This window comes from Flavobacterium sp. ENC (assembly GCF_020991415.1).
GTDB lineage: Bacteria > Bacteroidota > Bacteroidia > Flavobacteriales > Flavobacteriaceae > Flavobacterium.
Genome location: NZ_JAJMOY010000003.1, coordinates 519,043 through 576,713, shown reverse-complemented (window position 1 = coordinate 576,713; position 57,671 = coordinate 519,043). Strand labels below are relative to the sequence as shown.

Sequence of the window (57,671 nt, the reverse complement as noted above, 5' to 3'; positions counted from 1 at the left end):
AATCTCCCAAAACTTTAAAAAAAGTTCTCCCGGTCAACAACCTGTGGAAATTACCCTCCAATTTTTCAAATCATAAGGAAGAAAAGCAGTATATAATAGCAACTGACAGTATCAAGGCATTACTTACTGATCTGCAATCCATCAACATTTCTGATATCAAAATATTGGATAGCCAGCTGGTAATGATAAAAAGTGATTCCAAAAAAATTATCGACGCCATTATAGTTTTGAACAGCGTAGCTTCGATTTCGCAGGAATCCTTGCAGCCACAAGCGGAATCTAAAATAACAGATCAAAATTTTACGGTTAATTCTATAAATAAAGTCCATATTAATTTTCCTCTTTTAACAGGCGAAAATCAAACTGTCGCGATCAAAGATGATCTTTTCGATGTAAATGATATTGATCTTTTAAACAAGCTTATTCCTTCCACAATACAATCCGATGTGGTATCGACACATGCAACGGCTATGGCGACTATAGTTTCCGGACTGGGAAATAGCTCTGCATTAGGAAAAGGTGTCGCTCAAAAGGCTAAGATACAATCGTCGGACTTTTTGAAAATCTATCCCGATGAAATGTCAACTTTACAGGATGCTGTCACTCAAAATCATTCCTACGGCACCGTGATTGAGAATTTCTACGGTTCGCTTGCTAATGCTTATGACGCACAATTATTCTCAAATGCTGCTTTGACACATTGTTTTTCATCGGGCAATAGCGGACTTCAGGGTTATAAATCGATCACGGGCAATTTCAAGCAAACCAAAAATAGTATCGTGCTGGGTTGCATTGACCAAAATGAAGTAATTATGCCTTTTTCATCCAAAGGTCCGGCCTATGACGGCCGTATAAAACCCGAGTTAGTAGCCTTTAGCACACAGGGAACTTCAAATTCTACCGCAGTAGCTACAGGGATTATTACACTGATGAAACAACATTATAAAACTATAAACAATAACGCCCTGACGAATGCGATGACCAAAGCTATTTTAATCAATAGTGCCAAGGATTTAGGAAACACAGGCCCGGATTTTACCTATGGTTATGGCAATATAAATGCTGATAAAAGCTTAAAAACAATCAGCGAAAATAGAATTATATCCGGCAATGTGACATCCGGCCAGACAAATTCACATATCATTGTCATTCCCGCAAAGGCAAAAAACTTAAAAATTACAGTAGTCTGGAACGATTTGCCTGCTGAAATCAACAGTAATATCAGTTTGGTAAATGATTTAGACCTGGAAGTTATTTCGGCGGACAATACCACTTTTTTGCCGTGGATCCTTAATCCTGAGATGCCCGACCAACCGGCTGTAAGAGGAAAAGATAAAATTAATACGATCGAGCAGGTGACTGTTGAAACCCCCTCAGCCGGATCTTACGGCATCAATGTCAGTGGTTTCTACGTGTCAAATACGGCGCAGGAGTACAGTATTGCCTACGAATACGAATTAGAAAATCAATTTGAATGGAATTATCCGGTTGCCAATGATAATTTTCCCTACGATGGCAAGACTGTTTCCCCTTTCAAATGGAATTCTTCGTTTTCCGGCAGCAATGGACAATTGTCTATTAGTTACAATGATGGACAGACCTGGGAAATCATAGCAACTGGTATAAATCCCGGTCTTGAACAATTTAGCTATACCCCGCCGGAACAAAAATTTTCAAAAGCAAAATTAAAAATGACCATTGGCAATACCGATTATATCTCTGACAGCTTTACGATATCTTATGATTTAAATATTACCACGAGCTTAGTTTGTGATGGTACCACTGAAATTAACTGGGACAAACCTGCCGCTGTTGACGCATTTAATATTTATCAGCTACAAGGAGATCATTTAGCATTTAAGGAACAAACAACAAACACAAATTATACGTACACTGATGGAAAAACTTACACCGTTACTCCAGTATTTGAAAATAGCGAAGGAATAAAAAGTGAGTCCACATTACAGTATGCCCAAAACTCAAATTGTTATTTCGAACTGGCTCTGGCAGAACTTTATGAGGAAAATAAAATAAAGATTAGTGCCGGCCTTTTCAGTTTGTACAATATCAAAAGAATTGAGCTGGTCAAAATAATTAATAATATTGAAACTGTTGTCGGCACAATAGATGACATCAATTCTAAAACACTCTCTTTTATAGATACTGCGCCCCTAAAAGGCAGTAATAAATATAAAATAAATATAATTTTAGACAACAATAATGTGATCAGTTCCCTACTTCTTGATACGAATTATTTGGACAATGATTTGTTTTTTGTCCACCCTACACTATTGCGCAAAAATGAAGAATTAAATATTGAAGCCAAAAAAGAGGGAAGTGCTACTTTCTATCTGTACTCGGTTAGCGGACAAAATACGATTACTTCCCCGCTACTTTCCAAAACGAGCAACATCAGTCTGAAAAATACGGCCTCCGGAATTTATATCTATAAAATAATTACATCCTCAGGCGAAGTGCAAACAGGAAAAATTGCTGTTTTTTAAGCTACTTGTTTGATGTTTTTTTTAACCGCGAAGTACGCAAGGTAAAAGCGCAAAGTTCGCAAAAGTTTTATTAACAAAGCTGTGCGAACTTTTCGGTTAACCGTCAAAGTAATTCAAAAGTTAAAACGCCACGATTTAAATTTAGAATAGGTAATTGGAATTTGGAATTTTAAGCCTGGAATTTTGAGCTTAGAATTTGGAATTTATAAAATTGAAAAATCTGAAGAATACTGCGACTTATCTATGCTATTATTTTGAGATATTTTTTGAATCTCTGCCACAATATCAATATCATTTTTGAAGATACTATTCAAGACTTCAATAATTTCCTCTGAAGTAACATCATTAGAATATCCTGTGAACTGAATGCGCTTATCTTTTTCCTGATGCATTTTAAAACCTGCCAAAGACAATTTCGACAACCGGTTCGAAATATCAATAGTATTGATTTTCACCTCTGATTTTGTAAAAAACACAACCGGATTCCGGGCTTCTAAATCAACCAGATACGGAACGCCATTTTCAATTTTCAGACTGCAGAAATCACCTGTTCTGTAGCGTATTAGGGGCAGAAAGGGATTGATGCCTCCGGTAACCACCAATTCTCCCCGTTCACCATACGGAAGCTGCACATCCTCATGTTCATCAAAAATTTCCAGATACAAATCCGGGCGAATAACTTTATGTCCGTATTCGGAAGCATACCCTATATTTCTGCATTCCGTTAGCGAATACAGATCTATAACGGGGCATTTAAAATATGCCTCTAATTTGCCTTTTGTGCCTTTCGTTAACTTCATAGCTGAAGACAGCAGTGCTTTTGGAGTCAGTTTGGGTTTTAGATCCAGTAACGCCATAAAAGCGATCGGATCACCGGTCAGAATTTGCGGATTGTATTTCTCCAGATATTTTTTAGCATCATCCGGATGGTTCCATTCTGACGGATTGAGATTTATTTTTAAAATCCCTGCCCCCTCCAAATAGGCGGATAAAGACGCATAGGTCAATGTTTTTTCCTGGGCGCAGATCAAAGCTATTGCCGTGGTATCTTTATTTTTGGTGATCGAAATATCAAAATCTTTCAAAACCGACTCAATTTGCGGCAGCCAGCTGGCCTGGGAAACCGCGTCAAAAAGCACATCTAATTTCGGACCTGTAGATCCCGAAGTATAATACACCAACAGCTCCTTTAAATCTGCCTCGTTAGACACAAATAAATAAGGGTACTTTCTGATATCTTCTCTGGAAATAGTGGAAAAAGAATCGAAGTCACGGCCTTTATTCTGGTAAAAAGGAACTGTTTGAAGACACCATTTCAAGTAGCCCGTAAGCCAGATTGGAATTTCTCCTTCGTTCCAGAATACTTTTTCATTATAATATTGGGCTTTATAGGTATTCACTTTTGAAAGCCGTACAGCATCTAATCGGTCACCACTTTTAAAATTAAATTTTGGGGCGTATGCATCCTGTTTAAGTGCATCTAAAAAACTTAAATCCTCCAGAAGCGGAAAACGCTCCGCGTCTGTTAACGCTATCTGCGGATCACTACTCGCGTCCATACGTATTTGCCGCTTCACGCGCTTTTTTTTCTGCCATTTCTCTTTTAATATTCATTATCCTTTCATGTGCTTCGTAGGATTCTTTTAAAACTTTATGACGATCTACACTGCTCAAAGACGATAATTTATCGGCTGCTTCGTCCTTAGTTTCTCCGTCAGGTATAATTTCGCAGCAATATAATAACAGCCTGACCATCTCTTCCGCACGCTCATCATCAGAAATCCATTCGTTATATTTCACATATTCGGAAGCATGCAACAATTCTTCAAACCAAAAAGAATATAATTTATTTTCAATAGATGGGCAATTTATAAAATCCGGATGGGACAGCAACCATGCAGAAATGTGAATGGCACGCCAATGGTTATCTTCAATAGCTTTAAAATTAAAACCTGCGGGTATATCAAATTCATTTTTCAAAAAATCATTGCTTACCATTCTGTACGTATCGTAAATCAAAGCTATTGAATTTAATCCCTCCTTCATAAAAAAGTCAGAAGGCTGTACATAAGCATCCGGGCATTTTCGTAAATAGGTGAACAGCTCAAAAACATCATATTTAGGCATAGGCATAATTTTGTTGTGAAAATTCAAATGCAAACTTTAAAAGTTCTGCTTCGTTCGTAACATAGTACACATTCCAGCCCATATTTTTTAGACGGATCACTAAATCTTTATTATAATCAGCCGGAGAATGCAACACCATAGTACCGTGACAACCGGCATTTTTCAATGCTAATTCGGCGAGCTCCCAATGGGTCTGTTCTGTTTGCGTATCAGAATTCAACATACTGAATATATCATTGTCGGTTACAATTACAATGTGCGATTTTTTAGTTGGTTTTTCTTCAAATGGTTTTCGCAGGCGCTCAATTCCATAGGCATAACCGGTACCTAAATAAGAAGTTAAGGTGGTTAAGAGATCTGTTTCGTCTGTAATGAAACCGTCTGTTTCCAAATAATCGCCGGGCTCTCCCGAAAGACATCCCATCACAGACGCCCCGGCACGCAAAGCAGATAGTCCCAAAACCGTGGCTGCAAGGACCGGCCATGAAAAATTTTGTTTCGGATTCACCATCGATCCCGAGCAATCGATACCAATATAGAGGTTTAACGGATTTTCCGAAATAACAGTATCAGAATCCGAACCGTATGTTCTCTTTTGAGTGGTTAATCCGGGAATAAGTGCGGGTGATGCAATTGCAGATTGCAGCCAGTCTACTTCTTCTATGGGATCGCCAATATCCCAGGTTTCCAGTCCTTCCGGTAAATCCATGGACAAATTCTCGGAGCTTTCTACAGGGAAGTCAATTAAATGCGGCAATGCAATTTCTTTATAATAGGCATTGACCAAACGCTGTTCGTCTGCATTTGCGTTGACCTGTTTCATTAAATCAATATAACTTCCCGGTCCCATATAGCCATTCCGTGGGCCTTCTCCGCCAAATTTGTTTTTATCTATCCCTAAACTTTTCTTTTTCTTTTTATCTGCCTCACTTTCTTTTAGGCTAATAGCTTCCTTGCGCATATCAATGACCTCATCGTAACCTTCTAAATCAATTTCGGTCATACCGGAGATATCCATCGCTCCCTTCCCTGCATCTTCTGCATCCAATAATACCAATATCTTTTTACGTGCGTCCTGAAAGGTTTTGTCCTCCATTAAATACGGATAAACCATCACGGCAAACCGACCACCACCTTGAATCCAGTTCTTGGCGTAACTTCTGACCAAAGATGCCAGCAATGAAGCATCAGCATCTATTTTTTTACTGTGAAAGGATAAATTTGTTGCTAATGCTCCACGGTTTAAACGCCACAAATATTCATACGTACGCATCATCAGCGTCCAAAATTCAGAAAAATTATCCTCTGAATTAATTGCCTGATAGACTTCCGACATTCTTAATTGATTGATGCGTTGTAATTTGTCATTTATTAAAAAATCAGCATACAGATTAGACACCATCGGCGCCCTGTCCTCAATGCCCGGCAGCGCAAAACGAATCCGGTTCAGTAAAATGGCATTGTCGTATAAATTTGCAGGCGTAAAAATATGATGCCCAATTTCGTGTGCCAGTACCTCTATCGCATAATCGGTAATATTGCGTTCGACAATTTCTTCCAAATTAATCACAATGCGGTGATCTGTTAACCGAATCATGGCAAAACTGCCCGTAAGTCCCTCTTTTCCGGCCTCCTCATGTGACAAACACCAGATCGGTTCCTGTAAACGCAACAGCGGATTCCATTCCAGCTTTGCCTGCTGCCAATGGGATTTCCACAATGCCAATGTTGCTGCTATTTCGGATTGATTATGCATTTCCAAGACTGAATAAGTATAAAAAATAGGAGTTCTCTAAGGTAAAAACTAAAGTGTCTTCTGTTACCACAACGGATGAAATATTTTGTGCATCAATTTTATCGTTGTCTTTTCCAATCCATTTTGTCAGGGATTCCAATCGTTTCGAATTCGATAAAATGGAGTTTGCGGCAACGGTATGGGCAGGTAGTAAGACCTTTCCAAACTGGTCGGCAAAAAGTGCATAACTGCTTTTTGAATCGGTTACAAATATATTTCCTTCTATCTGCGCCAATTTTGGCGGATGTTCAAAGAAACCTGCTGCCCCTTTAAAACCGCCATGTACGCCCTCAAATTTTGTAATATTCCCTTGCCATGGATTTTCAAAAAACTGGTTTGTGTTTTTATGTAAATCTAAAGTATCGACGATAGTTTGCTGCAGGTTTTCAGAAAGTGCTGCAAAATCTGCCTTTAAACGATTCCTTAAATGCGCCAGGCCACAATGCCATGCATAAATACGCCCGGTACTTTTAAAATCCTCTATGGTTTTAATCGCTGCAGCACTCTTCGCGATCAGGCTGCACCAGTATATTATTTTTTCCGGTGCATACTGGTGCAGGTTTAAAAGAACATCATTCAGCAATGAAATAATCTTCATTGGAAATTTCACTACTAATCCGGGCATTAGAACCAGTAACAGCCAGGACGCTTTAAATTCATCTTTATAGCGGATGGCCTGCCCGCTTCCAATTAATTTCAATGATTCGAGATACAGCGCTTTCACTATTTCCTGAATTTTTTCCGGGGCTACATCCAGCGCCACAGCGGCTTCTACGATAGGCTCCACCACTTCTGCCATCCAACCGGCAATGGTTTGTCCATCCAGGCTGCCATACTTTATTTCACTCTCATTGTACCATTGATTGTACAGGGCGCTATTGTTGCTTAATGCCGTAATAAGTTGCGGAAGGCTTATTTTTTCCATTGCAGCCATCTTTTGTAATTGGTATAACGCTGGTGCAGGTATTTTAACTTTAAGATATCATCTGCCCTGTATCCGTAAAGTTTTTTCTCTTCCGACCATTTCTGCAATTGCTTTTCAATATTTAAAAGCCTGCTGTCAATTTCTTTTGAAGAGATATTTTCGAGTCCTTTTTTAAATTCTTCCTCAAAGCTGTCCACCGGATCATTTCTGTCCAGATCCTGACTCACATATTCATCACAGGATAAATCGAACAGGTTTCGCAGCCATACAATTCTGTCTACTCTGTACACCTCATGACCGGCCTGGTCAAAAAATGGCGATTCTAAATGTGGTGTTAAGCTATCGTGCAAAACGAATGGCAAAACTTGCCTGATATCTTCTAATTCTACTTTTTTATTGCCTCTAAAATAAGCCAGTGCCTTGGAAAACATCAATAAGGTCATGATTTTCCTAACCGATAAACCATTCTTTGCCTGCGAACCTAAATCTTTAATCGGGTCTTTTCCGGTTTCTTTTCTAAAAAGAGAACGCATGTCGATACCCGACAATTTTGCGGTGTCTTTCGTCATATATTCCAGTCGGTTGGACGCAGGTTCAAAAAATTCAAACTGGCGACAAAAAAACTCGATGCGTTTACGCAATTCGGGCTCTATGTGTATTCCTCTAATCTGTTTATTCACCGTATTCAGCTCTTCTTCCGTGAAAATAATCTCTTCCGGAATTATAGCTTCGGGTTTAAAATTGAGTTCAATACGCTGCAACAAATCGTCCACAAAACGCGTATTAAAATGCATCGCCCGAATGACAATATCGATCCTGTCTTTTAAGGCCTCAATTACCTGATAGGTTCCTCCTCCGGCATCATCGTTGGCCGTCAGGTACCAGGCACCTTCCGGGCATTCATAAATCTGATCGAAGATTTCAGCGTAATTATCGGCCAGTACGGTTAATAAAGCAGACTGGGTCCTTGTGGGAATCCGATTGTATTCATCAATGATTTTTACCCGCATGCCCAGCCATTTTCGCCAGGCAATCCTGATATCGGAAGTTTTCTCGGCCTTGACCATATCGGAAGGTAACGGATGTCCCAGTAAATCTGAAATCGTCATTTGGGGCTGCCCATGCTGAATAGCGCGCATGACATCTTTTTTATCATAACCCGCCAACAAACCCATCAGCACCGAAGTGGCTGTTTTTCCACGACCGGGTCCGCCAACAATAAGGCACTTCCCCCTTGCTGCCAGGTTCAGTAATGGCATTAAGACAAAACTGGAATAACTCTGGTCGGTAGGCAGATACACCGGTACTTTACTGTCTCCAAATAAAAACTTTTTAGGATCCCCGTCATTGAATTCTATATCATAATACGGACTGATGATGGCCGTATTCGTGATCCAGAAATAGGCCTGACGCAATTTTTCATCGAGTGTAATGGAATCACTTCCTTCATTTTGAGGGCTGTCGCCTGAATATAAATCTTCTATCTGAAATTTTTTATTCGTACTGACATCCTGGGGATTCGTAGGGGATTCCGGAACTTTTTTGAAAAATCCCATCGTTTTATTTATTAAATCAGACATGGTTCTATTTTTTTTTCTAAGTTACTTAAAATTTACGGTTTTCTGCTGCAGACAATACTTTTGAGACTTGTTCAATTCTCTCGGCAACGGTACCTTTAAGCATATAATATTTTAAATTTCTGGCATCTAAATCTTCAATTATTTTTTGCTGGAATGTTTTTCTCTTCACATCGCCGGACCTGTCCCAGGTATCATCATAAGGGATATCCGTGTCACATACGAAAATAATGTCATGTCGCTTTTCAGCTGTTTTTGCTAAATTTTCCAGTGCTGACAGGGCAGTTCCGTGATAATCCAGCGAAAACAGATAAGTCGTGATGGCATTGGTATCTGAAAACAAAAACCGATTGGCCTGTAAAACAAGAGCATCTTCTCTTTCAATGTGAATCTCGGCTATTTTTAAAAGGTCTTCTAAAGTTAGTCTTTTATTTACCTGATTCTGTTCCCAGTATTCCCTTCCGTATTCGGGCATCCATTGCGTGTCAAAATGAGCGGCCAGCTGCTCTGCCAAAGTAGTTTTACCCGTTGACGGGGCACCAAGCAATACCACTTTCGTAATCAAATCACGATACACTTTGGGATGTATAAATTCTTTATGTCCGAATGAATCCTTCCTGATTTTTGTAGCGGAGACGGGAATGATATTCCGACTCACATCTACCTGCCGGTTAATGGCATTCAAAGCGATACTCATATGCTCACCGTAAGGCTCACTGGAATAAAAATGGGAGATGGTACGATTTCCCAATAACCCCAAGACATAATCTTCCTGAATTTTCATAATCTCAGGCGTATACCCCGTATCGTTAGGTGAATTTACGCCTTCAATAACTGTGATTTCCGGGTATATTTCCCGTATCCAGCCGGCTCTGGTGGCGAGAGGGATATTGATGACAGGATCATCGTAAATGAGTACCAGCAATTCATCCACCTCATCAATGGCCGTTTCTATTAGTAACTGATGCCCTTTATGAAAAGGGGCAAACTTGCCGAGTGTTAATCCAACTTTATGACTGTTCTCCATATGTAAATTCTTTTTGACAGGCTTTTTTCCATTCGAAATAACCAATTATGGCCATGATCAAAAAAAGCACGTACAAAGCTGTGGTAAAATATAAATCTTTGTACCAGTATATGACGATGGCGACTACATCTACAATAATCCAGAATAGCCAGGATTGCAATACTTTTTTGATCATCAGATATTGGGCAACGAGACTTGCCACAGTTATAAAAGCATCTTCATAAGGATACGATGCATCTGTTTTGGTGTGCATCATATAGCCCAGACCCATGGTTGTCAGAACCGTTAAGCCAATCCAGAACGGAGTATTTGTCACCTCCGTTACCCGCAGTTCTTTTTTATTGGTTCCTCCATATTTCCAGCTGTACCAGCCGAATACCTGCAGAAATATATAAATAATATGCAAAATCATATCTGAATATAATTTGGCTGTAAAGAAAACAAAACAATATAACGTTACCTGAAGTAAACCAAAATACCAGCACCAGATGTTTTGCCTGATCGTAAAATAAACGGACATGAAGCCGAAAAACGCACCCAATAATTCTAAAGTTGTATCCATAATATGGGTATAAATATATAATAATGAATTAAACTTTTATAATGGATCAGCGAATAACTTTTGACGAATTAGCAGTATTTGCGGTTGGAAGTATTTAAATCCGATACTTTTACTTCAGCAATCAAAACGGTTCAGGCGAATAATCTAGCAACCCAATTATACTCATGGTTTGCATAAAACTTTAAAAACCTAAAAATCAGAGCCGTATAAAATAAAAAACAGGCTTAAATTACACTAAACTTATGTTAAAAACAGCGCTATTTTTTAATATTAATTTGAACTTTGTGTTTCTGTTAAACTAAAAAAAGAGGATTATGAAAACGCAAATTGTTGAACTGGAAAAAAAATACTGGCAGGGAATGGAAGATCACAACTATGAAACCGTAAAAAACCTTACCCGTTTTCCTTGTATTGTTGCCGGTAAAAATGGTGTACATAGTGTCGATGAGGCCAGTTTTAAAAAGATGTTTGAGTCGGGCGATGGCGATAAAATAAAAATTTTGAATTTTTCGGATATCGAAACCCAGGTCATTGGTGAGAATAGCGCCGTAATAGCCTATTTGATAGAATTAGGAATTGAAGGCGATAAACAAAAAGCTCCTATGAAGTGTGCCTGCACTTCTACCTGGATTAAGGAAGGTGAGAAATGGACTTGTGTCCTTCATACCGAAACCGAATTATCGAAGCAATAGACTGCAAACGGGTAAAGTTTTAAGTTTTAAGTTTCAGGTTTCAGGTTTTAAGTTTTAAGTTTTAATGTTAACCGCAAAGTTCGCAAAGCTAAATAATGACTTTGCGAACTTTGCGCGTTTACCCCTTGCGCACTTTGCGTTTAAATACAGTATAGCTGCAAAAAGGCCAACGTTATAGTACATCCTCTACAACCAATAGATGCGGGATCAAATAAAATCACTAATTTTAATACCAAATTTTATTCTTTACTATGACCCAGACAGCACAACTTCGAAGTTCCATTTTCAGACATCTCGATGGCTTAGCTGTTGCCCCGGTAGCAGTAGCACTACATAAAAATAAAATTTTGGATTTTATCCTGGACAAAAAGCAGGTACAATTAGCGCAGCTTACCACTGTTTTCAAAGCAAATGAAGGGTATCTGAATGTTGCTTTGCGTGTTTTGGCTTCCCAGGGCTTTTTAGATTATGAAGTCGATAACCACACACAGGAAATTACGATCGCGGTAAATGAAAAGACAGAAATCGCATTTTCGATCTTTCATCTCTATGAAGATGTGGTCGATTTACTTCAATTTTCTACCCAGTTTCATCCCCGTCTCTTTGATGATGTGCCGTTTGAAAAACTCAACCTTATTTTTGAAAAATATAAGAAAAATTACGGAATTGAATTTTCCGGTGATAGCCTGACAAACAGCATTCAGAACCAGATTTTAAAACATATAGAAGGTTATCTGATTGGCCCTACAATAGTACGTCTGGCAAAAAACGGAATGTTTCACAAGTATTTCATGGAGACTTCTTTCAAACCGGAAGAGTTTCATAAATCGCCTGAAAACTTTAAAAAAATATTAGACTTTTTTGTACATCTCGGATGGTTTCTCGAAAAAAACGGCAATTATCAATTTACCGATATGGGGTTGTTTTTCGCCAAAAGAGCCAGTGCCTATGGCGTTACCGTTTCTTATCTGCCAACATTTGCCAAAATTGAAGAATTAATTTTTGGCGATCCGGCGATCTTAAGAATGGTTGGCGATGGCGAAAACGAAATTCATGTTGACCGTGAAATGAATGTTTGGGGAAGCGGAGGCGCTCACGACACTTATTTTAAGGTGGTGGATGAAATTATCATTACACTTTTTAACCTGCCCATTGAAGAACAGCCCAAAGGAATCCTGGATATGGGTTGTGGGAATGGCGCTTTCTTACAGCACATCTTTGAAGTGATCGACAGACAGACCTTAAGAGGAAAAATGCTCGATGACTATCCGTTGTTTCTGGTTGGGGCAGATTACAATCAGGCAGCCCTTAAGGTAACCCGGGCAAATCTTATTAAGGCCGATATTTGGGCAAAGGTAATCTGGGGCGATATCGGACGGCCTGATTTGCTTTCAAATGACCTGAGTGAAAATTACAATATTGACCTGAAAGACCTGCTGAATGTGAGGACCTTTCTGGATCACAACCGAATCTGGAAAGATCCCGTGCTTACAGACAAAAACAGGATCAGTAAATCTACCGGCGCATTTGCCTACAGGGGAAAAAGAATCAGTAACAATCTGGTAGAAGATAATCTCCTGGAACATTTACAAAAATGGTCGCCCTATGTCCGTAAGTTTGGTTTGCTTCTTATTGAATTGCATACTATAAATCCAAAACTTGCCGCCAGTAATATGGGAAAAACCCCGGCAACAGCCTATGATGCCACCCATGGTTTTTCGGACCAGTATATAGTAGAGATAGATGTCTTTAACAGTGTTGCTGCGGAAGCGGGATTGTTTTCCGACAAGTCCATTTTCAAGCGATTTCCGGAAGCAGATATAGCCACGGTGAGCATCAATTTATTAAAAGGAGAATGAAATCAACAATATTCTTCAACGAGACATTGTGTTCCCTTTTGCAGGAAATAATCTTATAAGATTTGCTTACTATTATATAAAAGAAAATAAAATGTATTGCTGAAATTTGAATCATCAGTTACACCAACAGGAAATTGTATAAGCTGAGGCTTATTGAATATTTCCTGTCGCTTTTTGAACATGGTTATAAAAGCTGCTGATAAAAAAAATCCTGTAATACACCATATATGAAACAATTAACAGATTACTTTGGACAAAATATAAAGGGAAAAAGAATTGTAATCACGGGCGGTACCACCGGTATCGGAAAAGCAACTGCTGACGTGTTAGTGGCGCTGGGCGGACAGGTTTTAATTTTCGGAAGAGATCCCGGGGATTTTGAAACTGCCATCAATGATATTAAAAAACAGTTCCCCGAAGCATTACTTTATGGCACTCCTGCCGATGTAACCAAAAAGGAAGACATTGACAAAATTATGAAAATTGTCGATGATGAAATGGGCGGTATCGATATCCTGATCAACAATGCAGCATTGCCTGCACCGGGCGTCACCAAATGCAGCTATGAAGATTTTAAATATATCGTAGATGCCAATGTCATGGGCTATATCGCCTTTTGTCAGGAAGCGGCATCGAGAATGTCAGCTCAGAAATCGGGACACATCATCAACATCGGATCGATGAGCGCGGAAAGCCGTGAGGGTAAAAGCACGGTTTATGTGGCTACCAAATCCGCTGTGCGTGGTTTCACTACCTCACTGAGAAAAGAACTTAATCCTATGGGAATCAAAGTTTCGCTAATTGAACCCGGCGCAGTCACCAGTGACATGCAGCCCGGCACAAAAGAAGAACAGCACGAGAAAATAGAAAAACTGGAAATGCTGGAGGCCGAAGACATTGCCATGAGTATCGTTTTCTGCCTGTCGCAGCCCAAAAGATGCGATATTGTAACGATGCAGATACGACCACACCTGCAGTTAATATAAAAAGAGTTCCCTGAACCATTATCTAACAAAAACATCAAAACTAAGTTTGATGTCTCACTAAAAATACTATTATGAAAAATTTTTTAATACTTACGATATCCATTTTCTTTTTTTCCTGTCAGCAAAAGGAAAATAAAAATACCGTGGTTGCGGCATCCGATTCAATTCCTGTAACGGAACACAAAGAAGATGAGACACAAAAAGAAGAAGAAAACAAGCAGACAGGAGATACAATCTTCATGAATTTCAGGAATGAAAAAGGTCTTTTTATCGCTGAGGGAGTCTTAGATTCCATTCATCCAAAAGTTTTCGTGAAATTTAAAAATGAAGAATCCGGCGAGTTGAAAGGAACGATTGTGCCCACTCCGGGAAAAGGAAACATCCGATTCAACCAAATTATTTTTCCCGACAACTCCTCAGACGGACCGTTTGGAATGGATTTAAAAATTCCACTCACACAAAAAGGAAACCATGTTTTAGTAATCGGGCATTCGCTAATGGCTGACAGTCCCTATTGGGGTAAATTCGAAGTGCAGCTGGAGAATACAAAAAAATAATTTATTCGGTTACGCCTTAAAAACCGCTGCAGGCTTACAGGATGTAAAAAAATCATAAGCTCTTTTCTCTGCATACGAATACATAGAATTACGCAACGGAAAAGCGCAGTGTCCGCCATACTTTGGCGTTTCCAGATAAACATAAGCGCTGTCCTGCGAGATAGCTCTTGGGTAACAACGCTCTCCTAAGAAAGGATCATCCAGCGAATTAATAATTAAAACCGGAGTGGTAATGTCCTTAAGGGAAAACTCCGGAGAGACGCGCTGGTAATAATCATCACGGCTGGCAAAGCCGTGCAGCGGTGCGGTAAAATACTGGTCAACTTCATCAAAGGAGGTAATTTTATCAATCTGGTCACGGTTTATAAAATCAGGAAACTGTGCCGCTTTGTGTTTAAGTTTTCTTTTAATATCAATTGTGAAATTTTTCAAATAGACCCTGTTAAAACCTTGCTTGAGTACTTCGGCACTTGTGGCAATATGGGTTGGCACTGAAATACATACTGCCGCTTTGATGCGCGCATCGATTTTTGTCCAGCCCAGGTAATTCAGGAGCTGCACACCTCCCATTGAATATCCGATCAGATAAACATCATCGAATCCTTTTTCTAAAACAAACTGAACCACTTCGTCAAGATCATCCACCGCACCGTGATGGTAAAGTCGCGGAAGGCGGTTCATTTCTCCTCCGCAGGTACGATTGTTCCAGGCGAAAACCGAAAACCCCTGCTGCTGAAAATAGGCCGCACAGCTATTATTGTACGTTCTGCGGGAATCTCCTTCTAAACCATGGCATAAAATAACCGCTTTTTTAGGATCACTCAGAATGAAATCGATACTGATAAAATCCCCGTCACTTAGCTCCTTTTTTTCCCTTGTGTAGCCGGGAGCATCAAACTTTTTAAACAAAGCAGCATAAATGGTAGAAATGTGCCTGTTGCGATGTATCATCGGAGGGAAATTATATTCTGATTGTTCAATGATAGGCATGGTCAAAAAATTTGTAGTGTACTACAAATCTAAGAAATCAATCAATATGTAATTTAAAACTGTCATTTTTTATTTTAAAATTCCAAATCTTAAATTCCAAATTCCAATTTTTAACCGCAAAGTTTACTATGTAAGCTTTGCGAACTTAGCGCAAGCCTTGCGTACCTTGCGGTTAAACCCCATATTAAAATAAAAAAATCCCAAAATCCGCATTAAATTTTGGAATTTGGAATTTGGAATTTGGAATTTGGAATTTAAAAATAACTCCCTACTCCTTAAAATCTGATGAAAAAGTTAATTCCTTATTTATTTCAATTTCTTTTTTTAACGAATCAATTTTATAATTCGCAAATTCATAGGCATCGGATCCTGTAAGCAGGCGAAGCGGTGGTTCCGGATTTTGGGCCACTTTAATAATTAAGCCAGCTACTTTCTCCGGATCTCCCAGTTGTTTGCCCGGAATATCATTTTGATGTGCGTTTACACCTTCGCGAATACTTATATAATCCTCAATAGGATTTTTTGAAGCGATTAAGGAAGAACTGTTCAAAAAATTCGTCCGTACATAACCCGGTTCTATAAGAGTAACGTTGACTCCGAAAGGCTTTACCTCTTGTGCAAGTGCTTCGGAAATACCCTCGACGGCAAATTTAGTTCCGCAGTAAATTCCCCAGCCTGCTCCGGCAATTAGTCCAAAAACAGAGGAAAGATTGATAATATGACCCCATTTCGCAGCTCTCATATGAGGCAAAATAGCTCTGGTAACATTCAGTAAACCAAAGACATTTACATCAAAATTGGCACGAACTTCGGCATCAGAGCTTTCTTCTATTCCTCCAATTAAACCATACCCGGCGTTATTAACGACATAATCTACCGAACCAAAATGTTCTATAGCACTACTTACTGCTTCTTTCACGCTCTCTTCATCCACTAAATTTACCTGCAAAGGCAGGAACTGGTCAGACGAAATGCCAACTGCAGTTTTAAGCGTTTCTTTGTTTCGCGCAGTGGCCACCACGTTAAATCCGGATGCCAGTAACTGTTTCACTAAAACAAGGCCAATTCCTTGCGAAGTTCCTGTAATAAACCAGGTTTTATTTTTATTTTTCATATTTGTTATTTTAAAGTTTTTATCGAATTTTTTATTACATCATTATTCCCTTATGGTACTCTTATCTTCATAAGCCATTCGGGCAATCTCGTCTTTTCGCTTAAAACTAACTCCTTTATGTTTCTGGATATAAGTAATGATTTCCGTAGTGGCGGCCACCATTTGCGGAGTGCCGCCGATACGATCATGAAAACTTATGGACAGCTGCCTGCGCTTTTTTTCGGATTCTTTGTAAAGCTGATCGAATTCCAGTATGACCTGACGGGCAAACTGATCGGCGCTGAAATTCTTTCCCTCTATCAAAACAATATCATTACAGCGAATGGTATAGGGTACCACTGCAAAATCATTTCCTTTTACTTTTAGTAAAAACGGCTCGTCACGGCTTAAGTCGTCAATATGATACTTAAAACCGAGCTCCTGCAAAATTTCCAGTGTATTTGTACCTCTTCGCAGCCAATTTGCATTATAGCCAACAGGTTCAAAACCAGTTACTTTTTTAATGGCTTCGGCCCCGTCTCTGATGAATTTTTTTTCGGTTTCATAGGGCATGGAATATTGGGTTGCCCAGTCCATACCGTGGGCGGCAGCTTCGTGTCCCCTTGCGACAATTTCCCGGGCAAGATCCGCATTCTTTAGAACCGCGGAACCCACCATATGGGAAGTAACTTTAATACCAAGCTTATCCCAATTGTCCAGCATTCTTGGAATGCCTTCTTTATACCCATACTGATACCAGCTCTCCCCCGGAAGATCAATAAATCCTTTTTGCATGTTTTGCGGAAACGGACTCTCGGCATTTACAGGCTGGCCGCCCGCTTCAAACTGCATCGATACCGATACCACCAAACGAGATCCGTCAGCCCAGCTTGTGGGAGATACTTCTTCACTGGCAAATCTTTTTGTTTCGAAATTGCCTGCCAATAATGTGTTGGTTGGCAGCAAACCCGCCAGGCTGACCATGCCTGCTTCTTTAAGAAATGTTCTTCTGTCTTTCATGATATCATCATTTAATTTAGGTTCAACAGTCTTTTATGGCTATTTTTATTTAAGTACTTTTTCAATAATCAGTGTTTCTTCATAAAGCGAAAATTTGCTTATCAGATTATTCACGACTGTTATATGAATAGCCAGAGGCATTTTAAAATGCTTTCCGTTTTTTTTCACCGTTCGTTCGACAAAACCAAATACCGCAACTTCATTACCCCGCACTAAAAACGACTGTACCTCGAGTTTTTCACTCCCGTCAACAAAATAACTAAAGAGCGTTTTGAATAATTCCGAAATTTCTTCCCGTTTAGAACGGTGTCCTGTCCAGGGCATGTATTTCGATTCGAAAATATACCAGTCTACATTTTCTGAAACCATTGAAGCAATCTTTTCGGGGTCTTTGGCTCCGATAGAGCCAAAGAATTTATCTGCCGTTTGCTTCGTATTGATTTCTTCATCAGTATAGACCTGCGCCTGTACTGAAAAACCCGTCAACAGCACTACTGCTATTAATTGTAAGGTTTTCATTTTTGATCGTATTACAGTTTCTTCCATAATTATCGTTTTAAATTTTTCGTATGATTTACTTTGGAGCTTAAAAATGAAGCTGCATGGTGAGTCCGGTAAAGAATATATTTTTACCGGTTCCGGAGGCTTTGATGTACTCTTCTGCCTTAAACCAGGTGGCTTCGAGCCTGAAATAAATATATTGATTCGGCTCCCAGACGATTTCGCTTTCGAGCTGATTTCCGATTTTCTTTTCGGTTGTGGTATCTCCGGGATAAATCAGTGATGTATTTGGTGCATAAATACCATCGTAGCCGCTGTATCGCCAAAACATGTCATAGTCAATGACCCAATCTATATTTTTGGCAATTTCAAAACTCAGCGACGGATGGAAATCAATCAGATTGGAAGGCCCGATTACAGAAGCCAGTCCAAAATAGGCACCTCTCGGAAAAAGAGGATTGAAAGTCTGCAGACTGGAATCTCCCGCCTTTTTGTCTCCGCTGATTACTTCGGTTTTAAAGCCAATTTCCGGATGAAACTTTATACCATTAAAACGATATCCGGCATTAATCGAGGCCGTCCACGCATTGATACTTTTTTCAGCCACATCACCAAACTGGTAAACGGCCTCGCCATCGTAACGCCAGTTCCCCGTTTTTCCCCAGATACGGGTTCCTAACGAATGTCGTTTTTCTTTTCCTGCTGCATCATTAAAGGCCGCATTTGCCCTTTGGTAGCCCAAATAATACACATCGATATTTTTGACAATTGGTATTTTAGTAAAGGCCAGATAACTTCCCCAGAGCTGCCTGTCTTTATTCGAAGCATCGTCAAAAATACCGTCATGTGCCACCACGTAATGCGTGTAAAATAAATCCGCTGTACTATTCTCTTTGCCAATAATTGCTTTGACCCCATCAAAAGACTGCCTGTTGTTAGGGCCTTCCCTAACGGCTACCAAACGTTGTGATCCGTAAGTGAGTTCCTGCCTTCCTACTCTTAAAATCAGTCTTTGGCTTCCTTCATTCATAATATTCAAATCAGCAAATGCCTGATGTACTTCAAGCGGATTTTGTTCCACAGGATTCGGATCAATTCTTCCGTCAGCCATACTGCTCTGTACCTGAACAAAAGTTCTGAAGTACTTTCCGGCATGAAAATCGGCATGAAACAAATATCTTCCTAAAACATAACCATCGTTATCCTGCGGACCATCACCCCAATTTTCATTTTTAGCATAGAAATACTGAAACCGTATATCGCCCCCAAAACTGATATACGCCTTTTTAGAAGAAGAAACCGGCAGGAATTTCACTGTTTTATACCAATTATTACGTGCAGTATCGTTTTTCAAAAAACTATAATCTTCATCAAATCGTAGTGACTTAAAGTCTGGGTACTGCTGTGCAAAACCAGAAAACGAAAGCAATAAAACCAGTAATTGGATCGTATTTTTCATGATTCAATTTTTAATTTTTAAACACATAGAAACAATTACCCCCAGGGCTGTTTTTTAGTTTTTAATACTCAATTTTTAATTATTTACTTCCATTTTGTTTGATATCCTTGTACGCATTCGGCACATTGAAATTAAAGTGAAGCCAGTTAAAAAGTTCGTAGCCTTTATCAAATTCCTTCATGGTTACAGTGGCTTTGGTTTCATCCAGGGTAAGTCCTTTTTTCACGGCATTCTCCACATTGGTCTGCAAAGCAGTCACATAATCGATCGTATATTTAATTCCCGCTTTGTTGGTCATGCGTCCGTGTCCGGGAACTACAATGTCCTTATCCGAAATCATGTTGTAAATTTTGTTCAGGTTCTGAACCGGCTCTAAAAAATAACCGTCAAACAACCACGGAATTGTTGGACTTTCGGCGATAAAGGGGTTTCCTGCCCACAAGACATTTCCGGAAGCCGATTTCAGATATACAAAAAGATCGGCCGGAGATTGCGCGGTACCCACATTAATGACCTCCACCACATTCCCTTTTCCCATATCAATTTTCAGGGTCTGGTTAATGGCTATGGTAATATCTGCGGGACGGTAAACACTTTCTTCAATCCCTCTGCCTTTGCCAAAAAGCATAATCATAAACTGTTTGATATTGTCATAATTTTTGGCGAGATTGTCTTTGCAGAATTCGTTCTGAATCACAATAGTTTCTTTGGGAAGCAAATAGTTCCCGAAACAATGATCGCCGTGATCACTGGTATTGATCGCATAAACAATGGGTTTCGGCGTCACGGAACGGATCAGTTTATAAAGCTGGTCGTAAAGCCCTTTGCTCAGCATGGTTTCAATAAGCAAAACGCCTTTATCTCCCACAATAAATCCTGCCGAAGTCGCCTGTGCGATTCCTTTTGTGGTTTCTGTTTCTGTTGTAGACGGCGAAACGGCATAGACATTCTCTGCTATTTTATGCAGTTTTAAAGTCACTTTGTTGGCGTCCCAGATTGGTACGTGATCAGGCATCGGAAATTGTGCATAAGCAGCTGTATTCGCCAGCAAACACAAAGAGAATAATGCAATTCCTGAAATTATTTTTTGAATTTTCATGATATGAATTTTATAGATTTTGTTTGATTTAATACGTTGGGCGCAATTGGTTTAACACATCGCTATGTGAAATATAATGTTTCTTTTTTGCCACGAATTGCACCAATTTTCGCTAATTTTTTTCTTTGACGACGAAAAAAATAATTCGTGAACATTCGTAAAATTCGTGGCTACTTCTAATCATTTCTTTGCGTTAAATGTTTTTACTAAATTTTTTGCTAATTTTTTTCTTTAACGACGAGAAAAATAATTCGTGAACATTCGTGAAATTCGTGGCTACTTTCTAATCATTTCTTTGCGTTAAATGTTTTTACTAAATTTTTCGCTAGTTTTTTTCTTTAACGACGAGAAAAATAATTCGTGAACATTCGTGAAATTCGTGGCTACTTTCTAATCATTTCTTTGCGTTAAATGTTTTTACTAATTTTTTTGCTAATTTTTTCTTTGACGACGAGAAAAATAATTCGTGAACATTCGTGAAAAATTCGTGGCTACTTTCTAATCATTTCTTTGCGTTAAATGTTTTTACTAAATTTTTTGCTAATTTTTTTCTTTAACGACGAGAAAAATAATTCGTGAACATTCGTGAAATTCGTGGCTACTTTCTAATCATTTCTTTGCGTTAAATGTTTTTACTAAATTTTTTGCTAATTTTTTCTTTGACGACGAAAAAAATAATTCGTGAACATTCGTGAAATTCGTGGCGACTTTCTACTCATTTCTAAGTGTTAAATAGTTTTACTACTTACACCCAACGAATTTTATTTATGTTTAAAGTTTTTTAGCATAGCCGCCAAAATATTTCACTGGCGACCAATCCGGAATTACCGGAGCTATTTCAGGATCGAGTGCCTTAAAATCTCTGGCACCGTACACTACTTTTCCATTGACAAGAGTCAGATCCGATTCGATATTTCGGACTTTATCGGCTGAAACTGTAAAATAATCCTCTGATAAAATCGACATATCAGCATACATTCCTTTGATCAGCTTTCCTTTTTCCTTTTCCTCACCCGAAAACCAGGCACTTCCTGACGTATACAATTGCAGTGCGGTAAACTTATCCAGAACCTGATCTTTTGGCCAAAACTGCATTGCGCCCAGGGTTTTTCCTGTAATAAGCCAATGCAGCGCCATCCACGGATTGTACGTTGAAATTCGCGTGGCATCAGTTCCCATTCCGACCGGGATTCCCATTGCTAACATTTCTTTGATGGGAGGCAGCTGTGTTTTTGGAGTGCCATACATTTTTTGATACAATTCGCCCTGAAAATACATCCTGAACTGGACTGCTATTCCGCCATTAAGTGCTTTTACCCTTTCCAGTTCCTGAGGTGTAATGGTTTCGGCATGATCAAAAAACCAGCGCAATCCGTTAAACGGAATCTCTTTGTTTACTTTCTCAAAAACGTTCAGCATTCTGTCAATCGATTCTCCGTAAGTGGCGTGCAATCGAAACGGCCATTTGTTTTTAACAAGTAAGCGAATAATGGGTTCCAGATCTTTTTCCATTTCATCCGAAAGTACAATTCTCGGTTCCAGAAAATTTTCAAAATCTGCAGCGGAAGCCACAATATTTTCTCCGGCACCTTCTTCGGTATAGCCGTTGGCTGTCAGAAGATTATCGTTTTTATTAATCACGGTTTCGGCCACCCACTTTTCGTAATCCTGAAGTTCTTTCCCTTTTTGCTGGGCAAAGAGGTAATAGGAAATTCGCAGGTTCAGTTTTCCCTGTTTCGCCAGTTCCATAGAAGTGGCATAATCGGCCGGAAAATTCTGTGATCCTCCTGCCGCATCGATCACAGAGGTTAAGCCAAAACGATTGAGTTCACGGTTAAACTGAAGCGAACTGTTGCTTCTTTCTTCCGGACTCAGTTTTGTGGTCAATCCTAAAGTCGTATAAATCGCTTTCGGCGTTTCTTTTGCAAACATCAGCCCGGTTAAATTTCCGTTTTTGTCCTGCTCCAGAACACTTCCTTCATAATGGGTGTCTTTGGTATAGCCTAAAACCTCAATCCCTTTTTTGTTCAAAAATGCTTTGCCGTACAGGTAGGTGATAAAAACAGGTTTGTCCGGAACTGCGGCATTTATTTCGTCAATGGTAGGCTGTCTTTTTTCTTCAAAGCCAAATTCATTCCAGCCGCCAATCACTTTGATCCAGACTCCGGGTGGCGTTCTGGCTGCTTGTTCCTTAAGCATTTCCATCGCTCTTTTTAAAGTCTTCACTCCGTCCCAGCGTAATTCGGCGTTGTAATTGAGTCCTTCCCGAATCACGTGGATATGACTGTCGTTTAATCCCGGAACAACGGTTTTGCCTTTTGCATCAATGATTTTAGTGGCTGTTGTTTTATAAGTCTCCAAAATGCTTTTTGAAGTTCCGGTTGCCAGGATGATTCCGTCCTTTGTGGCCAGTGCCTGAACAAATTCACCGGGTTTCTGCATCGTGGCAATTTTTCCGTTGTAAATAATCAGGTCTGCTTTTTCCTGGGACTGTACCAACAGACCAAAGAAAAATAATAGTAATACAAATAGTTGTTTCATTTTTTCAGATTTAATTGGTCTGTTTGGGTCAATTTATTTGGCAAGGAAAAAAGCCAGCAAATCTTTTTGTACCTGAGCTGTATTTTCCTGAACCAGCCAGTGTCCGGCACCTGCAATTTTTGATTCGGTCACATTTTCGGCCACCAGTTTAGAGTGGTCTTTCAGGAAAGCTGCTGCAAAATATTCACCACCCATGGCCAGCAAAGGCATTTTAAGTTTTGTTTTGGCAAAAACCAGATTGTCTTTTCCATCCTGAGGGAAATTGCCAAACCATTTGAAACTGGATTTTGCCCCGTCTTTCACAGCATAAGCTCTCACAAATTCAGCTGTTTCTTCTGCTGTAAAAGGATCTTTAACATGTCCTACCATGGGCCAGAAATTGGTTAAAAATTCTTTCTCTTTTCCTTTTACAATATCTCCGGAAGCGGGCCATGCAAAAAAGCCAAACCACCACGCTGAAGCCGAAACCTGAGACCAAACCGGTTCAATACCCGGAAGCAGCGCATCCATCAGGGCTAATTTCTTCACTTCACTGCCATATTGCGCGGCGTAAGCATAGGCAACCATAAGTCCGATATCGTGCCCGGCCAGATTAACGGAATTGTAACCCAGTTTTTTTACAAGTTCGTGAATATCTGTCGCCATCGTTTTTTTATCATAACCGCTTTCCGGTTTATCCGATTCACCAACTCCTCTAAGGTCCGGGGCGATAACGGTAAAATGTTTGGAAAGTTCCGGAAGCAGACGGTTCCACATGTACCAGTTTTGTCCAAAACCGTGTACCAGTACAAGAGGTTCACCTTTGCCGCCAATCACGTAATGAATGTTTACACCATTGACCAATGCAGTGGCGTGTTTAAAATTTGCCGGTGGATCTGCCGGTTTTACAGCTGCCGAATCGGTTGTCGCTGACGATTCTTCGGTGACTGCTTTTGCTGGTTCTTCTTTTTTATTGCAAGAGGTCAGTAAAAATAAACTGATTGCGAACAGGCCTAAAAAAGCTTTTGCACTTTTCGATCCTAAATTTTTGGTAATTGATTTCATAGTTTTTAATTTAAAGTGGTTAATTGGTATTATTTAATTCTTTTGTTTCTGAATCCATTCTACTATATAAATTGCGATTTCCTGCCAGCCCGGCTGTCCTAAAACAAAATGGTTCCTGCCGGCAAAAACTTTAAAATCTGTAACAGAATCCTTATCCGTGTATTTTTTGTAGTTGGAATAATTGAGTGATTCGGGAATTGTATGATCGGCTGATCCCGCAATGAGTAGTAATGGGTTGTGAGCAGTATGAAAATCTACCCTTGCAGCAGCGGTTATCGTATCACGAACGATTAATTTAGACTCGGGAATAAGCAATTCACAATACGCTTTTTCCTGCCATTCTTCGGGCATTCCGTTTGTAAATGCATATTGCCACTGGCTAAAGCTCATTAAGAAAGTCTTTTTGGCAGAAGTGAAAAAACCTAGCGGTCCCCAGCCGGCTTTTAAAAATGAAAATTTAAAAGTCATAATCCCTTGCGGCGGAACTGAATGTATGGCGATCGCGGCTGACGCAACATTACGCTGTAAAAGTATCTGGGCGGTAAGTCCTCCAATAGAGTGTCCGATAATAATCGGCGGGTGTGAAAGATTTCTGGCAATAGCATCAAAATGATCAACGAGCTGGGTTAATCGCAGACTGGCAATCTGCGGATCCGGATGACGTTCGCGCAAAACGTCTACGGGAGCGTCTTTGTATGGCCATGCCGGAGCCAGGGTTTTAAAGCCTTTACTTTCAAAAAAGACTTTCCATTCGTCCCAGCAAGTATTGCTTACAAATGCACCTGTAATAAAAAGTATTGTAGTAGGGTTTTCAGTCAGCATAATACATATTTTAATGTTATGCCAAAGCCTAAACGAAAACCGAACCTTTTTATTAATTAATTAAAAATCAACAAGTTAAACTTTTAAACTGATTTTTAAACCAACTATATATCGTTGTGTGACGAAAATCAAGCAACTTAATATCGTTTTTTTTTAATTAGATAATTGGGTAATTGGATAATGTGATAATTAGATAATTAGAAAATTTGATAATTGGATGATTGATAATTGATAGTTGATAATTGATAGTTGATAATTGATAGTTGATAATTGATAGTTGATAATTGATAGTTGATAATTGATAATTGATAATTGATAATGATAATTGATAATTGATGATTGATAATTGGATAATGTAAAACTGAAACTTGAAATGCAACACGATATAAAACATATTAGTTTAAATAGCACAAACAACTTACATAATGCCCATTTTCAGATTGTAAAAAATTTTCACATTACTCAATCACCTCATTATCTAATTTCCAATTTAGATAATTATTAAACAATCAAACAGTCCAATTATCAAATTATCTAATTGTCACATTTTCTAATTTCCACATTTTCTAATAATCTAACAGTCCAATTATCAAACAGTCTAATTATCTAATCATCTAATTTCCACATTATCTAATAATCTAACAGTCCAATTATCTAATTTCAAAAATGGCTTCTCTTAATCCCTAACCTTTGCATTCTGGAAGCCAGGGTTGTGGGCGGAACTCCTAAAATTTCGGATGCACCTCCGGTACCTCTTATTCTGCCGTTGCATTTCTCCAGAACATTGATAATATGCTCCCTTTCATTTTCCTGAATCGTTTTGAAATACCATTCATTTGACTTGTTGTTTATTTTCGTTTCTTCAAAAGCCGGAAGCGGAATATGTTCGATGGTGTCAGTCTTAGCCAAAAGAATACTTCTTTCGATAAGATTCTCGAGTTCGCGGATATTGCCCGGCCATTGATAAGACAGGAGACTTTTTAAAGCGCTTTCTGCTATTTCGGTTACATTTTTTCCTGTTTTAAAGCTATAGACCGCTATAAAATGACGGGCGAGTAAACCAATATCTTCTTTACGCTCTCTTAACGGTGGCAGCTGAATAGGGAATACATTGAGCCTGTAATAGAGATCAAGCCTAAAACGGCCGTCGGCAACTTCCTTTTCCAGGTTGCAATTGGTAGCGGCAATAATGCGGACATTTACTTTTATGGAAATATTTCCTCCCACACGTTCAATTTCTTTTTCCTGGATCGCCCGCAGCAGTTTTGCCTGCATTTCCAATGGCATGTCTCCAATTTCATCGAGAAATAAAGTCCCGTTATCTGCCTGTTCAAATTTACCGATCCGCCTTTCTGACGCCCCTGTAAACGATCCTTTTTCATGCCCGAATAATTCTGATTCTATAAGGCCTGGAGGGAGCGCAGAACAATTCACTTTAACAAAAGGCTGGTTTTTTCTGGTCGAAAGTTCCTTAATACTATGGGCTATACTCTCTTTACCGGTACCGCTTTCCCCTGTAATTAAAACGGTAGTATCAGCGGGAGCCACTTGCAAAATGTGATCAAATATTTTGAGCAGCACCGGGCTTTTTCCAACAATCGATTCAAAGCCGGAATTTTTTACAGGTTTAGCGGTACCGGAATTTTCACCAACAGTATTTTTTTTATCTAATTTCTTATCATGACTGATCAAATTTTCAATGGCAAAGATTAAGGGTTCCTGCAGCCTTTCGCATAGCGTTAAATGATTTTTGTTATAATTGTCAGCCTGCCTGCTGAAAAAAGATAAGTAGAGTCCGCCGTTTTCACTGAGTGCTAAAGGAACCGGCAGCATGAGATTGGATTTCATATTCATTGAAGTCGCAATTACTTTTTTAATAGGCGTTTTATCGCATATTTTTATAAAGTCCTGGCCATTGTAGAAGGTGGCTTCGGTCTCCACCCTGCTTTTGTTTCGTAGTTCTGTAATTTCAGACTGTTTTAAGCCTGTAATATTTTGCAATTCTTCAATTCCTATCCGCTGGTATTCGTGTAAGCCTGTCCTTGCATAGCCCAGCACCCTGCTGGACAACTTGTTTTCCATATAAAAAACAGCCATTACCAAATCAAAGGAAATGAGAGACTGCAGGGCCGTAATGATGCTAAGAACCCGCTCGTCCCAGCTGCCACTTTTTGTGACTATCGTTTTTAATTGCTTCTGAAACAAAAGCTCTTTCCTAATAGAAGATTCTATTCCGTGCTGCTGATGGTATTCGGCAATTTCGATCGTGATTAATAAATCTTTTTCCCTGAAAGGTTTTACCAAAAAGCCATGCGGATGGGTCAGTTTGGCTTTACTCAGCACTTCTTCGTTAGAATTAGCAGAGAGATAAATAAACGGGATATTATCTTCTTTTAGTATTTCGGCAAGATCGATACCGGTCTGTTTTCCAGAGAGGAAAATGTCCAGTAACACCAGTTCCGGTTTTTCCTGTGCAATATAATATTTGGCATCCGGTACGGAACGCGCCATTCCGATAACAGAATGTCCGGCTTTCTTCAGCATCAGCCGTAAGTGATTGGCCTCAACAAACTGATCTTCAACAATAAGTATTTTTAGTGGTTTTGCCATTTTAAAGAATTAAATTAATGAAGATTACTTTCGATAATAGTGAATTCCAAAGTTATTCTGGTACCCTTTTTACCGGAAATTTCAAATTTCCCTTTAATGTCATCAGAAAGGCCCTGCATTAATTTTATACCTAATGAAGGACTGTCGTAAGGATCAAAATCATCCGGGAGTCCGGTACCGTTGTCCTTAATGATTAAAAGATAGTTTTTATGGTCATCGGTTTTAAGCGATATAGTAATAATTCCGTTTTTATGATCCGGAAAAGCATATTTAATCGCATTTGTAACTGCTTCGTTAAAAATCAGACCGATTGGTATGGAATGCGATAAGGGCAGATTGAAACTATCTATATCAAGTATAAATCGTATTCTTTTTCGGATTTCGAAGGAGTCTTTTAAATATTCGGTTAATTCAAATATATAAGAAGGCATATCAATTATCGATAAATTCTCTGACTGATATAATTTCTGATGGATCAGGGACATGGCATGAATTCTGTTCTGACTGTTATTAATAGCCTGCAGCGCTTCTTCATTTTTTAAAAATTCAGCCTGACTTGCCAGCAGTCCTACCACCATGTGCAGGTTATTTTTTACTCTGTGATGAATTTCACGCAAAAGCCATTCTTTTTCAATCAGCATATTTTGGAGCGTGACATTTTTTTGATTGATCTCCTCCTGCTGCACTTCCAGCAGTCTGTTTGTTCTCTTCTTGAACGTAAATCTCTTGTACAGCAAACCAAGAATGATAAGTAAAAGCAGCAGAAAAGTAATCATGGAATTCCGTAAAAAAACCTCGTTTTTAAGTTTGCTTTGCTGCAGCAGGGTTTTATTTTTAAGCTTGATAATATCCTGACTTTTCTTTTCTGTTTCATAAATAATATTCAGTCTGGAAGTAATAGGATAAATATCATTTTCTTTAAGATGGGCCGCTTTATAGAAAAATATCGCTTTTTTAAGCGCATTCAGGGAGTTGTGAAAATCGGAGACTGAAAAATACAATTCGCTGATTTCTCTGTAACAGTCCCCGCTTCTTTTCTTGTTTCCGGACTTTTGAAACAGGGATGCCGCTTTAAAAATTGGATCTAATCGCTCTGCTATTGGTGCATTAGTACGCATTTTAGCGGACCAGACCATTACCCATGCTTCGCCCAGATCATCTGTCTGATTTGTTTTACTTAATACTTCTATTGCATTTCTGGCATTGACTTCTATCATTGAGTTGTTGTTTCGCAACTCCTGCACCATGGAAAGCTGAAGATAACATTTACCGGCATAGCTGTTAGAATGAAGGTTTTGGCTTATCCAAAGGGCCTGCTCAGCATATTGAAAGGCCTTTAATAATGTTTTAGGATTATTATAAGACATTTCATACCAGTCACTTACTTTTAATAAAATTTTGATTTTGTTTATGCTTTCAGGTAACCTGCTGAGCATTCCCTCCGCTTTTTTTACCTGAAGTTCGTTATAAGGGGGATCCTGATCCAAATCATTTTTCAGGACGATTAGATTTTTTTCCGCTATTTCCGGCTGCTTTCTGCTCTTAAACGGATTCCATGCATTTATTTCTCCAAATGTAAGCCATACAAGGAGAAACAGAATTATTCTGTAGTGGTTAGAGCACATTTCTTAGGAATTAAACAGCTCTACGAAGGTATTGATAATTCTGTATTTAAATTTAAAATATTCGAAAATTGAATCCCAACGATATATCGTTGTTTTTATTCTATATAATTGTTTATAAAGTATTTACGGAGATATATTCAAAAATAAAATGGACGGAGATGCGGGTACGAAATTACAATCCGATTTTTCCTTCCGCCCAATACGGCTGTGTATAAATGTTTTTATTTGAAACCCCTTTTTCTTTTAAAGCTTTTCGAAAGGCCTGAATTGACTTTGCATTTCCCATCAGATAAAAGTAACCGTCTTTCCATAATTCCCAAATGCTGCTATCGAGTTTATGAAGAATATCAATAGCAAACTCGGCTTTATGAAGCGATTTTGGCACGGTATCCACTAGGAGTCCTAAGTGGTTGGGAACTTCCATCGCGACAGGATCTAATTCCATAATTCCCAAATAATTATTTTCCCTGGCATTAATTTCATACTGAAAACTTTTAAAAACGCTCATACAGGTTTCATCTCCAAAAAAGAACTGGTATTTTTCTTCCCTTTTAAAAAAATCAAAACCTCTTGGCATTCCAACTGTTAATTGATCGCCCGGTCTTAGATTTTCAACAAAATAACTTCCGGGACCGTTTTTATGAATGTGAAAAATGACTTCAAACCATCCTTCTTCACTATTCCATTTACTGGGGGTGTAATTGCGGTAATTAGTATCGTCTATCCTGATGATTATGGCTTGTCCGGTTTTAAACTTCACCTGTGGGAAATGACCTTTAAACCGAATCAATTTTATATTTTCGCTCAGCATTGTAGTTGCTGAGACGTTTACTTTGCAAATTTTTTTGGTAAAAGCCAGTTCCATAAAATCTCCAATAATTTTGGGCATCGAATTCATAATCTTCTTGTTTAAATTTCCATACAAAAATGACAATTAAACAACAAGATGAAGTTGAAGAAGAAATAGGTATGATTGGACTATTCGCGGAATTTTAAACGAAAGGTCAATGCCGTTTCGCCGGTTATTTTTTTGAATAGCCTGGAAAAGTACGTATGATCTTCAAAACCCAGCTTAAATGCAATTTCCTTCACATCATTGTCTGTATAATAAAGCAGCCGCTGTGCTTCCAGGATCATGGCATTCTGAAGCCAGTAGGTAACTGATTTTCCAGTCGAAATATTCACGCAATAATTCAGATGTGAAGTGGTGATGTTTAATTTTTTGGCGAAAAAAGACGGTGTTTCCAAAAATGTGGAATCTGAAATTAATTTTTTAAAGTTGGAATAGATGACGGCCGATTGATTTTTAAGTTCCGCTGCTGACTGACTTGCGTCTGAATATATATTGACAAAACGATAAATTAAAGTACTGAAAAGGCCATTGACGATAGGGGTTTTATTGGAGCAGGTATTTTCAAAAGAGCGGTGCAAAAGTGAAACCGTTTCAAAAAGTTCTCTTTTTTGAAATTTGCTTATTTTATTGACCTGATCTTCAATTCTCATATTCTGAAAAACGGAAGCGCAGTTATTGGGTACTAAAAATGGCGCGGCACTCATATAATATCCGGCTGCATCGGGAGAAACAAATTTAGGCGAATGGATCTGAAATGGTTTGATAATTACAATACTTGGGGCACTTATTTTTACATCGGTCATATCACATTTCATAATTACTTTTCCTTTTGTCAGTACAAAAAAAACATAAAAATCATGTCTGTGCGCCCCTAATGTGTTTACTGTTTCTGAATCTTTTCCCAATACCGATAATTCAGCGATAAAAATACCGCCAACGGCTTCTGAACTCTGATTGTAAATGGGAATTTTCAAATTTATTTTTTGAGTTATAGATGATGAAGTGCTGCAAACTTAGAAAATTATTCTTGTTTAATTTTATTGTTGTGGTGTTTAAAATCATTGGAATGATTTACCGCAAGGCACGCTAGGGGAAAACGCGATGTTCGCGAAGTTTAGGTTTTAGCTTTGCGTTTTCGCGCCTTTGCGTGTAATTGCGTTGCGTTATTTGCGGTTAAACAAATTCCAATATTTTACCGCAAGGCACGCTAGGGGACAACGCCATGTTTGCAAAGTTAGGTTTTAGCTTTGCGTTTTCGCGCCTTTGCGTGTAATTGCATTGCGGTCTTTGCGGTTAAACAAAATCCAATATTTTACCGCAAGGCACGCAAAGGGAAAACGCGATGTTCGCAAAGTTTAGGTTTTAGCCTTGCGGTCTTTGCGTGTAATTGCACTGCGTTCTTTGCGGTTAAACAAAATCCAATATTTTATCGCAAAGTACACAAGGGGGAAAACGTGATGTTCGCGAAGTTTAGGTTTTAGCTTTGCGTTCTTTGTACTTACAAATAATTATATAACATTGCGTTCTTTGCGGTTAAACCAACTTACTCCTTTATCCGAATATTACGATACCATACGGCATTCCCGTGATCCTGCAACGCTATTTTTCCTTTTTTAAAGGTTCCGAAACCGGGCCAGTTCGCAAATTTACTTTCTGCTATGCGGTTTTTAAAATCTGCATCCCAGAGCACTGTTTCCACGACCACAACGCCATTGAGGATCAGGGTTAGTTTTCCTTTTTTACTGATAATTTCAGCCGTATTCCACTCTCCCACTTGTTTTACAGGTTCTGACTTGCTTTGAATTAGATCGTATAAATCTCCCGCGCGGTGTTTTGTGATTTTTCCGTCAGGATGGCCGTCATTATCCAAAACCTGCATTTCCAGACCGGTTTCGTAGGTGTTTTTATATTTTTTAGCATCTTCGTTGATATAAAAAATAATACCACTGTTGGCATTGGGAGCTACTTTCCAGTCCAGTTTTAAATGGAAATTCTCAAATTCGGCATTGGTTACCAGATCGCCGCCTTCTCCATTTTTCGCCGCCTCAGGATCAAAATGCAGGACCCCGTCCTCTACTTTCCATGCGGCTCCCACCGTATTTTTACCGTACGTATGCCAGCCTTTGGTGGTCTTTCCGTCAAAAAGAGGTTTGAAACCTTTCTGCGCCTGAATCGTTGGTGCAAAAGACAGCATTACTATTAGTACTATAATTTTTTTCATTTTGTTTGAATATTAATTATCAAAAACCGAATCTGCTTTTCAATCTGCAGCTTCGTGATTTGTTTGTTTATGATTTAGGTTAGGAGATATAAAAGTACGTGTTTGTCCGTAATAGCAAACTCTGTGGGAAGAGAAAAAAAATTTACCGCAAAGAACGCTAAGTTTTTTTTAGCTTTTATAAAAGGGAAAGTTCGCAAGCTATTTAACAATTTAGCATTGCGAACTTTGCGCTTTCTAAAGCACTCTTATATAAAATCTTTGCGCTCTTTGCGGTAAAAATATGGGTATGTTTTTTTATGTTTTCCTTTATAAAGACTATATTTTATTCCTTTATGGTATCATGATCTGTAAAAACCAGCTGATTGAGTTCGCTTAAAAACTCAAATTCCTCCCTGGGAAACAGCTGAAGGACCATTTCCAGGATAATGATGACATTAATACCGGATTTTCTGTCGATTGCTGTTTTGTGTTCCTCCTCTTCCAGCGACAAAATGCACAATCGCAGCAAATCGGTAATGACACAACTGAGTTCAAAATAACTTTGCAGTTTGATTGTAGTGACCAAATCCTTTGTTTTACTACCGATAGGATCTGTTGATTTCAAATATCCGGCTGCTAATTTTTTAAGGTTTTTCAAATTTTCAATTTCATTTTTTTCCATGGTGCTGTGTTTTTTAAATTGTATCTTGGTGTTCGCTATATTTTTCGCGCTTATTCTTTTTTATTATACGAAAAATCGTACTTTTACCGCAAGTACGAAATAGATTTTTGCATACTGAACTTTTTTTTTCTGTATGGTACAGCAAAAAATATGTTTTCTACATTTGGTCTCTTATTACACTTAATTATTATCTTTGAATTATGAGCACACTTACAAAACCAAACCATATAGGGCGAAAAATCAGCCGTATTCGCGAACTGAAAGACATGAAACAGGAAGCACTGGCACAGGCTTTAGGAACCAATCAACAAGCGGTGTCTATTATGGAAAACAGCGAAACGATAGAAGAAGAAAAATTAATTGAAGTAGCAAAAGCACTTGGCGTAAGTGTGGAAGCCATTAAAAATTTCTCGGAAGAAGCGGTTTTAAATATTATTGGAAACACAGTTAACAATCATGATAACGCTTCATCATTCAATTATGGATGCTCCTTTAATCCAATTGACAAATTGATTGAAGTGTACCAGGAAAAAGAGAAGTTATACGAACGTTTATTGCAAGCTGAAAAGGATAAAAATGAATATTTGGAGAAATTAGTAAAAGGGAAATAAGCTTTTATAAAAAATATATTGGTGTAAAAAAGAGACCCTCAAGTCTCTTTTTTTATTTTTGAAAAATTATTACGAAAAATTGAGTTCTGTATGAAGTCTTGATTTTAAAGCTTTGCTCTATATTTAGCCGGTTCATCTGAATTTCTATGAATAACTTTTATCTTTGAAAAGCTTTTTTTTAAAACACCAAATCAATTTGAATTAACTTCTTTCTTAGGATATCCCTTTTTGTACTCTACTGTTATTATATATGCTCGCTTGCTTAAGTGCAAATTAATTTCACCCGAATTTAACTCCCATCTTTTATGTAATTCACTATTTCCTGAATTTATAGCGTCACTAGCAGCTTTAAAATCTTCACTAATGATTATTTTGGATGGAAGTGAAGAATGTTCGTATGAAGGATCTTCAAAATCAAAATCATTGTCGTATAAAACATAATCTATTTCCCATATCAACTTTGATAAACCAACAGGGTTTTTCTCCGCAGCCCACCAATAAGTTCTCTCGTCGAAAGTTGACCATTCATAAGTATTGTAAATGGAATCCTGTTGAATCTTCTTTTTTATAGAGCCTAAAGGATAAAACTTCAAATCCTTTTTCACTGAAAATTCTTTATCAATTTTATCTATATATGTTAACTTGCATGTGTTTTCCTTCTCGTATTTATATGTTATTTTTTTTCTAAAATTATATATAAATAATGTACTACTAGTTTCGCCAATGTAATTTAAATCTTGACTAAAACCAGTTTTTATTAATTTACCGTAATAACTAAATTGTACATCCTTATTTGCAAAGCCAGCCCTGCTATATGTAATTAAATGATAAAGTCCTAATAAGAAACCTACAGCAGTTATTATGGGTCCAAAAGCTAAGTTCCTACCTTTAGTACTACTTTCAAGCCTTGCAATAAGGGCGAAAGATGAAAATAAAATATAGAAAAGTAAGTTAGGATTTATCTGTACTGGCTCAGTAAACATTGCAATTACTGCAAACAAACTAATTATTCTACTACAATAAAGATTAAATTTAGCTTCTTCTGTGTTCTCTAGTTCTCTTTTATAGATAAATTTCTTCAATGGTCTAACGACTATATACTCTATTAAAAGTACTGCAAATACTGTTGGAAGAATTAACGTAATTGAAAAAAATAGGATATCATTCAGAGTCAAATAATAGATAATAGGAACGTTAAAAAAATAATAGTAGATTGACATATAAAGTAACCCCAACCCATATCCTGCGACTGAGAATAGTATCAAATTTGATTTAATAAATTCTATATATTTCTTCATAATTTTTTTAAGTAAACTTAAAAAAAAGGATTTATATAAAATCAAAATTAGACTACGTAGAAATACCTGTTTATAATTGTTTTAAAAAATATTTATATAGTTTTTTGCTGAAGACGACCTTTATATCATATGTTTGTCAACAATAATACAAAAAGTAGCAGAGTATATAAGATTTACAAACGTTTAATGATTTGAATATTTTAATACTATTAAAAGGAAATAATTAAATTAAAGGCTTAAATCTTAAGTTAAAAACTTGCTGTAGATGAATAAAAATTCTCATTTGTTTAAATCCCGTAAAGCTTTAAAAGTGTTTTTAAAAGCCAAAAGGAGAAAGAAAAAACTAAAAAATATTAAGCACAAAGGATCAGTTCACTTAAGTCAAAATCTAACAAGAAAATATACTAAACGAAAATTTATAGGACATCAAAGTAAAATTTTCAAAAAAAAACCAGAATATAATGATGTAATAAAATTTCTTATTCCGCATTATAAAAAATTTTCGGAAAGACAATTACCTGCAAATGACGACGGAAACTTAATTGTTCCTAAAACATTTTCTATTTCTGAAAACACTGAAGAGTCAATGTACTTTCTAAAGAGACTTTTTCACTGTTTACATTCTGAGAAACCAAAATTAATTATAGTGGATTACATACTTTGCGAGTATTTAGATGTCGACGCATCAGCGTGTATGGATTTAATTTTAGAGGGATTTATAAATTATTATAATAAATGCCTAAACAAAGGACATAAAGTAAAAATTGATAGAATTCTACCTAAAAATTTTGAAACCAAACCAAATATTAAAAATGTTCTATTTTCAATTGGAGCTTACAAAAATTTAAAGCAATTTGAGATGATAAAAAGTCCTGATGCAGATTTTATAGCTTTTAACTTAAGAATTGGAGACAAACAACAAGACAAAACAGGTATTCTAAAAGAGATACATGAAACGGAAATAGTAGATTACGTTATTGATTGTTTAGCAAGTTCAGGTCATGTATTAACATCCATTGCAGAGGGTAATTTATCAAAAGTAGTTGGAGAAGTTATGGCCAATGCAGAAGAACATTCAAATTTCCGATATCGATATGCAATTGGATATTTTATGAAGCCTAACAAAATTAATAATGATTTGGGAGTTTTTAAATTATCAATATTTAACTTTGGTCAAACAATTTATGAATCATTTTCTAAGAATGATAATTGTAACTCAGTGATTGTTGAACAGATGGCAGATCTTTCACAACAATATACCACCAAGAGATGGTTTAAGAAAGCTAAATTTGAAGAAGAAACATTATGGACCTTATATTCATTACAAGAGGGCGTTACCTCAATGAGAAACTGGAAAAGAGGAAAAGGAACAATACGATTTATTGACCGTTTTTTTAAGCTTAAAGGGGATGATTGTAACGACAATGTATCAAAGTTGACACTTATATCGGGTAATTCTAAAATTATATTTGATGGAACTTATCCTCTTCAAGAAATTATAAAAGGAAATGATGAAAAACCAATGCAAGTAATGACATTTAATAATAGTGGTAACATAAGTGAACTACCTAATGATAAATACGTTACCTTTGTACCCCCAACTTTTCCGGGTACCTTGATAACAGCAAAAATTTGTTTAACAAATAAGAATATAATATAATGGAAACGATAATTGATTTGTCTAATTTTAGAACACCCGGATCCAAAGTCTTTACAGGCAGAGACAGAGGAATTGTTGTTCGAAATAATTCTAAAATTGATGAACTTATTACAAATAGTAATCAGATAGAAATTTTAGTACCCGAAGATATTAGATCTATTAATCCCTCTTTTTTGGAAGAATTTTTAATTAATGTAGTGCAAAAATTAGGAAAAGCTAATTTTTATAAAAATGTTTTTTTTAGAACTTCGGGAAAATATGACATTGAGGAAGATTTACAAGAAGCAGTTGATAGTATCTTAAGAGAAGAAAATGGACTTTCAAAATAAGTTCTTTTTTAATTTTATTTTTCAAAAGGGAGGCCCATGGGAAATGCAGTTGTCCGATATTGCCGACATTTCGCAAGTTTTTATAGCTTTAATAAATATCGGCCTCGTCATTTTTATAATCCGAACCGATCTTAAAAAAACAAGCGACGCGAAAGCCGATGAAGCTTTTAAAAATTCTACATCTATTAAACTTCAAGGTTTTAAAGATTTTGTCATTACTCCAAATTTCAACCACCTTCAAGACTTTTTTAATAACCTCCTAAGTCTAAAACAACAAATTACTTCGGCACAGATTAATGAGGAATTAAATATTGAACTTAATAAGTTCATTAAAAGTGAGGTTAGTAAGTTTAGAGTCAACTTTAATGATGCTATTTTAAACGTTAATAGAGGACTTTTTGATGCTATAAAATTAAAAATAGAGAAGTTAAGCGATGATTTGATTACAGTGATTTCAGATGGTAATCATGACCTAACAGATATCGAGCTATTCTCAATTCACATCTTCACTCCTATTAATTACACCAAAAACGAAATTATTGCTTTAATAATCTCATATAAAGGAGATTAGATAATTTCATTAAAACATAAGTAATCCACCTTTTTATTATATTCCAAGGTAATATACTTTGCTAAATTTGGGATATCTTCAATAGCATTATCTATAAGTTGGTGGTATTCAAGAAGTGTAAACTTTTCTCTGTAATATTCTTGATTATAAAAATCTTTTTCCAAGTCGTCTGAAAAAATGTCTGGTATTATAATAAAATTACTTGATTCTGATTTTGTCATGAGATTCCACTCTAAGTTTCCCTTAAAATTCACAAAGACATCTCTTAAAAAATTGTATTTCTCGTCTTCTTTGTCAATGTTCTCAAATCGAAATCGCAAAAAAGGAGGATGTGAATAAGGATCATCTATCGAATACATACTTACTTTTGAGGTTGCAATTTTTGCAATTTTCGATAGCGCTAAAAATATACTACGGTTTGTTTCCATATTATTAAAATTGTAAAAAAACATAATCTGTTTACTTACTCAATGATCTTTGCCTTAAACACCACTTCTTCCTGCTGCAATACCAGTAGTTTTAGGGTGTACTGCTCTTGTACCAGCAGGCTGTTTTTCTTCAGGACATTTTGGGCATTTATTTTTAGACTTGTCAAAAGTTCCTGCTCCGAGGCACCAGTATACTGTCCCTTCGCCATCAGTGCATCAGCAATCCTGACCGCATTTTGAGACGACTGGTATTCTTTCCTGCATTTCTGGAGTTGTTCTGATACAAGGCGTTGCTTGTGTTGGTTAAAGATAATCTCTTCTTCTATGTATTTATTTATTCGTGCCTGCTCTTCCTTTAGGACAGCAGCATCCGGTGCTTCAGTCTCAGCTTCCTTTACAATAGTAAGCATTTCGGTCAGTTTGAGCAGCGCGTCCGTAGGCAGACTGCGCCTTCCTGTCAGGAACAACGCCCATTGCACACGCGTTACCCCCAGCAATATGGCCATTTCTTCCTGCGGTATTCCTAATAGCGCTCCAATATTTTCCTCTTTCATCATTCCTGCATTGAGTTATTCTATTTTATTTAATGAACAAATTTGAAAATATTTTTTATTTGTTTCCAAAATGGTAACAAAAAATAGAAAAATTAAAATTTGTTACCGCTTTTGAAACAATATATTTTTTTAATTGATTTTGTTTAGTTAAAAAATTCTCGCGTCCCGCTCGTGAATATTTTTTAAATTTGAATCTAAATCTATTTTAGCATTTAGTGTAAATAGGTCAACTTTTTCCAGGACGGGAAGGGGTGATATTTGATTAAACGTTAAATTTATTTCCAAATAATTTTCTTCATTAAAAATAATAACATCCAAATTATCAAAGAATAAAGAAAGAAAGTTAGTATTTGACCTAAAATAAAAACAGCACTACTACTTCCAAAAACTAAGCTCAAAAAAGTGCCCATATTATGAAATATCCCATAAATATCTTGAATTTTGAAATGACAATTTCCAGATGTATTATCACAAAATAATAGGACTAAATTATTTCGTATTCTAAAATTATTTAAAACATCATACGAAACAATTATAATACACAACGGGAGTAGGATATATAAGCCATACTCAATTCTATTTATCAATTTCATGATTTTATTAGTTAATTCGTAGGTTTTACTTTTTGAATCGTAATGTTTTAGTAAATCTATTTTGATAAATTTTCTACTATGAGGATCAAAATCATTATTATCAAAACTATGCCTCCAATTTTAATTTGCATTTTAATTACCTTTTTTCCATCTCGATAATCTGAAGTTTGAATAGCTTCAGTTTCAGCTATTATTTTATTTTTAATGAGTATGTTATCAATTTCCTTTTGGTCTTTATCTTTTATGAAATATCTAATATGGTTTCCCAACAGAGGCTGATTTTCTACATCACAATAATACTCAACACTTTGCTTTTCCAATTCACTTTCAAAGATGATTCTATCTTTCAGTAAAACATACATCTTCAGATGATTTTTGAATAATATTTCAGGATTATTTCTCATATCCATATATTCTAGTCTTTTTATTAAACAAATTAAAAAGCAGTATAATTATAAATTTAGTTTTTACATTTTTTCTAATAACTATAATTTACATTAATTCCTCCATTATAAATTAAAATCACCATTTTTTCCACATTACAATTTTTTTCTTACCCTCAAAAAAGTTGAATTAGGACTTGTAAGTTCAAAAGTGTAGTTTTTAGTCGGAGATAAAGCTTCGAATTTTTTCCTGTTCTTTTTGCAATTCAAGTCGTAAATTCTAAGTATATTATAGAGATCCTGTAACCATCCTTTTTGATATTCAATTTCGAAATCATAATAATTGGCCTTACCATCTATATAAACTGTGTCATGATATTTCAAATAAATAGTCTTTGTAGAAGGTGAAATTAACTTTTCATAATCAAGCTTATTTAAAGATAATGTTCCTGGATAATATATTGCCGTTAGATTCTCTGTTGAAATATCAGTAGTAACTATAAAAGTTAATTTTGATCGTATGCTGACAATTTCATCATTTACAACTAAAACAAAACTTAGATTTTTTATTTCCTGTGCTACAAGATTTTTTGTAATAAGGAGTAAAAAGCAAATTATGATTATTTTTTTCATTTTATTATTGTTATGGAGTTAATATTCTTTCAATTGCACTTTTTTCTAATTGAACTCTACGAGTTGAATCGCTATTATAAATAGCAGCTCCGTTAGTTCTATTAGGAATATTTAAAGTTCCATCTGGACTTGCTGTAACATTTGTAATTGTTCCAATTGGACCAACAATTATATTAGTATTATACTGTTGAAAAGTTGGTCCATCTGAGCCAATCCCAGTTGATGGAAAGCTGGCAGACTGGGGAAAGATCTGATTACCTTCTTGAGCTACAGTTGTTGGATGAGAGTGTATTGTAGCGGCAACATCTGATGGAGTTGTACCTAAAGGTAAAGCGGGTAACCTTGATGGGGCAATTTGCTCACCATTAACTACTGTTGGCATGGGACCAGTTTGCCCTCGAATTACCGCGCCTGTATTCATAACTAATGATGATTCTTCTCTTTGCCCCCCATTACTAACTGTTCGACTTAATACGTTCAAACTTTCCCTTAGTACTGCATCAGTTGGCAAGATAACTCCAGAATTCACAGTACTTAAATCTACATTGCCACGTATTCTCGAGATTTGTCTTGCCTCTCTATTATCGGTAATTACCACTTTAACTCCATTGTTAACCCCGTCTGTACCAATCTTTCGTCCAGCTAGATTAAATAAATCAGTTAATGGAGCTCTACCATCAGGGTCAACAAATTTCATTGGGTTATCGAGGCACATATTATAAGGCGACCAACTCGAAAATTCTTCACTAAGCGGATCCATAGAAATCCATCTTCCAGGAGCATCACCAATGGGCTGTAAATCCATATTTAAAGTATCCATTTTGATAGTACCAACAATCTGTTGTTTGGCGACATGCCATCGGATTGTTCCAATGGTAACAATACTGTCAAGATCATGAACTTCTAAATATTTTCCGTTGCTTAAGGTCGCAACTTTGGCCTTATAACCATATTTTGCAAATGGGTTGGCAGCCTGAATATTTTTTTGGCGACGTTCTTTTTCTTCTTTAGATAATTTTTCCTGTGCAGACACAGCACTAAAAGTAAAAATAAAAATCAATACGTAATATAATTTCTCCATAAAATCTATTGTTTGTTAAAGGCATTTAATTTTTTGTTTTCATATTTATTCCTCTCGGTTTTTAAGGACACCAACCAAGTCAGATACATATTTTCGGGCATATTCCTATACCCGATTTCATGTATATAGGCGTATTCTTTCTCTAAATTTTTAAATAACAAATCATGTTTTTCCTTATTGGTTTCTTTTTCTAGTAAGGTTTTGTGAGTCTCAGCCCTTAAGATTAATGCTGCTGCCAAATTTGGGTACGCTCTTATGGCGGCGTCACAACATTTTAAGACAAATGATCCGTCCTGTTTTGGAAATTTGTTTTGGTAGTTAGTAGCCAAATCTAGTAAGATCAGGGCGATACTTTCTTTGTTGTTCAGCGCTTTCATATAAACACCATTGGCAATCGCATCAACATGTACAAATCCGGAGGCCATGATCCAGGCATCAATTGAAAAGATTCCACTGGTGAGTTCCGTATTATACCAACCCTCTTTTAGGCTTCTGTGCTTTATGTATATGTGATTGGGCGCGAGCGCCAGATTAGCTTCTACTCCCAGTTCTTCTGACAGGATTTTATATAAATAAGGTAAAGAATGACAATTCCCTTTTCGGGTTTCTAATAACTTGGAAACAAAGAGATTTTCTCTCGTTTTGTGCCCAAAAACATCATTAAAATCATATTCGAAAGGTTCATAGGTATACACTTTAGCATTATATTCAACAGGTATTGTATCACACATAACCTGATATACGGAAGCCCATTTATTTACGGTTGACTTGTCTTTCTCCAGATAATTTAAAAACCTGTTCTTAATTAACGAGGCAGATAAAGTGGTTAGAAATTTGATTTGATTATTTACAAAAACCGTGTCTAATTTTCCTTCCAGATAAGCATTTTCTACAGCGAAAAACCGCTTTTTTAAAACTATACGTACTTTCATCAACAAGCATATGGTTGAGTAAGGCATAACTTTCCCGGAACAATTGCTCTTTATCCTGAGCCGAAACACCCCATTTTGAAAACAGCAATAACAGCAGCACTATTTTTTTTTATCATGACTTACTCTTTTGTTTTTTTAAGGACTAGTCCTTTGAATTGTTTTTTAAAGGTTTCACTATTCCGTTTGTTTTTTTCCTCGTTAATTGAATGCAGCCATTTTTCATATGCTTCAGCGGGCATAGGTTCGTAACCCAAATCATCCATTTTTTTATATTGCAAATTCCTATTTCTTAGAATTGTAACTACTTCAGGAAATTGAATAATTTGCTCTAACTGTTCCTTACTTTCAGGATTTATATTTAATTGGTAAAGGGCGTAAGCCAACTGTTCTGTATAATAATTGGATTTTATCATTTGAGCCGAAATATTGTTCGGATAAAGTTCCAGCGCTTTGTCGGCAACTTGTAAAACAAACGCATCGTAACCGAACTTATGCACATAGCCCGCAGCAAGATCACTATACAATCTAGACAATAATTCCTTTTTCGTATGATTCTGCAGGTAAATCTTGTTTTGCAGTGCTTCTGCTTTTATGTACCCTGAATTTAAAAGAAATGAATTGGTAGAAAACATTCCGTTAGTGAGTTCAACATTGTACCATTTGTCATTATGCTCTTCCTGAAACCTGATATAACTGTGTTCTGGACTAACCGCCAGATAGGCTTCTGTATCAATCTGCTCTGCCAGTATTAAATAAAGCAGGGGCATCGAATGGCATTGTCCTTTTCCCGTACTCAAAAGTTTAGTGACAAACATTTTCGACCAGTCATTGATCCCACGATAATCTTCAAAATCATATTTAAGGGATTGGTGCCTCAATCCGCTACTTTTAAGCTGCATGGTTTCAGAAAAATATTGAAACAGCATAAAGTTTTTTGCTGTACTACTTCCGGTATCATACTTTAGTTCTTTCATTTTTGAGATTAAAAACTCACCCGTCTGTTTTATAATCTTATCGAATTCTGCTTTATCCATTTTATTCTCAAAATAGGCGTTTTCAATATCAAAATTCACCTCTTTCAGGGAGTACTCTTCAGCGTTTAGAGTTAACATTTTTTCATAGACATTTCTATAATATTCCGTTCCTGGATTCCCGGAAAGAGACGGAAGGTTAAAATCTGGCCTTGATGGCATTTGATCTCTTTCAGCCTTATCTTGAAGTTCCTTTATAAACTGCATTTTAATTTCCTGATCAGCTTCATTCATCAAATGCTGTTGCTGTTGTTGTCTCTTTTGATCAGCTGAATAATAGTCTTCAGGTAGAATTTTATTCCCAACTTTAAGGGTTGGTGTAATGGCATTACTGCCGTAACTTTTTATTTGATATTGCTCCGGTTTCTCTATCTGTGGAATTCCGAGTATAGGTAAGTCCTGAGCCAATACTAAACCAGTCTTCAGGAATATAAGTAAGAAGAAAGGAAGAGTAGAATACTGTAGTGATAAAGATGTTATCTTTTTGGAGTTAGCGATCCGATTATTTATTTTAAAAGTCATTTTTAAGCTGAGATATTTGTGTAAATAAGATCCACTATCATGTTCATGGTTATTTAACTTCTTTCCGCAAGTGTTACCATAAGCAAATTTTTTTCAAAGCTAAGAAAAAACTTTTAAATGTAAAAAAAGTACTACAATTATAAGAAAATGTAAAGAAGAAGCTACATCTAATTAACAATGTAAAAAACTATAAACTACAAACCCCCAAAGAAGTCACTTTCAGCGAAGACAAAGATAGATTCAGTTAATCAGGGTCTCCTATTACTTCGCAATTTTGCTGCCTAACAAAAACAGTAAAAAAAATGAAAATCGTTTTAACAGGATCTTTAGGGAATATCGGGAAACCGCTGGCCACAGAACTTGTCCAAAAAGGACATGCGGTAACAGTAATCAGCAGCAATGCTGAAAGAATAAAAGCAATAGAGGCATTGGGCGCGACTGCAGCCGTAGGCAGTATGTTTGATGCCGGGTTTTTGACCACAACATTTACAGGTGCGGACATCGTTTTTTTGATGGAAACCATGGAAGCCGCAGGTGATATGTTTGACAAAGAGGTCGATTTTATTGAAACCATCGGGAAAATCGGAAGCAGCTACAAGGAAGCCGTCGAAAAATCGGGCGTAAAAAAAGTCGTGCATTTAAGCAGTATTGGTGCCCACACCGACAAAGGCATCGGAATTTTGCTTTTCCACTACAATGTCGAACAGCTGTTGCGCCAGCTTCCGGAAGATGTGGCCATCAAATTTATACGTCCTGTTGGTTTTTACATCAACATGTTCTCTTTTATTCCGACCATCAGGTTTAAAGGTTCCATTATTTCCAACTATGGCGGCGATACACCGGAGCCCTGGGTGTCACCACTCGATATCGCGAGTGTAATTTCGGAAGAAATAGACCAGCCTTTTCAGGACAGGACGGTTCGCTACGTGGCGAGCGACGAAGTATCGCCAAACCAAATTGCCAAAGCACTCGGACAAGCTATCGGAAAACCCGATCTGGAATGGAAAGTTATTCCGGACGAGGAACTTTTAACGAACTGGCTGAACATTGGCTTTAATCCGCAGGTGGCGAAAGGCTTTACAGAACTGCAGGCCAGCCAGGGCACCGGAGCCTTGTATGAAGATTTTTACCGCAACAAACCGGTTCTCGGTAAGGTAAAACTGGAGGACTTCGCGAAGGAATTTGCAATTGCGTACCACCGCGAATAATGAATAAAGCCATGAGTACCTTATTATGGAATAGGCTACTCATGGCTTTTTAAACCAAAAATCAGAATATGGAAACAACTTACAGCAATGCAATATCTCCGGTAGAAAAGCTTTTCGTTAAATCGGGGCAAATAATGGCGGTTCGCCAATGGGACGGCGGCCAGTTTTATGAAATAGATGTTTCGCTGCCCCAGGTAAATTTTGAAAAATGGGATACGGCACAAGCTATAAAATGCCGGATTTCTCCCCTGCATTATACAGACTACACGCCGGCAATCTGGGACGCAGCAGAAAAAATCTGTACTTTATATATTGACACTGGCCATGCCGGGCAGGGCAGCAGCTGGGCAAAAAATCAAGTGGAAGGAAACGCTTTTCATTATATGAAAATTGAAAGTGAAAAGCATTACCCGATGGGCAGTCACCTTGTTTTTCTGGGCGACCAGACGGCTATCGGGCACTTTTGCGCTTTACAACAGCTGGCGCAGCAGGATACGGAAATCAGTGGCTTTATCAATTTTAATGACGCGATAACAGCAGCCGCTTTTGCAGAAAATTGTGCGTGGCTGCCTTTACAACCCACAATAGCATACACAGAAATACACACACAAACCGACAAATGGATTCTGGACAATCGTTATAAAATTGAAGACTGCATCTTTTACATTGTCGGCAATGCAAAACTCATTGTATCGCTGCGAAAATTACTCCACACACACGGTATTGGCGGCAGCCGCATAAAATCTAAAGGTTTTTGGCAGTAAAGCAAAAATCTATCTTTAAATTTGTACATCATGGAACAAAGGCAGACACAAAGAATAAAAACGATTAGCGAATTCCATCGCCTGCGCGGTTTGCCCAAACCGGAGCATCCGTTGATTAGCGTAGTAAATTATAATGATATTGTAAGACCTGCCGATATCGGCGACGTCAACTGGATATTGGATTTCTACCAGATTTCGCTTAAGAGAGGAATCAATGGAAAACTGAAATACGGCCAGCAACAATATGATTTTGATGAAGGTATTATGTTTTTCATTTCGCCCAACCAGGTTTTCAGGATCGAGGCCGATGCAGGCATAAGTACTGAAAAATCAGGATGGATGTTATTGATTCATCCCGATTTTTTATGGACCGGCGGACTTTCAAAAATCATCAGGCAATACGATTTCTTTGACTATTCGGTTAGTGAAGCCTTGTTTCTTTCGGATAAAGAGGAAACGACCATCACCGGAATTATCAATCATATCCGTCAGGAATACCATGCGAATATTGATAAGTTCACCCAAAGCATTATTCTTTCGCATATCGAAACGATGCTGAGTTATTGCGAGCGGTTTTATGAACGGCAGTTTATCACCAGAAAAATTACCAATCACAAGATTCTCGACAAACTGGAAAAGTTATTACAGGATTACTATGACGATACAAGCCTGCTGCTGTCCGGATTACCTACGGTACAGTACATCGCAGCTAAACTGAATGTTTCGCCCAATTATTTAAGCCGTTTGCTTAAAAACGTCACCGGACAAACGACACAACAGCTTATTCAGCATAAGGTTATCGATAAAGCGAAGGAAAAATTAGCCACAACAGATTTATCCATAAGCGAGATTGCTTATGCATTAGGATTTGAACATCCGCAGTCGCTGACCAAACTATTTAAGGTTAAGACCAAACAGTCTCCGCAGGAATTTCGGCAAAGCCTGAAATGATACTTTATAAAAACCCAATAGCTTCCGGCAAACTATTGGGTTTTCTTTTTTAAAGCCCCTGCACAGCCTGCATAAAATCATTTTTGCTCCAGTGGTCTGTTATCTTACCGTCCTTCAGGATATCAATTTCAATGACATTCATTTCCACTTTTTTTCCGGTGGCTGATTTTCCCATAAATTCACCGGTATGGGTCGCCGTTATTGTTTTGCGCAATGATACTTTATCTCCTTCGGCTAAGACTTCGTTAATCTGCACGGAGACATTCGAAAAACCTTTGTGAAACCCGGTTATGAATTGAATCATTGGGCCTGCATTTGTTGGCGCATTCGGTGGTGCGGTGTGATTGCTAAAGGAATCCGCCAGGAGTTCTTTTGTAATTGCGATGTTTCCTGATTCAAAAAATTCTTTGTTGAATCGGATCACCAGTTGTTTGTTTTCTTCTGTAGTCATCGTATTTTCTTTTTTATGTTTTTGATTTTGTACCTGACAGCCGGTAAGGAGTAGTACTGCGAATAACGCTATACTTATATTTTTCATGATATTTTAGGTGAGTGCGACAATAGTTCTTCATTAGATTTTCCGGATTTTCAGCCGGAATCTTTTCGCAGATCATTGGTTTTGTGGTGTAGCGCGAGTGGAGCTGTTCTGTTCATTTTGTCCAAATGTGTATCAATAATGATAACACAAAGGTTGGATTAACTTTAGGAATCAGCCCATAAGGAACTTTAAGAAATGGGCTTAAGATAGTTTAAGGCTAAGGCTATTTGCTGCCAATGGTTTTCCTGATCGTACTCAGAAATTCCGGGGTAATGCCAAGAAATGATTCGATTTGCGTATTAGGAAGCCTTTGGGAAAGGTCCGGGTACTGCAGCAGGAAGGCGGAATAACGCTGTTCTGCTGTGGTACTGATATTTTGCAGTACTCTGTTTTGTAGTTCAATAAAATTATTTTCCGTTATTACCCTGAAAATCCTGTTGAACTTGGGATAGTGTTCGAACAGAAAAACCAAATCCATGCGTTCGATCTGGAGAATAACCGAGGGCTCTATTGCCTCAATAAATAATTTGCTGGGAATGCCTGCGTTGGGATTTTTAAAATCAGCGGGGTGAACAGAATGAAAGCTGGCCATATCGGTTAGCCATTCATTTTCTGTTCCAAACTGTACATTGTGTTCTTTACCGGCAGCGTCAACGCTATACATTTTAAAACACCCGCTCACAATAAAAGTGTAATGCCTGCAACGATCGCCTTCCTGTAAAATAAATTGCCTGCGCTTAATTTTCCTTTCAACCGCAACCCTGGCTACAGCATCACCTTCTTCGTCGCTTAAAGGAAGCAAGTTATTAAAGTACGTTATAAGTTTCTGAGTGGACATATGGTTTTAAAGATCAGTCATGTATAAAATTTTGCTTTATCACAGAAAGTTTTAAAGTCGGGCTGTTACGGGTTTTACGGAAAAAAAGCAGGTAGATCCGTATTAATTATGCTCCAACGGTGAAAATATCTCAAATTTAGCCTGCCATTCTTTAATCGATTCTAAGATCGGAAGAAATGCCAGTCCTCTTTCAGACAACCTGTACTCTACTCTTGGTGGTAATTCCTTATAAGCCAGTCTTTCCAGTAATCCGTCTTGTTCCAGCTCTTTTAGCTGTTCGGCTAGTACTTTCCTGGAAATGTGCGGTATGATGGCATCTAACTGGCCAAAACGAATGGTACGGGTACCCATTACATTTATAATAATCGGCTTCCATTTATTCCCAATCGTACCAATAGCTCTTGTAAACGGGCAATTTGAATTGCAAAATTTATCGTCTCTCATATTTCTAAAAATTTTGTAGTTACCTGTTAGTAACCACAATAAACCATAACAGTTACAAATATATACTATTGATAGTATCTTTGCGTAACAAAAGTAAAAAAAGTTCAAGAATTTAATATGAAAATAGGAATTATAGGTGCCGGATCTATCGGCACAACAATCGCAAAACACTTAACCGAAGCAGGTTATGAAGTCGTTATCAGCAACAGCCGTGGCGGCGATTCCCTTAAGGAAAAAGTCGAAAACCTGGGTGGTAAAATTATCGCCGGTTCAGCGCAGGAAGCCGCCAAAGCCGATGTGGTTTTTCTTGCCGTTCGATGGGAACATGCACAAGAAGCACTAGCTGCCGTTTCACTGGAAGGCAAAATCCTGATTGATGTAACCAATGCCAGTCTGCCCGAATTTGTGCTAGCAGCAGAAGGTTCAAAAACATCCAGCGAAATAGTAGGCCAATGGGCAAAAGGTGCCAAAGTGGTTAAAGCATTCAACACTTTGTATGCAAAGGTATTGGCAGAAAATCCAAATGTGGGCGGTGGAAACAGAGTGATTTTCTATTCCGGAAATGACGACGACGCAAAAGCTGTTGTTTCAGGCATTATTAGTCGTATCGGATTTGCCGGTATTGATTTAGGAAGTCTTCATGAAGGCGGAAAATTACAACGGTTCCCGGGTGGACCATTACCAACATTAAATCTTATCAAAGTACAATAATAAAGTAAAACAGTATAAAAATGAGCAAGTTAAAAAATAAAGTAGCCGTAATTACAGGTGGTTCAAAAGGAATAGGGGCAGCTATTGCCAAACACTTTGCCGAAGAAGGCGCAAGCGTTGTCATAAATTATGCTTCGAGCAAAGAAGCAGCAGATAAAGTGGTGAAGACGATCACAGACAAGGGAGGAATTGCCATTTCGGTACAGGGCGATATTTCAAAAGAAGCCGATGTCATCCGATTATTCGAAGAAACCAGGAAAGCTTTTGGCAAAGTGGATATTTTGGTGAACAATGCCGCCCATCAGCAATATTTACCGATTGAAGAGGTTTCGGTAGAAAATTTCCACAAACATTTCGATACCAATGTTTTGGGGGCTAAACTCGCGATCCAAAAATCCCTGCCGCTGTTTAGTAATCAGGGCGGCAGTATCATCAATATCAGTTCTGTTGCCGGTAAACTGCCGATGGCCGGGGTTTTGCTATATTCTGCAACCAAAGCGGCAATAAATGCCATAACGATTTCATTGTCGAAAGAACTTGGTGCAAAAAACATTCGTGTCAATTCTATTTTGCCGGGTGCTACCGAAACAGAAGGTGCTACTAATGCAGGCGTGACTACTGGCAGTGACGCTGAGAAAATGTTTATTACCAATACGCCGCTGGGCCGCAGAGGGCAGCCGGAAGATGTTTCGAAAGCTGCCGTATTCCTTGCTTCCGATGATGCAGCCTGGATTACGGGGGAGAATATTTCCGTTTCGGGCGGTTTGTATGGTTTTTAAAATTTTATAAATAACAGATTTAAATAAATAAGATGAGTAAATTAAAAAATAAAGTAGTCGTCATTACAGGTGGTAATAGCGGCATTGGTTTTGGTATTGCCAGTGAATTTAAAAATGAAGGTGCTAAAGGAGTAATCGTCGGCAGAAACCAGGAAACTCTGGACAGTTCTGTTGCTTTACTTGGTGCTAATTTTACAGCCATCAATGCTGATGTCACAAACCTGGCTGACTTAGAAAGAGTGTTTGCCACAACAGCTGAAAAATTTGGCAAAATAGACGTAATTGTAGTTAATGCAGGAGGTGCCGCTACAGGAGCAGCATTCGGTACGGTGGCAGATATTGGCGAAGCCGATTTTGACAAGACCATAGATTTAAACCTGAAAAGTGTATACTTTACGGTGCATAAAGGCCTGCCTTATATGAATGATGGCGGTTCAATTATTCTGATCGGGTCGAATGCAGCCCATCGGGCATACGCTTCATTTTCACTGTATGGCGCTACCAAGGCAGCTGTAATCCATTTTGCGAAAGGATTTTCAAATGATCTTTTAGACCGGAGAATCAGAGTGAACGTGATCTCACCGGGCACAACAGATACACCCGTATTTGACAAGTTTGTTCCCGCCGAACAGCTGGAGGCCGTAAAAAATTACTGGGCAGGTGTAATGCCCATTGGCAGGATTGGGCAACCCTCTGACATTGGTAAAACAGCAGTTTTCCTGGCATCTGACGATTCTTCGTTTTTGCTTGGTACGGAGATTCTTGTTGATGGCGGCCTAAGCTATTTGGCGAAATAAATAATTCATTAAAAAAATTATAGCCTTTGGTAATTCACCAAAGGCTTTTACATTTGCACCAACAAAAAAATGAGCAGAAATAAATCCGAACAACACTAATTTTATTTTGTGACGCTTAAAAAAAACGACTATGCAAACGAAACTATTTTTTATACTCCTTTTAACGGTCCATTTTGGTATGGCCCAGGATGGAAACAAAAAGAACGAAATAATTATTGAAAGTGCTCCCGGAATTATTTATGAAATTGGAAATGGGGAAGGTTTTGAAAGCGCAGTAAAAATAAAGCCAGCCAAAAATGCTAAAGAGGGAGCAGATGCTGAGACCAGATATCTGGAAAATAAATATGGTGTTCTGAACATCGACTGGAAACCCTTTGGAAATGACTTTTACAAAATAAAAAAGAAGCAATACCATCTTATTCATATTGCACTCTATGACAAAGAAGACAAAACAAAAGAAGAATTTAAAACGATCTATTTTGATATAACCGATTGTTACGTAAAGTGATATGAATCTAAAAACCACCTTTCGACGGAAGTGATCTTCAGAAAGTAAAAATCTGGTTACCCTCTCTTACATCATAATCTGCCCAAAATAAAAAAAGATCAAACATTTTTAAACGTTTGATCTTTTTTTGCTTTACTGCTGCAAAATATTTCATTGCGCACTATAGTATTTAGTGATTGTCAAATTCCCTGCGGTTGTAAAACGTATCATCATCCGTATCAAAGCCCGAATTATTTTCAGGATAGTACGACTTCATTACCCTGCGCTCGTAATTTCTGTCAAAATTTTGCTGAGTGTTGTAGCGGCTCGTGTTTCTAAAGGTATTGTACCCTATGCTGTTGGCCATAACAATTTTGGTGTCTTTATTGATGCTCACAGATCCGATTGGTATGATAATATGGCTGTCTCCGTCTTTATAGATAAACTCATCCCTGTCGCTTGCTATAGCATCATGCACTTCATTTCGGCTGTCGTCGATTAGTCCTTTATCTACATTTACGTCCAGATATACCACACGCTGCATGTCTTTATTTACCCAAAGGTTATCAATGGTACCTATGGTGCGGTTGTCAGCATCAACAATTTTCCATCCCCTTACATCAGAATAGTTTGAGGCGATTTTATAATCAGAAAGTTCGTCCAGTCTGTATAAGTTTTTATCTTTATTTTCCATGCCTTCTTTTTTAATATTATAATTAGTTTGTTAAGGTTTAACTGCATAAAGCACCAGATGAGGCTGCTCTTCCGGCTGTCGCAGTATCGTCATTAATTTACGGTATCTGTACTTGTAGTGTTTTCGATTTCTACCTCGTTTTCAACACGCGTCGTGTTATCTCTGAAAAAGATGAAATATACAATTGCCGCAATTAACAGCAGTACAACAATCCATGGCCATACCGGCTTCTTTTTCTCAATTTTAATTTCTGCCATAACTTATTTTTTTTTAAATAATAAACGTTTTAACTTTAAATTAAAGGTACAAATGAAGACGAATTACGAAGTATTAAATTTCGGTTAGAAGTTATACAATTCCCAGTAGATTAAGAATATAACAAAAACATCTTACGGGAAATTCCGACAGGCTTAAAATGCCAGTTGGACAGTCTGCTGCTTTATTGCGGAATATTTCTCTCTACAACGCAATCACAAACCTGCGTTATTTTTAGCTAGCTTTGTTTTTTAATTTCTGCCGGTTTTCATCAATTAACTAAAAACAAATACTATCATGAAGTGGATCACAAGGGAAAGACCTAAAATTGACCGAATTGCCTGCCCTTGGCTAATCAGCAAATTTGTAGATCAGGATGCTGAATTTATTTATGTTCCATTTAATGAAGTTTTGATAAAGGCGAAAGAACTCGAAGCTATTCCTTTTGATATTCCGGATGTAGAATTTACGCATTATAACGAGCAAAGTACTTTTGATTATATCGTAAAAAAATTTAAAATTGACGATCCTGCTATATTAATTATCGCCGGAATTGTGCGTGGAGCGGACACAGACAGACATGAGATTGCAAAAGAATCGGCCGGACTCTGGGCCATTTCTGCAGGGCTCTCGTATAACATTACCGACGATTATAAATTACTGGAAACCGGAATGGTCCTTTATGATGCGCTGTACAGCTGGGCAACATATTTGTACAAACAAAACCATCTGCAAAATAGTCCTTTTGAGAATCTGCTTCATCAGGTTTATAATAAGTTTTTAAGCGAAAAGAAATCGAAAAACAAAAAGACACCTTCATGGGTTACGGATTTAAAAGAAATGATTCAGGATCAGATTGATACACAGTTTACTTTCGATTTAAAGCAAATTTCAAATAATCTGGAGCTCAACCCCTCTTATTTATCACGGGAATTTTCGAAATACTTTGACGATTTAAATTTTGGAGATTATGTTAGAAAGCTGCGAATTGAAAAAGCAATTACGCTTATTGAAAATGCTGACTATACACTTACTGAAATAGCCTACATGACCGGTTTCTCCGACCAGAGTCATTTTACCAGAATCTTCAAGCTTCACACCGGAAGAAATCCGTCGTCTTACCGAAAAAAAATGCAAAAAAGTAAACCAGATACAAAAGGTAAATAACATACTATTTGCAGCACTATGATAGTAGTAGTTTTGTTTCCTAATTAAAAAACAAAACGATGTTACTCCGATATTCTATTCTATTTACGGCATTATTAGCAAACCTGACCTCATTTTCCCAGACAACCTATCCAAAAATCACAGGATATTTTGGAATACTACATCCTATTGTGACGGTAAGCAAAGACGAAACAAATGTAAATTTCAGGGATTATTATGCCGTTGGTTTTCCTACGGGTATAAACATCTGGAAAAATGAAAAAATAGGGTTTTCATTTGAAATTGTCCCTAATATAAAAGATGATGTGGGGACAAGCAAAGTAACCAATATACTCTTTCATCCCGGGATCCTGGTGGCGTTGGGCAATGGTTATACCTTCGCCGGAAGGGCTGCCTTTGAGTCAGGCGGCAGGTATGGTGTAACCCCTGTACTGAATAAAACGATAATCAAGAACAAGAGCTGCAGCTATTTTGTAGCGGTGCCGCTTCCGCTGCGTTTTGGTAACGATCATCCTGCCACTTTTACTGCAGGTTTTCAATTTGGAATCGCTTTTTAAAAATTGAAGAGCCTGATTAATGATTCGAAATGTAGTTTAAAACAATTGGCGTATTATTATTTTTTAAGCATCTTCATGGGTTGCGAAGGTTCTGTTGCTTTCCCTGTAGAACTACTTAAGATAAACAATCGTAAATCGTCACTAAATAATTTTCCTGTGCTGCCCAAATATAACATATGACCTGATTCATACTCTTTAAAAATGACTCTGTCTGCAGAAAAATGCGCTTTTTCGGTCGTATTTCTTGCATAGCCTGCCGGGGTGGACAAATCATAACTTCCTGCCGCTATAAATACTTTTAGATTTGGAGTTCTGCGTAAGACCACATTTAAGTCGTCTGTAAAATCAGGGCCTTCTTTGGTCTCTTTTCGCGACCACTGCCATTGAAACGAAATGTTTTTCCAGTCAATCGTTTTATACGGATCCTGAATGTTAATCTTTAATTTTGAAGCGAGCATCTCTCTAAATGCCGCAGTAAATCCGGGAACATACCTTGCCATTGACGGATCGTCGGCAACCGGATCATTCCCGGAATGTTCAAGCGGAAGGGTGTATCTTGTATCATATAGTCCAATCTGCAGATTTTCCTTAGCCAGAAGGCGGTCTGCAAAAATTTTTGGATCTATTTCAAGTGTCGACGAAAAAAAATCTGCCGCGAGTCCTGTGTATCTGCAAAGTTTGTCAATGATACCATTCCTTTCCGTTACCGAAAGTTTTTGCTGGTGCTCCAATACAAGTGCATTGAAATAGTCTTTTGCTGCAAATACTGCAATTTCTTTTTGAAATTCCTCGTAAGAATATAAGGTTTTGTCTATTTTATTATAGTACCAGGCTGTTTTTGCTAATGTTGGCAGTAATGAAGCTGCTCTTTCTAATTTGGCATCAGCTGTTATCTTTTTTAAAGGCGATTCGAGAGTGGTTCCCAACATAATAATTCCATTTAGTGTGATGCCCCTCATTACACCAGCATACATTACCCCGCCCATAAGTGCTCTGGGAAGAACTGAAACGCGTTGGCTTCCGTAACTTTCCCCGATAAGAAATTTGGGCGAATTCCACCTATTGTTTTTAATTAACCACTTTTCTATAAATTGCGCCATCGATTCAGCATCCTGATCTACTCCGTAAAAATCCTGCGGAGTACCCGGAGAAATGATACGACTGAAACCTGTACCCACAGGGTCGATAAATACCAGATCTGCTACATCAAGCAAACAGTTGGCATTATCTTCTAACCCAAACGGAGGTATGTTAGAGGAATTAATTTCCGGAGTCAGTTTTACTTTCCAAGGTGCAATACTGCTCAGATGCAGCCAGATGGAGGATGATCCCGGGCCACCATTGAAGACAAAAACAACAGGCCTGACTTCGTTATTTTTACTTTTCCTGATATAGGAAAAACTAAATACACTGGCTATAATTTTATTGTCATCGTTTTTAAGGTATATTTCATCTGCAATTGCAGTGAAACGTATAGGTTTTCCCTTAATAGCAATGGTGTGTTTTGTACTGAAGAAAAGCTGTTCGTTAGCCTTTACTGTATTTTCCTGACTAAAAAGGAATATGGAAAAGAAAGAAAAGACCGTAACTAAAAAGAATCTGGCGGCATTCGGCATTTGACAATTATTTATTTGAAGTGAGTACTAAAAATCAGGTTTATTTTTTAAAAACTCCCTTCTAATCCGGCTTAATGAAGTATCCGTAACATTTAGATAAGAAGCGATTTGTTTGAGCTGGGCAAACTGAAATACTTCTTTATTGGTCGTGATAAGATTCTCATACCGGGCTTCACCACTAAGATTAATCAGGTCTAATGTTCTTTTCTTATACAATACATATTCTCTTGCCAGCATTTTTACCCCATACGCCCTAAATTCAGGAATATCATGTAACAATAAATTTAATTGTTCATAGCTGATGGCATACCCCCTGCAATCTGTAACCGCCTGAATATTCTCAGTTGATTTGGTTTTTAAATAAAATGATGAAACTTCGAATACCACACTGTCTTTTTGATAAAAATTGGTCGTTATTTCATTTCCATTGTTGTCATAGGTAAACGCTCTCATAAAACCGCTCTGCAAAAAGAAATAGTGCTCATTTATTTTTCCTTCCTTAAGAAAAAACTCGTCTTTTGAAATCGTAATCTCTTCAAAATATTCTACCACATGATCTAAAGTCTGATCTGGAAATGGCAAATTTTTTATAATGTAATTTTTTAGTCCCTGTTTGTCCATTTATTTTGTTATTAATAGTATAAGCAATAGTTTCTTAAGACCGTTATATGTCAAAATTAATCAATTCGTAATAATTAGGTAAAACACAATTCTAAATCAGTTAAAAAAAACGATTACCGGCCATTGGTGTATGATCATCTAAAACATTTGTAAGTTTTTTGTTATTCAAATAGAAAAAAAATTACTTCTGCCAACAGTCGACAATCGGTTTTTCAATTGATAAATTCCTATAATTACAGCGTTGTACTTTGATCTTAATTCAGTAAAAATGCGTTTGCTTCCTGAGCAAAATCTCCTGCATACTGAAAAATTCCCCCATGGCCTGAATCACTCCAAAGTACCAATTTTGCGTCTGGAATGTGCTGAAGCATTATGTACGAATTGATCGAATCGACCATAGTATCGTCACTCCCATTCACAATAAGTACGGGCTGCTTAATAGACCTTAGCTGTTTGTTGCCTTCATCTGTAGCTAAACCGTAGCCTATTATGGCTCTGGCCTGACTTTCAATTGTATCCTGACTGGTTGGTAAATCCCTGTCTAGTTTTCTTTCTGCCAATCTTTCTAAAAAAGCTTCACCAGCTTTGATACTGCCTGGCGTTTTGCTGAAAAAAAGATTAATTAATACTCTGTCAGGTCCGTCAACAAAAGCTTTTTCCAAATGTGATTCTAATTGTGCGATCGCTTTTCCGCCTATAGATCCTGTACCGGCCAATATAAGCTTATGTACCAGTTCCGGATAGTCTGCGGCTATTTGTTGTCCGATGAAACCGCCAAGTGAGAAACCTAAAAGGTTAACTTTATTGTATCCTAAGGCGCGGATAAAATCGACAGCATCTTGTGCCATTGCCGGTACATTATCCGGAGTAGCCCCTTCAGAACTGCCCACTCCTTTATTGTTAAACAGTATTACCGGATATTTACTGGCAATTGCATTTGTAACTTCAGGATCCCAATTATCCATATTGCCAGTAAAATGTTGTAAAAATATAACCGGTATGCCTTCTTTCTTACCGAAAGAGCGGTAGGTAAAATCGCTTCCGTTTACGTTTATCTTTTTTGTTGGTGCTGTCTTATGGGTAAATTCTTCTGATGTGAAAATATTTTCTTTCGTTTCCATTTCTTTTAATTTCTATTTAATGATTTAAAGTAAGAACCATTGTATCGTTGTGAAAATTCCATGCAGTATTAGTATTCATTGCAATGATCCTTACCCTATGCTGTTTTTTTATTTAGTACTGAACTTTACTTATTTTGCTTCCAAATCTATGATTTGAGCCAAAATATGCGGGAACATGATAAAAGGTGTATGGCTTGACGGCAGCGCATATAGTCTTTGTATACCGGCATCTTTCGCCATTTTTTGCTGAAGTGAATAACCTATTGTATGGTCATTTAGGCTGTAAACAAACACTTTATCTATTTTTCCAAATTTGCCTTCAGTCAAAGTTACCGGAGTAGCTAAGG

Annotated in this window: 57 protein-coding genes (2 of these 57 only partly in view); 18 read left to right on the top strand and 39 right to left on the bottom strand. The window is 37.5% G+C overall.

What is annotated here, in order from left to right:
• Positions 1-2,504 carry the 3' portion of a S8 family serine peptidase gene (locus tag LPB89_RS11310; protein ID WP_230701892.1) on the top strand. 211 nt of this gene lie to the left of the window's left edge, so 2,504 of the gene's 2,715 nt are visible here — the last part of the coding sequence; its start codon lies beyond the left edge, outside the window; the stop codon is at positions 2,502-2,504.
• 203 nt (positions 2,505-2,707) lie between these two features.
• On the opposite strand, the gene LPB89_RS11305 is transcribed toward LPB89_RS11310, so the two are convergent.
• Genes LPB89_RS11305 through pnuC form a run of 7 tightly spaced genes read right to left on the bottom strand, consistent with a single transcriptional unit; the run spans position 2,708 to position 10,517 of the window.
• Positions 2,708-4,063: an AMP-binding protein gene (locus LPB89_RS11305; protein WP_230701890.1), complete on the bottom strand. Its 1,356-nt coding sequence runs from the start codon at positions 4,061-4,063 to the stop codon at positions 2,708-2,710.
• Positions 4,050-4,631 (bottom strand): hypothetical protein, encoded by a 582-nt coding sequence (locus LPB89_RS11300; protein WP_230701888.1) that lies wholly within the window; start codon positions 4,629-4,631, stop codon positions 4,050-4,052. The genes LPB89_RS11305 and LPB89_RS11300 overlap by 14 nt, the downstream gene beginning before the upstream one ends.
• Entirely contained in the window at positions 4,624-6,387 is a 1,764-nt protein-coding gene (locus tag LPB89_RS11295) for a hypothetical protein (protein WP_230701887.1), read from the bottom strand. The genes LPB89_RS11300 and LPB89_RS11295 overlap by 8 nt, the downstream gene beginning before the upstream one ends.
• Positions 6,380-7,351, bottom strand: coding sequence for a hypothetical protein (locus tag LPB89_RS11290; RefSeq protein WP_230701885.1), 972 nt, complete (start codon positions 7,349-7,351; stop codon positions 6,380-6,382). Before LPB89_RS11290 ends, LPB89_RS11295 begins: the two co-directional genes overlap by 8 nt.
• The gene (locus tag LPB89_RS11285) at positions 7,339-8,931 is read right to left on the bottom strand and encodes an AAA family ATPase (protein WP_230701883.1); all 1,593 of its coding nucleotides are present in this window, start codon (positions 8,929-8,931) and stop codon (positions 7,339-7,341) included. Before LPB89_RS11285 ends, LPB89_RS11290 begins: the two co-directional genes overlap by 13 nt.
• A 25-nt stretch (positions 8,932-8,956) precedes the next feature.
• The gene (locus LPB89_RS11280; RefSeq protein WP_230701881.1) at positions 8,957-9,955 is read right to left on the bottom strand and encodes an AAA family ATPase; all 999 of its coding nucleotides are present in this window, start codon (positions 9,953-9,955) and stop codon (positions 8,957-8,959) included.
• The gene (gene pnuC / locus LPB89_RS11275; protein ID WP_230701880.1) at positions 9,939-10,517 is read right to left on the bottom strand and encodes a nicotinamide riboside transporter PnuC; all 579 of its coding nucleotides are present in this window, start codon (positions 10,515-10,517) and stop codon (positions 9,939-9,941) included. The genes LPB89_RS11280 and pnuC overlap by 17 nt, the downstream gene beginning before the upstream one ends.
• 314 nt (positions 10,518-10,831) lie before the next feature.
• On the opposite strand from pnuC, the gene LPB89_RS11270 reads away from it, so the two are divergent.
• The 4 genes from LPB89_RS11270 to LPB89_RS11255 all read left to right on the top strand — a co-directional run bounded on the left by LPB89_RS11270 (position 10,832) and on the right by LPB89_RS11255 (position 14,611).
• A complete protein-coding gene (locus LPB89_RS11270; protein WP_230701879.1) occupies positions 10,832-11,209 on the top strand; it encodes a nuclear transport factor 2 family protein in 378 nt (125 codons plus the stop codon).
• 251 nt (positions 11,210-11,460) lie between these two features.
• Positions 11,461-13,068 carry a class I SAM-dependent methyltransferase gene (locus tag LPB89_RS11265; RefSeq protein ID WP_230701877.1) on the top strand — a complete coding sequence of 536 codons (1,608 nt, stop codon included), beginning with the start codon at positions 11,461-11,463 and terminating at the stop codon, positions 13,066-13,068.
• 227 nt (positions 13,069-13,295) lie between these two features.
• Positions 13,296-14,054 carry an SDR family oxidoreductase gene (locus LPB89_RS11260; RefSeq protein WP_230701876.1) on the top strand — a complete coding sequence of 253 codons (759 nt, stop codon included), beginning with the start codon at positions 13,296-13,298 and terminating at the stop codon, positions 14,052-14,054.
• Positions 14,055-14,125: 71 nt separating this feature from the next.
• Positions 14,126-14,611, top strand: coding sequence for a hypothetical protein (locus LPB89_RS11255; RefSeq protein ID WP_230701874.1), 486 nt, complete (start codon positions 14,126-14,128; stop codon positions 14,609-14,611).
• A 9-nt stretch (positions 14,612-14,620) separates the two neighbouring features.
• Here LPB89_RS11255 and LPB89_RS11250 read toward each other — a convergent pair whose 3' ends face one another.
• The 15 genes from LPB89_RS11250 to LPB89_RS11180 all read right to left on the bottom strand — a co-directional run bounded on the left by LPB89_RS11250 (position 14,621) and on the right by LPB89_RS11180 (position 33,150).
• Positions 14,621-15,601 (bottom strand): YheT family hydrolase, encoded by a 981-nt coding sequence (locus LPB89_RS11250; protein ID WP_230701873.1) that lies wholly within the window; start codon positions 15,599-15,601, stop codon positions 14,621-14,623.
• A 268-nt stretch (positions 15,602-15,869) separates the two neighbouring features.
• Complete coding sequence (locus LPB89_RS11245; protein WP_230701871.1) at positions 15,870-16,715, bottom strand: oxidoreductase; 846 nt, start codon at positions 16,713-16,715, stop codon at positions 15,870-15,872.
• Between the two features lie 42 nt (positions 16,716-16,757).
• On the bottom strand, positions 16,758-17,714 hold the full coding sequence (locus LPB89_RS11240) for a polysaccharide deacetylase family protein (protein ID WP_230701869.1): 957 nt from the start codon (positions 17,712-17,714) through the stop codon (positions 16,758-16,760).
• A 45-nt stretch (positions 17,715-17,759) separates the two neighbouring features.
• Entirely contained in the window at positions 17,760-18,260 is a 501-nt protein-coding gene (locus LPB89_RS11235) for a nuclear transport factor 2 family protein (RefSeq protein WP_230701868.1), read from the bottom strand.
• 40 nt (positions 18,261-18,300) lie between these two features.
• A complete protein-coding gene (locus LPB89_RS11230; RefSeq protein ID WP_230701866.1) occupies positions 18,301-19,674 on the bottom strand; it encodes an alginate export family protein in 1,374 nt (457 codons plus the stop codon).
• Between the two features lie 79 nt (positions 19,675-19,753).
• Complete coding sequence (locus LPB89_RS11225) at positions 19,754-20,773, bottom strand: MBL fold metallo-hydrolase (protein WP_230701864.1); 1,020 nt, start codon at positions 20,771-20,773, stop codon at positions 19,754-19,756.
• Between the two features lie 771 nt (positions 20,774-21,544).
• Positions 21,545-23,314 carry an amidohydrolase gene (locus LPB89_RS11220; RefSeq protein ID WP_230701863.1) on the bottom strand — a complete coding sequence of 590 codons (1,770 nt, stop codon included), beginning with the start codon at positions 23,312-23,314 and terminating at the stop codon, positions 21,545-21,547.
• A 33-nt stretch (positions 23,315-23,347) separates the two neighbouring features.
• Complete coding sequence (locus tag LPB89_RS11215; protein WP_230701862.1) at positions 23,348-24,358, bottom strand: alpha/beta fold hydrolase; 1,011 nt, start codon at positions 24,356-24,358, stop codon at positions 23,348-23,350.
• A 33-nt stretch (positions 24,359-24,391) separates the two neighbouring features.
• Positions 24,392-25,180 carry an alpha/beta hydrolase gene (locus LPB89_RS11210; protein ID WP_230701860.1) on the bottom strand — a complete coding sequence of 263 codons (789 nt, stop codon included), beginning with the start codon at positions 25,178-25,180 and terminating at the stop codon, positions 24,392-24,394.
• A 660-nt stretch (positions 25,181-25,840) separates the two neighbouring features.
• Complete coding sequence (locus tag LPB89_RS11205) at positions 25,841-27,790, bottom strand: sigma 54-interacting response regulator (RefSeq protein ID WP_230701858.1); 1,950 nt, start codon at positions 27,788-27,790, stop codon at positions 25,841-25,843.
• Positions 27,791-27,804: 14 nt separating this feature from the next.
• Positions 27,805-29,415, bottom strand: coding sequence for a sensor histidine kinase (locus LPB89_RS11200; RefSeq protein ID WP_230701857.1), 1,611 nt, complete (start codon positions 29,413-29,415; stop codon positions 27,805-27,807).
• A 172-nt stretch (positions 29,416-29,587) separates the two neighbouring features.
• A complete protein-coding gene (locus LPB89_RS11195) occupies positions 29,588-30,313 on the bottom strand; it encodes a siderophore-interacting protein (RefSeq protein ID WP_230701856.1) in 726 nt (241 codons plus the stop codon).
• Positions 30,314-30,393: 80 nt separating this feature from the next.
• On the bottom strand, positions 30,394-31,242 hold the full coding sequence (locus tag LPB89_RS11190; RefSeq protein WP_230701854.1) for an AraC family transcriptional regulator: 849 nt from the start codon (positions 31,240-31,242) through the stop codon (positions 30,394-30,396).
• Positions 31,243-31,811: 569 nt separating this feature from the next.
• A complete protein-coding gene (locus LPB89_RS11185) occupies positions 31,812-32,489 on the bottom strand; it encodes a DUF1080 domain-containing protein (protein WP_230701853.1) in 678 nt (225 codons plus the stop codon).
• A 322-nt stretch (positions 32,490-32,811) separates the two neighbouring features.
• Positions 32,812-33,150, bottom strand: a complete 339-nt coding sequence (locus tag LPB89_RS11180; protein ID WP_230701851.1) for a hypothetical protein — start codon at positions 33,148-33,150, stop codon at positions 32,812-32,814.
• A 200-nt stretch (positions 33,151-33,350) separates the two neighbouring features.
• Between LPB89_RS11180 and LPB89_RS11175 the strand changes: the two genes are divergently transcribed.
• A complete protein-coding gene (locus tag LPB89_RS11175) occupies positions 33,351-33,761 on the top strand; it encodes a helix-turn-helix domain-containing protein (RefSeq protein WP_230701850.1) in 411 nt (136 codons plus the stop codon).
• Between the two features lie 191 nt (positions 33,762-33,952).
• Here LPB89_RS11175 and LPB89_RS11170 read toward each other — a convergent pair whose 3' ends face one another.
• A complete protein-coding gene (locus LPB89_RS11170) occupies positions 33,953-35,059 on the bottom strand; it encodes a hypothetical protein (protein WP_230701848.1) in 1,107 nt (368 codons plus the stop codon).
• Between the two features lie 265 nt (positions 35,060-35,324).
• Here LPB89_RS11170 and LPB89_RS11165 point away from each other — a divergent pair, with 265 nt between their 5' ends.
• Genes LPB89_RS11165 through LPB89_RS11155 form a run of 3 tightly spaced genes read left to right on the top strand, consistent with a single transcriptional unit; the run spans position 35,325 to position 37,619 of the window.
• The gene (locus LPB89_RS11165) at positions 35,325-36,719 is read left to right on the top strand and encodes a hypothetical protein (RefSeq protein WP_230701847.1); all 1,395 of its coding nucleotides are present in this window, start codon (positions 35,325-35,327) and stop codon (positions 36,717-36,719) included.
• A complete protein-coding gene (locus LPB89_RS11160) occupies positions 36,719-37,048 on the top strand; it encodes a DUF4325 domain-containing protein (protein WP_230701846.1) in 330 nt (109 codons plus the stop codon). Before LPB89_RS11165 ends, LPB89_RS11160 begins: the two co-directional genes overlap by 1 nt.
• Entirely contained in the window at positions 37,032-37,619 is a 588-nt protein-coding gene (locus tag LPB89_RS11155; RefSeq protein ID WP_154343357.1) for a hypothetical protein, read from the top strand. The genes LPB89_RS11160 and LPB89_RS11155 overlap by 17 nt, the downstream gene beginning before the upstream one ends.
• On the opposite strand, the gene LPB89_RS11150 is transcribed toward LPB89_RS11155, so the two are convergent.
• The 7 genes from LPB89_RS11150 to LPB89_RS11120 form a co-directional block, all read right to left on the bottom strand.
• Positions 37,616-38,047, bottom strand: coding sequence for a hypothetical protein (locus LPB89_RS11150; RefSeq protein ID WP_230701844.1), 432 nt, complete (start codon positions 38,045-38,047; stop codon positions 37,616-37,618). The genes LPB89_RS11155 and LPB89_RS11150 overlap by 4 nt on opposite strands.
• A gap of 35 nt (positions 38,048-38,082) precedes the next feature.
• The gene (locus tag LPB89_RS11145) at positions 38,083-38,553 is read right to left on the bottom strand and encodes a hypothetical protein (RefSeq protein WP_230701843.1); all 471 of its coding nucleotides are present in this window, start codon (positions 38,551-38,553) and stop codon (positions 38,083-38,085) included.
• Between the two features lie 697 nt (positions 38,554-39,250).
• Positions 39,251-39,598, bottom strand: a complete 348-nt coding sequence (locus tag LPB89_RS11140) for a hypothetical protein (protein WP_230701841.1) — start codon at positions 39,596-39,598, stop codon at positions 39,251-39,253.
• A gap of 135 nt (positions 39,599-39,733) precedes the next feature.
• Positions 39,734-40,210, bottom strand: coding sequence for a hypothetical protein (locus LPB89_RS11135; RefSeq protein ID WP_230701840.1), 477 nt, complete (start codon positions 40,208-40,210; stop codon positions 39,734-39,736).
• 10 nt (positions 40,211-40,220) lie between these two features.
• A complete protein-coding gene (locus LPB89_RS11130; RefSeq protein ID WP_230701838.1) occupies positions 40,221-41,291 on the bottom strand; it encodes a hypothetical protein in 1,071 nt (356 codons plus the stop codon).
• A gap of 5 nt (positions 41,292-41,296) precedes the next feature.
• Positions 41,297-42,223 carry a hypothetical protein gene (locus LPB89_RS11125; RefSeq protein WP_230701837.1) on the bottom strand — a complete coding sequence of 309 codons (927 nt, stop codon included), beginning with the start codon at positions 42,221-42,223 and terminating at the stop codon, positions 41,297-41,299.
• A gap of 119 nt (positions 42,224-42,342) precedes the next feature.
• Positions 42,343-43,776 (bottom strand): hypothetical protein, encoded by a 1,434-nt coding sequence (locus LPB89_RS11120; protein WP_230701836.1) that lies wholly within the window; start codon positions 43,774-43,776, stop codon positions 42,343-42,345.
• Between the two features lie 302 nt (positions 43,777-44,078).
• On the opposite strand from LPB89_RS11120, the gene LPB89_RS11115 reads away from it, so the two are divergent.
• The 3 genes from LPB89_RS11115 (at position 44,079) to LPB89_RS11105 (ending at position 46,699) form a co-directional block, all read left to right on the top strand.
• Positions 44,079-44,984: an NAD(P)H-binding protein gene (locus LPB89_RS11115; protein WP_230701834.1), complete on the top strand. Its 906-nt coding sequence runs from the start codon at positions 44,079-44,081 to the stop codon at positions 44,982-44,984.
• 68 nt (positions 44,985-45,052) lie between these two features.
• The gene (locus LPB89_RS11110; RefSeq protein ID WP_230701833.1) at positions 45,053-45,748 is read left to right on the top strand and encodes a hypothetical protein; all 696 of its coding nucleotides are present in this window, start codon (positions 45,053-45,055) and stop codon (positions 45,746-45,748) included.
• 30 nt (positions 45,749-45,778) lie between these two features.
• Positions 45,779-46,699: an AraC family transcriptional regulator gene (locus LPB89_RS11105; protein WP_230701831.1), complete on the top strand. Its 921-nt coding sequence runs from the start codon at positions 45,779-45,781 to the stop codon at positions 46,697-46,699.
• Between the two features lie 49 nt (positions 46,700-46,748).
• On the opposite strand, the gene LPB89_RS11100 is transcribed toward LPB89_RS11105, so the two are convergent.
• The 3 genes from LPB89_RS11100 to LPB89_RS11090 all read right to left on the bottom strand — a co-directional run bounded on the left by LPB89_RS11100 (position 46,749) and on the right by LPB89_RS11090 (position 48,519).
• Entirely contained in the window at positions 46,749-47,237 is a 489-nt protein-coding gene (locus LPB89_RS11100) for an ester cyclase (RefSeq protein ID WP_230701830.1), read from the bottom strand.
• A 223-nt stretch (positions 47,238-47,460) separates the two neighbouring features.
• Positions 47,461-48,075, bottom strand: coding sequence for a Crp/Fnr family transcriptional regulator (locus LPB89_RS11095; protein ID WP_230701828.1), 615 nt, complete (start codon positions 48,073-48,075; stop codon positions 47,461-47,463).
• Positions 48,076-48,177: 102 nt separating this feature from the next.
• Entirely contained in the window at positions 48,178-48,519 is a 342-nt protein-coding gene (locus LPB89_RS11090; protein ID WP_230701826.1) for a helix-turn-helix domain-containing protein, read from the bottom strand.
• 117 nt (positions 48,520-48,636) lie between these two features.
• Here LPB89_RS11090 and LPB89_RS11085 point away from each other — a divergent pair, with 117 nt between their 5' ends.
• The 4 genes from LPB89_RS11085 (at position 48,637) to LPB89_RS11070 (ending at position 51,314) form a co-directional block, all read left to right on the top strand.
• Entirely contained in the window at positions 48,637-49,230 is a 594-nt protein-coding gene (locus tag LPB89_RS11085) for an NADPH-dependent F420 reductase (RefSeq protein WP_230701825.1), read from the top strand.
• A gap of 20 nt (positions 49,231-49,250) precedes the next feature.
• Entirely contained in the window at positions 49,251-50,009 is a 759-nt protein-coding gene (locus LPB89_RS11080) for an SDR family NAD(P)-dependent oxidoreductase (protein ID WP_230701823.1), read from the top strand.
• A gap of 32 nt (positions 50,010-50,041) precedes the next feature.
• Entirely contained in the window at positions 50,042-50,806 is a 765-nt protein-coding gene (locus LPB89_RS11075; RefSeq protein WP_230701822.1) for a glucose 1-dehydrogenase, read from the top strand.
• A 130-nt stretch (positions 50,807-50,936) separates the two neighbouring features.
• Complete coding sequence (locus tag LPB89_RS11070; protein ID WP_230701821.1) at positions 50,937-51,314, top strand: hypothetical protein; 378 nt, start codon at positions 50,937-50,939, stop codon at positions 51,312-51,314.
• 169 nt (positions 51,315-51,483) lie between these two features.
• On the opposite strand, the gene LPB89_RS11065 is transcribed toward LPB89_RS11070, so the two are convergent.
• On the bottom strand, positions 51,484-51,987 hold the full coding sequence (locus LPB89_RS11065; RefSeq protein WP_230701819.1) for a PRC-barrel domain-containing protein: 504 nt from the start codon (positions 51,985-51,987) through the stop codon (positions 51,484-51,486).
• A gap of 92 nt (positions 51,988-52,079) precedes the next feature.
• Entirely contained in the window at positions 52,080-52,244 is a 165-nt protein-coding gene (locus LPB89_RS11060; protein ID WP_230701818.1) for a hypothetical protein, read from the bottom strand.
• Positions 52,245-52,539: 295 nt separating this feature from the next.
• On the opposite strand from LPB89_RS11060, the gene LPB89_RS11055 reads away from it, so the two are divergent.
• Together LPB89_RS11055 and LPB89_RS11050 are read left to right on the top strand one after the other, a co-directional pair.
• A complete protein-coding gene (locus LPB89_RS11055; protein ID WP_230701817.1) occupies positions 52,540-53,409 on the top strand; it encodes a chromate resistance protein ChrB domain-containing protein in 870 nt (289 codons plus the stop codon).
• Between the two features lie 59 nt (positions 53,410-53,468).
• Positions 53,469-53,966, top strand: a complete 498-nt coding sequence (locus LPB89_RS11050; protein WP_230701815.1) for a hypothetical protein — start codon at positions 53,469-53,471, stop codon at positions 53,964-53,966.
• A gap of 56 nt (positions 53,967-54,022) precedes the next feature.
• Here LPB89_RS11050 and LPB89_RS11045 read toward each other — a convergent pair whose 3' ends face one another.
• The 4 genes from LPB89_RS11045 to LPB89_RS11030 form a co-directional block, all read right to left on the bottom strand.
• Positions 54,023-55,582: a S10 family peptidase gene (locus LPB89_RS11045; RefSeq protein WP_230701813.1), complete on the bottom strand. Its 1,560-nt coding sequence runs from the start codon at positions 55,580-55,582 to the stop codon at positions 54,023-54,025.
• Positions 55,583-55,609: 27 nt separating this feature from the next.
• Positions 55,610-56,203 (bottom strand): Crp/Fnr family transcriptional regulator, encoded by a 594-nt coding sequence (locus LPB89_RS11040; protein WP_230701811.1) that lies wholly within the window; start codon positions 56,201-56,203, stop codon positions 55,610-55,612.
• A gap of 254 nt (positions 56,204-56,457) precedes the next feature.
• Positions 56,458-57,324 carry an alpha/beta fold hydrolase gene (locus LPB89_RS11035; protein WP_230701810.1) on the bottom strand — a complete coding sequence of 289 codons (867 nt, stop codon included), beginning with the start codon at positions 57,322-57,324 and terminating at the stop codon, positions 56,458-56,460.
• 129 nt (positions 57,325-57,453) lie between these two features.
• A protein-coding gene (locus LPB89_RS11030; RefSeq protein WP_230701808.1) for an alpha/beta fold hydrolase crosses the window boundary here: on the bottom strand, positions 57,454-57,671 show its end. Its footprint extends 580 nt past the window's final position; only the last 218 of its 798 coding nucleotides appear in the window; its start codon lies beyond the right edge, outside the window — the gene reads right to left on this strand; its stop codon occupies positions 57,454-57,456.

Coding starts and splice junctions, on each gene's coding strand:
- LPB89_RS11085 (WP_230701825.1), top strand. CDS start 48,637: ATGAAAATAGGAATTATAGGTGCCGGATCTATCGGCACAACAATCGCA.
- LPB89_RS11235 (WP_230701868.1), bottom strand. CDS start 18,260: ATGGAAGAAACTGTAATACGATCAAAAATGAAAACCTTACAATTAATA.
- LPB89_RS11100 (WP_230701830.1), bottom strand. CDS start 47,237: ATGAAAAATATAAGTATAGCGTTATTCGCAGTACTACTCCTTACCGGC.
- LPB89_RS11255 (WP_230701874.1), top strand. CDS start 14,126: ATGAAAAATTTTTTAATACTTACGATATCCATTTTCTTTTTTTCCTGT.
- LPB89_RS11300 (WP_230701888.1), bottom strand. CDS start 4,631: ATGCCTAAATATGATGTTTTTGAGCTGTTCACCTATTTACGAAAATGC.
- pnuC (WP_230701880.1), bottom strand. CDS start 10,517: ATGGATACAACTTTAGAATTATTGGGTGCGTTTTTCGGCTTCATGTCC.
- LPB89_RS11110 (WP_230701833.1), top strand. CDS start 45,053: ATGGAAACAACTTACAGCAATGCAATATCTCCGGTAGAAAAGCTTTTC.
- LPB89_RS11080 (WP_230701823.1), top strand. CDS start 49,251: ATGAGCAAGTTAAAAAATAAAGTAGCCGTAATTACAGGTGGTTCAAAA.
- LPB89_RS11230 (WP_230701866.1), bottom strand. CDS start 19,674: ATGAAAAATACGATCCAATTACTGGTTTTATTGCTTTCGTTTTCTGGT.
- LPB89_RS11180 (WP_230701851.1), bottom strand. CDS start 33,150: ATGGAAAAAAATGAAATTGAAAATTTGAAAAACCTTAAAAAATTAGCA.
- LPB89_RS11140 (WP_230701841.1), bottom strand. CDS start 39,598: ATGAGAAATAATCCTGAAATATTATTCAAAAATCATCTGAAGATGTAT.
- LPB89_RS11150 (WP_230701844.1), bottom strand. CDS start 38,047: ATGGAAACAAACCGTAGTATATTTTTAGCGCTATCGAAAATTGCAAAA.
- LPB89_RS11280 (WP_230701881.1), bottom strand. CDS start 9,955: ATGGAGAACAGTCATAAAGTTGGATTAACACTCGGCAAGTTTGCCCCT.
- LPB89_RS11165 (WP_230701847.1), top strand. CDS start 35,325: ATGAATAAAAATTCTCATTTGTTTAAATCCCGTAAAGCTTTAAAAGTG.
- LPB89_RS11145 (WP_230701843.1), bottom strand. CDS start 38,553: ATGGCCATATTGCTGGGGGTAACGCGTGTGCAATGGGCGTTGTTCCTG.
- LPB89_RS11095 (WP_230701828.1), bottom strand. CDS start 48,075: ATGTCCACTCAGAAACTTATAACGTACTTTAATAACTTGCTTCCTTTA.
- LPB89_RS11210 (WP_230701860.1), bottom strand. CDS start 25,180: ATGCTGACTGAAAACCCTACTACAATACTTTTTATTACAGGTGCATTT.
- LPB89_RS11135 (WP_230701840.1), bottom strand. CDS start 40,210: ATGAAAAAAATAATCATAATTTGCTTTTTACTCCTTATTACAAAAAAT.
- LPB89_RS11305 (WP_230701890.1), bottom strand. CDS start 4,063: ATGGACGCGAGTAGTGATCCGCAGATAGCGTTAACAGACGCGGAGCGT.
- LPB89_RS11060 (WP_230701818.1), bottom strand. CDS start 52,244: ATGGCAGAAATTAAAATTGAGAAAAAGAAGCCGGTATGGCCATGGATT.
- LPB89_RS11215 (WP_230701862.1), bottom strand. CDS start 24,358: ATGAAATCAATTACCAAAAATTTAGGATCGAAAAGTGCAAAAGCTTTT.
- LPB89_RS11225 (WP_230701864.1), bottom strand. CDS start 20,773: ATGAAAATTCAAAAAATAATTTCAGGAATTGCATTATTCTCTTTGTGT.
- LPB89_RS11260 (WP_230701876.1), top strand. CDS start 13,296: ATGAAACAATTAACAGATTACTTTGGACAAAATATAAAGGGAAAAAGA.
- LPB89_RS11125 (WP_230701837.1), bottom strand. CDS start 42,223: ATGAAAGTACGTATAGTTTTAAAAAAGCGGTTTTTCGCTGTAGAAAAT.
- LPB89_RS11195 (WP_230701856.1), bottom strand. CDS start 30,313: ATGAATTCGATGCCCAAAATTATTGGAGATTTTATGGAACTGGCTTTT.
- LPB89_RS11045 (WP_230701813.1), bottom strand. CDS start 55,582: ATGCCGAATGCCGCCAGATTCTTTTTAGTTACGGTCTTTTCTTTCTTT.
- LPB89_RS11050 (WP_230701815.1), top strand. CDS start 53,469: ATGTTACTCCGATATTCTATTCTATTTACGGCATTATTAGCAAACCTG.
- LPB89_RS11200 (WP_230701857.1), bottom strand. CDS start 29,415: ATGTGCTCTAACCACTACAGAATAATTCTGTTTCTCCTTGTATGGCTT.
- LPB89_RS11245 (WP_230701871.1), bottom strand. CDS start 16,715: ATGAAAAATAAAAATAAAACCTGGTTTATTACAGGAACTTCGCAAGGA.
- LPB89_RS11040 (WP_230701811.1), bottom strand. CDS start 56,203: ATGGACAAACAGGGACTAAAAAATTACATTATAAAAAATTTGCCATTT.
- LPB89_RS11090 (WP_230701826.1), bottom strand. CDS start 48,519: ATGAGAGACGATAAATTTTGCAATTCAAATTGCCCGTTTACAAGAGCT.
- LPB89_RS11130 (WP_230701838.1), bottom strand. CDS start 41,291: ATGGAGAAATTATATTACGTATTGATTTTTATTTTTACTTTTAGTGCT.
- LPB89_RS11295 (WP_230701887.1), bottom strand. CDS start 6,387: ATGCATAATCAATCCGAAATAGCAGCAACATTGGCATTGTGGAAATCC.
- LPB89_RS11290 (WP_230701885.1), bottom strand. CDS start 7,351: ATGGAAAAAATAAGCCTTCCGCAACTTATTACGGCATTAAGCAACAAT.
- LPB89_RS11220 (WP_230701863.1), bottom strand. CDS start 23,314: ATGAAACAACTATTTGTATTACTATTATTTTTCTTTGGTCTGTTGGTA.
- LPB89_RS11205 (WP_230701858.1), bottom strand. CDS start 27,790: ATGGCAAAACCACTAAAAATACTTATTGTTGAAGATCAGTTTGTTGAG.
- LPB89_RS11265 (WP_230701877.1), top strand. CDS start 11,461: ATGACCCAGACAGCACAACTTCGAAGTTCCATTTTCAGACATCTCGAT.
- LPB89_RS11070 (WP_230701821.1), top strand. CDS start 50,937: ATGCAAACGAAACTATTTTTTATACTCCTTTTAACGGTCCATTTTGGT.
- LPB89_RS11160 (WP_230701846.1), top strand. CDS start 36,719: ATGGAAACGATAATTGATTTGTCTAATTTTAGAACACCCGGATCCAAA.
- LPB89_RS11250 (WP_230701873.1), bottom strand. CDS start 15,601: ATGCCTATCATTGAACAATCAGAATATAATTTCCCTCCGATGATACAT.
- LPB89_RS11270 (WP_230701879.1), top strand. CDS start 10,832: ATGAAAACGCAAATTGTTGAACTGGAAAAAAAATACTGGCAGGGAATG.
- LPB89_RS11055 (WP_230701817.1), top strand. CDS start 52,540: ATGAAGTGGATCACAAGGGAAAGACCTAAAATTGACCGAATTGCCTGC.
- LPB89_RS11065 (WP_230701819.1), bottom strand. CDS start 51,987: ATGGAAAATAAAGATAAAAACTTATACAGACTGGACGAACTTTCTGAT.
- LPB89_RS11185 (WP_230701853.1), bottom strand. CDS start 32,489: ATGAAAAAAATTATAGTACTAATAGTAATGCTGTCTTTTGCACCAACG.
- LPB89_RS11115 (WP_230701834.1), top strand. CDS start 44,079: ATGAAAATCGTTTTAACAGGATCTTTAGGGAATATCGGGAAACCGCTG.
- LPB89_RS11120 (WP_230701836.1), bottom strand. CDS start 43,776: ATGACTTTTAAAATAAATAATCGGATCGCTAACTCCAAAAAGATAACA.
- LPB89_RS11285 (WP_230701883.1), bottom strand. CDS start 8,931: ATGTCTGATTTAATAAATAAAACGATGGGATTTTTCAAAAAAGTTCCG.
- LPB89_RS11075 (WP_230701822.1), top strand. CDS start 50,042: ATGAGTAAATTAAAAAATAAAGTAGTCGTCATTACAGGTGGTAATAGC.
- LPB89_RS11105 (WP_230701831.1), top strand. CDS start 45,779: ATGGAACAAAGGCAGACACAAAGAATAAAAACGATTAGCGAATTCCAT.
- LPB89_RS11240 (WP_230701869.1), bottom strand. CDS start 17,714: ATGAAAGACAGAAGAACATTTCTTAAAGAAGCAGGCATGGTCAGCCTG.
- LPB89_RS11035 (WP_230701810.1), bottom strand. CDS start 57,324: ATGGAAACGAAAGAAAATATTTTCACATCAGAAGAATTTACCCATAAG.
- LPB89_RS11170 (WP_230701848.1), bottom strand. CDS start 35,059: ATGAAGAAATATATAGAATTTATTAAATCAAATTTGATACTATTCTCA.
- LPB89_RS11175 (WP_230701850.1), top strand. CDS start 33,351: ATGAGCACACTTACAAAACCAAACCATATAGGGCGAAAAATCAGCCGT.
- LPB89_RS11155 (WP_154343357.1), top strand. CDS start 37,032: ATGGACTTTCAAAATAAGTTCTTTTTTAATTTTATTTTTCAAAAGGGA.